Annotated in this window: 49 protein-coding genes and 1 tRNA gene (2 of these 50 only partly in view); 30 read left to right on the top strand and 20 right to left on the bottom strand. The window is 62.0% G+C overall.

What is annotated here, in order from left to right:
- On the top strand, positions 1–2,719 hold the 3' portion of the coding sequence (locus SFU85_11575; GenBank protein MDX6767417.1) for a phosphoenolpyruvate carboxylase. It extends 50 nt beyond the left edge of the window; the window shows 2,719 of its 2,769 coding nt (coding positions 51–2,769); its start codon lies beyond the left edge, outside the window; the stop codon is at positions 2,717–2,719.
- Here the strand turns inward: SFU85_11575 and SFU85_11570 are convergent.
- Positions 2,716–3,627 (bottom strand): alpha/beta fold hydrolase, encoded by a 912-nt coding sequence (locus tag SFU85_11570; GenBank protein ID MDX6767416.1) that lies wholly within the window; start codon positions 3,625–3,627, stop codon positions 2,716–2,718. The two genes, SFU85_11575 and SFU85_11570, sit on opposite strands and share 4 nt — an antisense overlap.
- A 17-nt stretch (positions 3,628–3,644) precedes the next feature.
- Here SFU85_11570 and SFU85_11565 point away from each other — a divergent pair, with 17 nt between their 5' ends.
- Entirely contained in the window at positions 3,645–4,649 is a 1,005-nt protein-coding gene (locus tag SFU85_11565; protein ID MDX6767415.1) for a DUF6268 family outer membrane beta-barrel protein, read from the top strand.
- A 26-nt stretch (positions 4,650–4,675) separates the two neighbouring features.
- Here the strand turns inward: SFU85_11565 and SFU85_11560 are convergent, their stop codons facing one another.
- A complete protein-coding gene (locus tag SFU85_11560) occupies positions 4,676–6,766 on the bottom strand; it encodes a hypothetical protein (protein MDX6767414.1) in 2,091 nt (696 codons plus the stop codon).
- Between the two features lie 98 nt (positions 6,767–6,864).
- Here SFU85_11560 and SFU85_11555 point away from each other — a divergent pair.
- From SFU85_11555 to SFU85_11485, 15 genes are all read left to right on the top strand, one after another.
- A tRNA-Ser gene (locus tag SFU85_11555) sits at positions 6,865–6,949 on the top strand.
- A gap of 778 nt (positions 6,950–7,727) precedes the next feature.
- On the top strand, positions 7,728–10,913 hold the full coding sequence (gene mfd, locus SFU85_11550) for a transcription-repair coupling factor (GenBank protein ID MDX6767413.1): 3,186 nt from the start codon (positions 7,728–7,730) through the stop codon (positions 10,911–10,913).
- A complete protein-coding gene (locus SFU85_11545) occupies positions 10,880–11,884 on the top strand; it encodes a peptidylprolyl isomerase (protein ID MDX6767412.1) in 1,005 nt (334 codons plus the stop codon). Before mfd ends, SFU85_11545 begins: the two co-directional genes overlap by 34 nt.
- Positions 11,885–11,988: 104 nt before the next feature.
- Positions 11,989–12,924, top strand: coding sequence for a 4-hydroxythreonine-4-phosphate dehydrogenase PdxA (gene pdxA, locus SFU85_11540; protein MDX6767411.1), 936 nt, complete (start codon positions 11,989–11,991; stop codon positions 12,922–12,924).
- Positions 12,921–14,189, top strand: coding sequence for a hypothetical protein (locus tag SFU85_11535; GenBank protein ID MDX6767410.1), 1,269 nt, complete (start codon positions 12,921–12,923; stop codon positions 14,187–14,189). The genes pdxA and SFU85_11535 overlap by 4 nt, the downstream gene beginning before the upstream one ends.
- Positions 14,186–14,608 carry an EamA family transporter gene (locus tag SFU85_11530; GenBank protein ID MDX6767409.1) on the top strand — a complete coding sequence of 141 codons (423 nt, stop codon included), beginning with the start codon at positions 14,186–14,188 and terminating at the stop codon, positions 14,606–14,608. The genes SFU85_11535 and SFU85_11530 overlap by 4 nt, the downstream gene beginning before the upstream one ends.
- 638 nt (positions 14,609–15,246) lie before the next feature.
- Complete coding sequence (locus tag SFU85_11525) at positions 15,247–16,422, top strand: TolC family protein (GenBank protein ID MDX6767408.1); 1,176 nt, start codon at positions 15,247–15,249, stop codon at positions 16,420–16,422.
- A gap of 6 nt (positions 16,423–16,428) precedes the next feature.
- On the top strand, positions 16,429–17,217 hold the full coding sequence (locus SFU85_11520; protein ID MDX6767407.1) for a hypothetical protein: 789 nt from the start codon (positions 16,429–16,431) through the stop codon (positions 17,215–17,217).
- Complete coding sequence (locus SFU85_11515; protein ID MDX6767406.1) at positions 17,207–20,359, top strand: CusA/CzcA family heavy metal efflux RND transporter; 3,153 nt, start codon at positions 17,207–17,209, stop codon at positions 20,357–20,359. Before SFU85_11520 ends, SFU85_11515 begins: the two co-directional genes overlap by 11 nt.
- Positions 20,356–20,820: a hypothetical protein gene (locus tag SFU85_11510; GenBank protein ID MDX6767405.1), complete on the top strand. Its 465-nt coding sequence runs from the start codon at positions 20,356–20,358 to the stop codon at positions 20,818–20,820. Before SFU85_11515 ends, SFU85_11510 begins: the two co-directional genes overlap by 4 nt.
- A 531-nt stretch (positions 20,821–21,351) precedes the next feature.
- Positions 21,352–22,020, top strand: a complete 669-nt coding sequence (locus SFU85_11505) for a DUF2490 domain-containing protein (protein ID MDX6767404.1) — start codon at positions 21,352–21,354, stop codon at positions 22,018–22,020.
- Between the two features lie 3 nt (positions 22,021–22,023).
- The gene (locus SFU85_11500) at positions 22,024–23,319 is read left to right on the top strand and encodes an efflux RND transporter periplasmic adaptor subunit (GenBank protein ID MDX6767403.1); all 1,296 of its coding nucleotides are present in this window, start codon (positions 22,024–22,026) and stop codon (positions 23,317–23,319) included.
- Positions 23,320–23,359: 40 nt separating this feature from the next.
- A complete protein-coding gene (locus SFU85_11495) occupies positions 23,360–23,725 on the top strand; it encodes a four helix bundle protein (GenBank protein MDX6767402.1) in 366 nt (121 codons plus the stop codon).
- 43 nt (positions 23,726–23,768) lie between these two features.
- A complete protein-coding gene (locus SFU85_11490; protein ID MDX6767401.1) occupies positions 23,769–26,957 on the top strand; it encodes a CusA/CzcA family heavy metal efflux RND transporter in 3,189 nt (1,062 codons plus the stop codon).
- Positions 26,958–26,977: 20 nt separating this feature from the next.
- Positions 26,978–27,514 carry a hypothetical protein gene (locus SFU85_11485; GenBank protein MDX6767400.1) on the top strand — a complete coding sequence of 179 codons (537 nt, stop codon included), beginning with the start codon at positions 26,978–26,980 and terminating at the stop codon, positions 27,512–27,514.
- Between the two features lie 243 nt (positions 27,515–27,757).
- On the opposite strand, the gene SFU85_11480 is transcribed toward SFU85_11485, so the two are convergent.
- From SFU85_11480 to pyk, 4 genes are all read right to left on the bottom strand, one after another.
- Positions 27,758–28,840, bottom strand: a complete 1,083-nt coding sequence (locus SFU85_11480; protein MDX6767399.1) for an ATP-dependent 6-phosphofructokinase — start codon at positions 28,838–28,840, stop codon at positions 27,758–27,760.
- Between the two features lie 119 nt (positions 28,841–28,959).
- Positions 28,960–29,493: a phosphoribosyltransferase family protein gene (locus tag SFU85_11475; GenBank protein MDX6767398.1), complete on the bottom strand. Its 534-nt coding sequence runs from the start codon at positions 29,491–29,493 to the stop codon at positions 28,960–28,962.
- Entirely contained in the window at positions 29,468–30,130 is a 663-nt protein-coding gene (locus SFU85_11470; protein MDX6767397.1) for a hypothetical protein, read from the bottom strand. The genes SFU85_11475 and SFU85_11470 overlap by 26 nt, the downstream gene beginning before the upstream one ends.
- A gap of 233 nt (positions 30,131–30,363) precedes the next feature.
- A complete protein-coding gene (pyk, locus tag SFU85_11465) occupies positions 30,364–31,782 on the bottom strand; it encodes a pyruvate kinase (GenBank protein MDX6767396.1) in 1,419 nt (472 codons plus the stop codon).
- Positions 31,783–31,958: 176 nt separating this feature from the next.
- On the opposite strand from pyk, the gene SFU85_11460 reads away from it, so the two are divergent.
- Complete coding sequence (locus SFU85_11460) at positions 31,959–32,348, top strand: hypothetical protein (GenBank protein MDX6767395.1); 390 nt, start codon at positions 31,959–31,961, stop codon at positions 32,346–32,348.
- A gap of 279 nt (positions 32,349–32,627) precedes the next feature.
- On the opposite strand, the gene clpB is transcribed toward SFU85_11460, so the two are convergent.
- Positions 32,628–35,276, bottom strand: coding sequence for an ATP-dependent chaperone ClpB (gene clpB, locus SFU85_11455; GenBank protein ID MDX6767394.1), 2,649 nt, complete (start codon positions 35,274–35,276; stop codon positions 32,628–32,630).
- Between the two features lie 398 nt (positions 35,277–35,674).
- Here clpB and SFU85_11450 point away from each other — a divergent pair, with 398 nt between their 5' ends.
- Positions 35,675–36,133, top strand: coding sequence for an Hsp20/alpha crystallin family protein (locus SFU85_11450; protein ID MDX6767393.1), 459 nt, complete (start codon positions 35,675–35,677; stop codon positions 36,131–36,133).
- A gap of 86 nt (positions 36,134–36,219) precedes the next feature.
- Positions 36,220–36,447 carry a hypothetical protein gene (locus tag SFU85_11445; protein ID MDX6767392.1) on the top strand — a complete coding sequence of 76 codons (228 nt, stop codon included), beginning with the start codon at positions 36,220–36,222 and terminating at the stop codon, positions 36,445–36,447.
- On the opposite strand, the gene SFU85_11440 is transcribed toward SFU85_11445, so the two are convergent.
- Positions 36,438–36,917: a hypothetical protein gene (locus SFU85_11440; protein ID MDX6767391.1), complete on the bottom strand. Its 480-nt coding sequence runs from the start codon at positions 36,915–36,917 to the stop codon at positions 36,438–36,440. The genes SFU85_11445 and SFU85_11440 overlap by 10 nt on opposite strands.
- Positions 36,918–37,011: 94 nt before the next feature.
- Here SFU85_11440 and SFU85_11435 point away from each other — a divergent pair, with 94 nt between their 5' ends.
- Both SFU85_11435 and SFU85_11430 read left to right on the top strand, forming a co-directional pair.
- Positions 37,012–37,476, top strand: coding sequence for a VOC family protein (locus tag SFU85_11435; protein ID MDX6767390.1), 465 nt, complete (start codon positions 37,012–37,014; stop codon positions 37,474–37,476).
- A 9-nt stretch (positions 37,477–37,485) separates the two neighbouring features.
- Positions 37,486–38,337: a class I SAM-dependent methyltransferase gene (locus SFU85_11430; GenBank protein MDX6767389.1), complete on the top strand. Its 852-nt coding sequence runs from the start codon at positions 37,486–37,488 to the stop codon at positions 38,335–38,337.
- A 182-nt stretch (positions 38,338–38,519) separates the two neighbouring features.
- On the opposite strand, the gene SFU85_11425 is transcribed toward SFU85_11430, so the two are convergent.
- From SFU85_11425 to SFU85_11410, 4 genes are read right to left on the bottom strand one after another with little or no spacing between them, the layout of a single operon-like run.
- On the bottom strand, positions 38,520–39,332 hold the full coding sequence (locus SFU85_11425) for a class I SAM-dependent methyltransferase (protein MDX6767388.1): 813 nt from the start codon (positions 39,330–39,332) through the stop codon (positions 38,520–38,522).
- 16 nt (positions 39,333–39,348) lie between these two features.
- A complete protein-coding gene (locus SFU85_11420) occupies positions 39,349–40,914 on the bottom strand; it encodes a putative Na+/H+ antiporter (protein ID MDX6767387.1) in 1,566 nt (521 codons plus the stop codon).
- Entirely contained in the window at positions 40,911–41,681 is a 771-nt protein-coding gene (locus SFU85_11415) for a polymer-forming cytoskeletal protein (GenBank protein ID MDX6767386.1), read from the bottom strand. Before SFU85_11415 ends, SFU85_11420 begins: the two co-directional genes overlap by 4 nt.
- Positions 41,682–41,686: 5 nt before the next feature.
- The gene (locus SFU85_11410) at positions 41,687–41,998 is read right to left on the bottom strand and encodes a hypothetical protein (protein ID MDX6767385.1); all 312 of its coding nucleotides are present in this window, start codon (positions 41,996–41,998) and stop codon (positions 41,687–41,689) included.
- Between the two features lie 43 nt (positions 41,999–42,041).
- On the opposite strand from SFU85_11410, the gene SFU85_11405 reads away from it, so the two are divergent.
- The 4 genes from SFU85_11405 to SFU85_11390 all read left to right on the top strand — a co-directional run bounded on the left by SFU85_11405 (position 42,042) and on the right by SFU85_11390 (position 46,555).
- Positions 42,042–43,085: a hypothetical protein gene (locus tag SFU85_11405; protein MDX6767384.1), complete on the top strand. Its 1,044-nt coding sequence runs from the start codon at positions 42,042–42,044 to the stop codon at positions 43,083–43,085.
- Entirely contained in the window at positions 43,078–44,163 is a 1,086-nt protein-coding gene (locus SFU85_11400) for an acyl-CoA reductase (GenBank protein ID MDX6767383.1), read from the top strand. Before SFU85_11405 ends, SFU85_11400 begins: the two co-directional genes overlap by 8 nt.
- Positions 44,160–45,119 (top strand): tyrosine recombinase XerC, encoded by a 960-nt coding sequence (locus SFU85_11395; protein ID MDX6767382.1) that lies wholly within the window; start codon positions 44,160–44,162, stop codon positions 45,117–45,119. Before SFU85_11400 ends, SFU85_11395 begins: the two co-directional genes overlap by 4 nt.
- A gap of 119 nt (positions 45,120–45,238) precedes the next feature.
- Positions 45,239–46,555: a 3-deoxy-D-manno-octulosonic acid transferase gene (locus tag SFU85_11390; GenBank protein ID MDX6767381.1), complete on the top strand. Its 1,317-nt coding sequence runs from the start codon at positions 45,239–45,241 to the stop codon at positions 46,553–46,555.
- A 16-nt stretch (positions 46,556–46,571) separates the two neighbouring features.
- On the opposite strand, the gene SFU85_11385 is transcribed toward SFU85_11390, so the two are convergent.
- From SFU85_11385 to prmC, 6 genes are all read right to left on the bottom strand, one after another.
- Positions 46,572–47,543, bottom strand: a complete 972-nt coding sequence (locus tag SFU85_11385) for a beta-ketoacyl-ACP synthase III (GenBank protein MDX6767380.1) — start codon at positions 47,541–47,543, stop codon at positions 46,572–46,574.
- Between the two features lie 38 nt (positions 47,544–47,581).
- A complete protein-coding gene (gene plsX / locus SFU85_11380) occupies positions 47,582–48,598 on the bottom strand; it encodes a phosphate acyltransferase PlsX (protein MDX6767379.1) in 1,017 nt (338 codons plus the stop codon).
- 47 nt (positions 48,599–48,645) lie between these two features.
- Complete coding sequence (rpmF, locus tag SFU85_11375; GenBank protein ID MDX6767378.1) at positions 48,646–48,831, bottom strand: 50S ribosomal protein L32; 186 nt, start codon at positions 48,829–48,831, stop codon at positions 48,646–48,648.
- 1 nt (position 48,832) lies between these two features.
- Positions 48,833–49,288: a hypothetical protein gene (locus SFU85_11370; protein MDX6767377.1), complete on the bottom strand. Its 456-nt coding sequence runs from the start codon at positions 49,286–49,288 to the stop codon at positions 48,833–48,835.
- Positions 49,285–49,776, bottom strand: coding sequence for a pantetheine-phosphate adenylyltransferase (coaD, locus tag SFU85_11365; protein MDX6767376.1), 492 nt, complete (start codon positions 49,774–49,776; stop codon positions 49,285–49,287). Before coaD ends, SFU85_11370 begins: the two co-directional genes overlap by 4 nt.
- Positions 49,777–49,903: 127 nt before the next feature.
- Positions 49,904–50,725 carry a peptide chain release factor N(5)-glutamine methyltransferase gene (prmC, locus tag SFU85_11360; protein ID MDX6767375.1) on the bottom strand — a complete coding sequence of 274 codons (822 nt, stop codon included), beginning with the start codon at positions 50,723–50,725 and terminating at the stop codon, positions 49,904–49,906.
- Positions 50,726–50,831: 106 nt separating this feature from the next.
- On the opposite strand from prmC, the gene SFU85_11355 reads away from it, so the two are divergent.
- From SFU85_11355 to SFU85_11345, 3 genes are all read left to right on the top strand, one after another.
- A complete protein-coding gene (locus tag SFU85_11355; GenBank protein MDX6767374.1) occupies positions 50,832–51,935 on the top strand; it encodes a mechanosensitive ion channel family protein in 1,104 nt (367 codons plus the stop codon).
- Between the two features lie 45 nt (positions 51,936–51,980).
- A complete protein-coding gene (locus tag SFU85_11350; GenBank protein MDX6767373.1) occupies positions 51,981–53,117 on the top strand; it encodes an AI-2E family transporter in 1,137 nt (378 codons plus the stop codon).
- Positions 53,118–53,208: 91 nt separating this feature from the next.
- Entirely contained in the window at positions 53,209–54,696 is a 1,488-nt protein-coding gene (locus SFU85_11345; protein MDX6767372.1) for a nitronate monooxygenase, read from the top strand.
- On the opposite strand, the gene SFU85_11340 is transcribed toward SFU85_11345, so the two are convergent.
- Both SFU85_11340 and SFU85_11335 read right to left on the bottom strand, forming a co-directional pair.
- Positions 54,630–56,150: a family 10 glycosylhydrolase gene (locus SFU85_11340; GenBank protein MDX6767371.1), complete on the bottom strand. Its 1,521-nt coding sequence runs from the start codon at positions 56,148–56,150 to the stop codon at positions 54,630–54,632. The two genes, SFU85_11345 and SFU85_11340, sit on opposite strands and share 67 nt — an antisense overlap.
- Before the next feature lie 60 nt (positions 56,151–56,210).
- A complete protein-coding gene (locus SFU85_11335) occupies positions 56,211–56,480 on the bottom strand; it encodes a DUF493 family protein (protein ID MDX6767370.1) in 270 nt (89 codons plus the stop codon).
- A gap of 54 nt (positions 56,481–56,534) precedes the next feature.
- Between SFU85_11335 and ccsA the strand changes: the two genes are divergently transcribed.
- Positions 56,535–57,671, top strand: partial view of a cytochrome c biogenesis protein CcsA gene (ccsA, locus tag SFU85_11330; GenBank protein MDX6767369.1) — the 5' portion only. Its footprint extends 585 nt past the window's final position; only the first 1,137 of its 1,722 coding nucleotides appear in the window; its start codon is at positions 56,535–56,537; its stop codon lies beyond the right edge, outside the window.

Here is a 57,671-nt window from a genome sequence, read left to right as displayed (position 1 = left end):
TCTCTCCTTTCTCATCGGGGCCTTCCGGGAGGTCTTGGTGGAATTGGGAGAAAGCGAGGTGGCGGCCCAGCTTCCCTGGTCGTCCGGGACCAAGGCACCGTCCAAGGCGGCCCCCTTCACGACCAAGCTGGGGCAGGCCTGTTCCATCGGTTTTCATCTGCTGAACCTGGTGGAAGAAAATGTGGCCGCGCAGATGCGCCGGGCCCGGGCCAGCACCGAACCCCCCCAGGTGGAGCCGGGTCTATGGGCCGACCACCTGCGCGATCTCAAGGCGGCGGGATGGAAGCCGGAGGCGGTGGCAGCCGCCCTTCCCGGCATCCGGGTCGAGCCGGTCCTGACCGCCCACCCGACCGAGGCCAAGCGTTCCACCGTGTTGGAATTGCACCGGGAACTCTATGTGTTGTTGGTGCAGCGCGAGAACCAGATGTGGACGCCGCTCGAACTCGGGGCCAACCGGGCCCAGATCAAGGTGGTGCTGGAGCAGCTCTGGCGCACCGGCGAGGTCCTCCTGGAGAAGCCGGGTGTTTCCAAGGAACGCCAGACCATCATGTATTACCTGCGCGAGGTCTTCCCCGCCGTCCTGCCCCGGTTGGACCTGCAACTGCGGCAGGCTTGGGAGGCCGTGGGCTGGGACAAGCGGTTGCTGGCCGACCCGCAAAAACTGCCCCGTCTGCGTTTTGGTTCGTGGGTGGGCGGCGACCGGGACGGACACCCGCTGGTCACCGCCAAAGTCACGGAGGAATCCCTGCGGGAACTGCGCGAACAGGCCCTGCTGGTCCTCTTCCGCATGGTGGAGAAACTTCCCCGCCACCTCAGCATCAACGCCGCCGACCATGCCGCCCCGGCCCTTCTGGACAAAGCCATCCGCCGCAATATCCGCCTCCTCGGAGCCCGGGGGGAGAAAGCCGTGGCCCGCAACCCCCTCGAGCCCTGGCGTCAATTCGCCAGCCTCATCATGGCCCGTATGCCGGCGGCCCTCAACGAACTCGGACGGGTGGAGATCCTTGAACACGACGGGGCCTATCCAGGTCCTGACGACATGATCGGCGACCTCAAGCTCCTGCGCCAGTCCCTGCAAAAAATCGGGGCCGGCCGGGTCGCTGCCTCCGTGGTGGATCCGATCATCCGCGCCGCCTCGGTTTTCGGATTCCATCTGGCGGCATTGGATGTGCGCCAGAACAGCGCCTTCCACGACAAGGCCCTTTCCCAGCTCATGGTGGCCGCCGGGCTCGATGGTGCGGATTTTTCCGAATGGAGCGAGAGCGAGCGGGTGAGCTTCCTGGAGAAAGAACTGCGTTCTCCCCGTCCCTTCCTCCACGCCGAGGCCCCGGTGGGGCCCGAGGCCACCGCGGTTCTGGACTGTTACCGTGTGCTGGCCCGCCATCTGGCCCGCCACGGCGCGGACGGATTGGGGGCATTGATCACCAGCATGACCCGGCGCTATTCGGATCTTCTCGTGGTTTATGTGCTGGCCCGCGAAGCCGGACTGGCGACCGCGCACTCGGGACAACTGGTCTGCGACCTGCCGGTGGTGCCGTTGTTCGAGACCCTGGAGGATCTGGAGGCCGCGCCCGGCATCATGCGCAAGTTCCTCGACCATCCCGTCACCCGGGCCTCGCTCAAGCGCCAGCAACCCCGGGTCAAATGCCCGGTCCAGCAGGTGATGATCGGCTACAGCGACAGCAACAAGGACGTCGGCATCCTCGCCAGTCAATGGGCTCTGCACCGGGGCCAGGCCGAACTGGCCACCGTGGCCTCGGAATGCGGGACCGAGATCCGTTTCTTCCATGGTCGCGGTGGCACCATCAGCCGCGGAGCCGGACCCACCCACCGCTTCCTCGAGGCCCTGCCCCACGGGTCGCTCCTGGGCGATCTCCGCGTCACCGAACAAGGGGAAACCATCGCCCAAAAATACGCCAACCAGATCACGGCCGCCTTCAATCTGGAGGTCCTCCTGGCCGGGGTCACCGGCGTCACCCTGCATCACCGCAAGCGCTCGGTGCCGCACAGCTCCGATGAGGCCATTGCCTCCTCATTGTCCCGATTCAGCAGCGAGGCCTACCGGGCCTTGTTGCACCGGGAGGGTTTCATGGATTTCTACACCCAGGCCACCCCGCTGGACGCCTTGGAGCAAAGCCGCATCGGTTCACGCCCGAGCCGCCGGACCGGAGCCCGCACCCTGGCCGATCTTCGCGCCATTCCCTGGGTCTTCAGTTGGACCCAGTCCCGTTTCTACCTGCCCGGCTGGTATGGCGTTGGGACGGCATTGGAACGCCTGGAAAAAGAAGAACCGGACCTCTTCAAGGTCCTGTGTTCGCGGATCGGCAAGTGGCCGTTCCTGCGCTACGTCCTGACCAATGTCGAAACCAACCTCGCCAGCGCGGATCCGGTGATCATGGCCGATTACGCCGGCCTGGTACCTGCGGCGGCCTTGCGCCGGGCCTTCCTCGACGACATCCGTGGCGAATACCGCCGCTCGCGCAAAATGCTCGACCGCATCTTTGGCGGCCGTCCGTTGGAGCAACGCCGCCCGCGCATGCTCAAGACCCTCGAACTCCGCGATGCCCCCCTCCGGTCGCTCCACCGCCAACAGGTTGACCTCTTGCGGCACTGGAGGAAATTGCGCGACCGGGACCAGGCGCGCGAGGCCGCCGCATTGTTGCCGCAAATCCTGCTTTCCATCAACGCCATCGCCAGTGGATTGCGGACAACGGGTTAGGGATCGGCCGGCGGCCGCAGGAGGAATCCGGTCACGATTTCCTGGAATTCCTTCTCGAACGGGCGGTATTCGTGGCCGGTGCCCGGGATGACATACCAGGCCTTGGGGCCCCGGTAGCCGTCGTGCAGCGACCGGACCAACGCCACCGGCATGCGCACGTCATTTTCCCCGGCGATGAACAGGACGGGAACCCTGACCAGTTTCAGGGCTTCCACCGTGTCGACATCGCGGATGCGGAAACCGGCCCGGGCCTCGATCCGGGGTTCGGTCAGGGTCAGCAGGGGGAATTCCGGCAGGCCAAAAAACAAATCCGCGTGCCGGACCATGGTGTGGTGCAGGCTGTCGAAGGGGGCGTCGGCAATGACCCCGCTGATGCCCTCCGGGTGGTGGGCGGCGGTGTGGAGGGCGGTGACCGCCCCCATCGAGGTACCCCAAAGCACCACCGGGGAACCGGGCCGGCGCTGCCGGACCCAGGCCACGGCAGCGGCGGCGTCCTTTTGTTCGTGGTAACCGAGACTGGTCAGGCTGGGGTCGCTTTCCCCGTGGCCGCGAAAATCGATGGCCAGGGCCGGGCAGCCCGCCTGATGGGCCAGCAGAAGGTAGTTGAGCATGTGTTCCTTGCTCGCTCCAAAGCCGTGCAGGATCACCACCACCGGTTTTCCGTTTCCGGGGGCATCCATCCACCAAGCGACCAGCGACAAACCGTCGAGGGAACGGAATCGGACCCGTTCGGCGTCGATGTGCAGCAGGCCGGGCTGGAAAGACGGACGGGAGGTCGGCGGGACACGGGTGGCCAGGTCGGCCAACAAGCCGGTGATCAACCAAAGTCCGGCCGCGAGCAAGACCATCAGCAGTATTGCCATTTTTGCCCATCCGGGCAGACGGCGGCGGGCGGTTTTTGTGTCCATCCGGTGATGATGCCGGGGTGTCGCCCGGATTGTACAAAAAAGTGGATTTCCCGGAGCATTGTGGCAGTTTCCAGTCGATGAAAACGTCCGCCTTCACCTTGACCCTCTCCCTCTGTCTGGGAGCCGCCTGCCTGCCTGTGGTGGCCGAAGACGCCGATTGGCTGAAGGTGGAAGAGGGCCCCAAACGTTCGGCCATTGGCCATGAGTTCGGCCTGAGCCACAGTTACACCGACCGAGGCGAGATCGACCAGGGCGACAAAGAAGTCGGCAAACTCGGTTCGCAGGCGTCCAAGTTCTTTTACGTCATGACCACACCCGTGGCTGAAAAAGTCGCCCTCCGCACCGGAGTCGATTACGGCCGTTACTCCCTCGACATCCCGGATAACACCCTCCTCCCGAACACCCTCCAAAGTGTGGCCGTGACCCTTGGGGCCGATGTGGAACTCTCCGAGCACTGGCTCATGCGCTTCGAAGTATCCCCGGGCCTGTACAGCGACTTCCAGGACATTTCCACCTCGGATTTCAACGCCCCGATCATCCTCGGGTTCAGCTATTTGGTGGACAGCAAATTGCAAATTGTCTTCGGCTTGGCCGTCGATCCGCTTTTTTCCACCAAGATCAACGGGCTGATGGACAGCCCGGCCTTCCCCGGTGTCGGGGTCCGCTGGCAGTTTGCCGACAAGTGGACGCTCAACGCCATCCTGCCCGAGCCGGAAATCCAGTATGACTTCAGCGACCAGATCCAGCTCTTCGCCGGCGGACGCATCAAAGGGGGAAGCTACCGTGTCAGTGAGCACCATGGCAGTGATGTCGGACGCCAGGACTTCAACAATGACGTGGTCAGTTACCAGGAAGTGCGGGCCGGTGTCGGGGCGCGTTATCGCGTGCATCCCGCGGTGACACTGGAAGCCGAACTGGGATACACCCTCGAGCGTTCCCTCAGATTCCGCAACGAAGACGGATTGAACTACGATGGGGGTTCCGCCCCCTACGCCCAACTCGGTCTCAAGGGCAAATTCTGAACGACGGTTCTTCCCCGGCTGGCCGGTCACGGCTCCGAATAAAGTCCCAGCGCATCACCCAGCCACCAGCTCAGGGCCCGCACACCCAGGTCGGCCAGGGCCAGAGGGTGACGCCGCAGGGTTTTTAGAATCTGGCCGGTCAGGTCCTGTTCCATTTTTTCCATCGTGCCGCTGATCCTTACCCGGGCCCAGCAGAGGCCTTCCTTCTTCCGGGTGAAGACCGTGGTTTCCGCTTCCGGCAACCAGCCCAACCAGGATGCGGGCAAGCCGACCCAGACCGTTCCGGACAAGGGTCCTTCCGCCGCCACATCCAGGTTTCCCTCCAGTCCGATCTTTCCCGGCGAAAACAACCGCAGCCGTTCGATTTTCAACCGCTTGGTATCGCCCGTGCCGGCGAACTCGAATTGCTCGAAGCGCAGATCGCGCACCTCTTTGCGCTTGAGGAAACGGGCCAGGGTTTTTTGGAAGGCGAATTCCTGGAAGCGGGCGCCTTCAAGGCGGACCCGGGCCGTCCCACTGCCGTCTTCCAGCCTTGCGCTGGCGGAACTCCACTGGCCGGTGAGGGAAACCCTGCCTGCCACCCGTCCGTCGCCCTTGCGTGGACGCCAATAACCGGCGTCCAACCCCTGGAGGTCGAGATTCAGTTCCCAAGCCTGGTCCATGACCCAGTGGCCATACGCTTCGACCGTCAACCCATGCTGGGCCTTAAGGCCGAGGTGGGTCACATCGAATCGCCTGCCCGCCTGGGTGAAATTCAGATCCACCGTTTCCCAGTCAATCTGCGGGGGCAGATGGACATCGTAGCGCTGCAAAAGCGCCATGACAAAAGGACGGAGGCGGTAGCGGCAGGCCGGCAGGTGCAGGCTGCCGGAAGCCCGCGATTCCAGGGGCTCCTTCCAGGAACCTTCCCAAAAAACGCTCCCGGTCCCGCGCGCGTCGACCCGGGGTTTGAAATCCGAGGGCAACCAGCGTTTGAGATCGAAGTGGTCCAGGGTGAGGTTGGCCCGTGTCTGCTTGGTTTGTGCCTCGTGGTCCACCTCACCGCTCAATCCCAGTAATTCGCCTGCGTCCGCATCCAGATGCCGGATGCGGAACGTCTTGCCGTCGAAGGCGAACGAGCACTTCGCCCGCGACACCCGGATGGTCTTCAAGTCCTCGTTGTCATGCACGCGGGCCAGGTTCTCCAGCCAACTCCAACCACGGATTTCGACGTTCTCCAGTTTTACTTCGCCGTCGCTGGAGGTTTTCAACCCGCCGGCATCGGTGTCCCAGGCCAGTTTGCCCGTCAGGCGTCCGTCCAGTTTTTGAAGCCACTCGGTGGGTAGGGCCTGGCCGAAGGGCAGTTGGTCCACCTCCACCCGGGCCCGGATCGAGCGGTCCTCCCTCATCCCGATCCGGCCCGAGAGGAATACCCGGCCGGGATCCCCGTCCAAGCCGGCCAGACGTGCCTTGCGGATGTCGACCTTTTCCCGCGTGAGGAACAGGTCGAGGTCCTCGACGCGCATGACTGGAAAAAGCGGAAACCGGACCCGCCCGGCATCGGCGCGGTATTCGAAATCGCGACCGATCATGCGGGCCCGGAGGTTGAGGTCCTCGAGCACACCGGTCTGGCCCTGGAAGGGAAATTCCACCCGCGCCATGGGGCAGATGATTTCCGGGCAATAAAAGCGCACCGGCATGAAGAGGGCATACCAGGGTTTGGGACCGGCGACCCGGGGCCGCTTGAGCGCGTCAACCGGCGGGCGCAGCACGAAGGTGCCATGATCGATGGTGATCCGGTCCACTTGCCAGACCCGGCGGAGGATGGCCCAGGGATTGAAGACCGCGTGGATTCCCGAGGCATCCAGCGATCCGATGGCCTCGCCGGGCCAACCGGTGCTGGTGTAGGAAGGCGTCCGGGCTTCCATGCCTGTGACCATGATGGGCCCGAAAGTCCCGTCGACCTTCATGGATTTGGAAACCTCACGCGAGATCAGTTCCTGGAAGCCCGGGGATCGGGTCCAGTTTTCCAGGGGGGTTTTCCCCAAACGGAGGGCCAGGGGCAGGGAAATCAGGGCCACCAAAAGCAGGACGGCCAGGGTGGCCAGGACGGCGACGAAAATGCGGGGCCATCTCATGGCGGTCCAACCTGCCGGAAAGGCCTTTGGGCGGCCAACCTTTTCGGCTCGACGCCCGGGGAGGGAGCGGGTTACCTTCTCCCTTCATACCCGACCCGGGACAGGTGGCAGAGTGGTCGAATGCGCACGCTTGGAAAGCGTGTTTACCGCAAGGTAACGAGGGTTCGAATCCCTCCCTGTCCGCGCTCAAGGCGCGGCCCTCGCGAAGCGAGCGTATATAAACGATTCGAACGAAGTTCGAGCTCCAGCACCGAAGGGTTCGGTGCCGTCCATCAAACAGCCCGGAGGGTGCAAACAGAACCGGCTAGGTGGCCCATCCCTCCCTGTCCGCGCTCAAGGCGCGGCCCTCGCGAAGCGAGCGTATAACATTGAGTCGAACCTTGGTTCAGCGGTGCGTCCGCCAGGACGAGTCAAAGAAAGCGAAGCCATCACCCACCACCACGGCAAAGCGTGGTAAATCCCTCCCTGCATGTCCTCCGAAGTGCTCGGACGAAGGAGGATCCGCCACCCTTCGCCAAGGCTTCGGGTGGCTAGCCCACCTCTTGAATCGAAGGGGGCGTGTATGCACTATGTTTACATCTTGAGATCGGAGTCAGATCCTAAGCAGATATACATTGGAAGTTCTGCTGACTTGAAAAGCCGTCTTGCAGAACACAACCGAGGCCTTTGTCGCAGCAGCAAACCTTACATGCCCTGGGTAATCGAATGGTATGGTGCCTTTCGCTCAAAAACCCTGGCACTCGATTTTGAGCGCTACCTCAAAACCGGCTCGGGCTTTGCCTTTCGAAAACGACATTTTACGAGTTAAGCGAAGCCAAAATCCACCACCCCAACTCGATCGGGGTAAACCCCTCCCTGCCTGACCCCCGAAGCACGCGCACGAAGGAAAATTTCCCCCCTTCTAGTCGCTTCGAGGTGAAGTCCATGGTAGGCTGGTCGTCCTTTGGTTCACGGAAATGGTTTGAAAGCCTGTTTGGATGCGGCGTTGGCGCGTCCGGGATGGCGGAAGGCGCTGGAAGCCTTCTGCCCGGAGGGGGTGTGTTCCGTGGGGCAATTCCCGGCCCCCGCCCGCGCGTTTGTCCTTGCGGGACTCCGGGCTCTGCATCCTGACCGCGCCTTCTGTCTCACCGCGCCCGACATCCGCCACCAGGAAGAGCTGGCCCATGACCTGGAGGCCTGGGGCTGTCCGGTGTTGTTTTTTCCCGAACTGACCGAATCGGCCGCCGATAGCCAGCCCGACCCCGATCTGGCCGCTGAACGGATGGCCGTCTTGCGCAAACTCCGGGGCGAGTCTTCCGCTTGGGTCCTGACCACCGAGTCGGCGGTGGGGCAGCCTGTTCCCGATCCGCAGTCGCTGGCCGGGTCCATGCGACGGATCACCAAGGGGAAAGGGGTTCCGATGGATCTTCTGGCCGGGGAACTCATTGCCGCTGGATACATCGAGGAACGCTTGGTGGCCCAGCGCGGCCAGTTCGCCCGACGCGGCGGCATCATGGACGTTTTTTCCTGGCACGCCGCCCTCCCGCTGCGGGTCGAATGGTTCGGCGACGAGGTCGATGGTTTGCGGGAATTCGATCCGGCGGAGCAGCAATCGGTCCGGTCCCTCGAATCCGCGGAAATCCAACTGGCCGATCCCTCGCAAGTCCATGGAGATTCGACCCTGGAGGATTACCTGCCGCCGGATGGCCTTCGGGTGGTCTGGGAGGAGCCGGAAGAAGAAAAAGATAACGGGGAACAACCAGAAGCGGCGGCCGTGAAGCGGGGCGGGGGCGCGGTCTGGGAACTCTTCCTGGAACATGGGTTTCTCCAGTCGTTTTCCCCCGACCCGGTGTTGCAGGAAAATCGACGCCAGTTGCTGGCCGGACACATGGAAGACTGGGTGTCCGAGGGGTGGTCCGTCTGGTTGAGTTGCAACAATGAAGGGGAGCAACAGCGGTTGCGCGAATGGATCACCGAGTCCTTTCCGCGCGGACGGGACTGGCTCGACGGTGCGGTCCGCTTTGTCCTTTCGCCCCTCCTGCGCGGCTTCGTCTGGCCGGCCGGGGGGATGGTGGTGCTCTGCGATGCCGAGATCTTCGGCCGTTACCAGAACCTGCGTTCCATGCGGCGCCAGGACCGATTGGCCGCGGTGCGATCACGCAAGCAGGCCATGGACTTCAGCGATCTGGCCGAGGGCGACTACGTGGTGCATGTGGAGTACGGCGTGGGTCTTTACGTGGGGATGTCGGAAATCCCGGCGGAAAGCGGGGAGGGGACACGGCAGGTCATGGTCCTGCAGTTTGCCGATGAGGCCAAACTCTACGTGCCGATCGAACAGGCCTTCCTGGTGTCGCGTTACGTTGGGGTGGGTCGCAAGCACCCCACCTTGGACGCGTTGGGAGGAGGGCGCTGGGACCGGGCCAAGGCGCAGGCGGAGAAGGCGATCATGGATTACGCCGCCCGCCTGCTCAAGGTGCAGGCCGAACGGCAGTTGACCCGGGGTCACACCTTCCCCGCCGACAACGCCTGGCAGAAGGAATTCGAGGGGTCGTTCCTCTATGAGCCGACCACCGACCAGGTGACGGCCATCGAGGAAACGAAGGAGGACATGGAAAGCCCTCGCCCGATGGACCGCCTGATCTGCGGGGATGTCGGCTTCGGCAAAACCGAGGTGGCCATCCGGGCCTGCTTCAAGGCGGTCATGGGCGGCAAGCAGGTGGCCTTCCTCGTGCCGACCACCGTGTTGGCGCAACAACATTACCAGAACCTCTGCGAGCGCATGGCCGATTATCCCATCAAGGTGGCGCTGCTAAGCCGCTTTGTCCCGAAAAAGCAGCAGAACGAAACCATCCGGGCCCTGCGCGAGGGCGGGGTCGACATCGTTGTGGGCACCCACCGGGTCATTTCCGCCGATATCCAATTCAAGGACCTGGGCCTGGTGGTGGTCGATGAAGAACAACGCTTCGGTGTCCGCCAAAAAGAGGCCTTCAAGGAGCGGTTCCAATTGGTCGATGTCCTCACGCTTTCCGCCACCCCCATTCCGCGCACCCTCTACATGTCCCTGATGGGCGCGCGCGACATGTCGACCATCGAAACCCCGCCCAAAAACCGCCTGTCCGTGGAGACCAGTGTCTGCGCCTACGATGAGCGGATCATCCGCGAGGCGGTGCAGCGGGAACTGGCACGGGGCGGGCAGGTCTTTTTTCTCCACAACCGGATCCACAGCATCACGCAGGTGGCCGACCGCATCCGTTTCCTGGTGCCGGGCGCGCGGGTGGAAGTGGGCCACGGCCAGATGGAAGAGGACGAACTGGAGGACGTCATGTCCCGCTTCGTCGCTGGTAAAACGGACGTGCTGGTCTCGACCACGATCATCGAAAGCGGGATCGACATCCCCAACGCCAACACCATCATCATCGACCGGGCGGACCGGTTCGGATTGGCCGATCTTTACCAGCTGCGCGGCCGGGTGGGCCGGGCCCAGAACCGGGCCTACGCCATCCTGATGCTGCCGCGCGACCTGATCAAGGGCGACGCGGGCAAGCGGGTCCAGGCCATCCGCCAGTACAGCCAGCTTGGCGCGGGCTTCAAGATCGCCATGCGCGATCTGGAGATCCGCGGCGCGGGCAACCTGTTGGGCACCGCCCAGAGCGGCCATATCAGCGCCATCGGATTTGATTTGTATTGCCGCCTGCTCAAGCGCGCGGTGTCCCGGATCAAGGGCGGAAAAGAGGTCGCCGACCGCGAGATCCAATTCCGCCTGGATTTTCTCCATGTGGGCGAGGGAACCGTCGCCCCAGGCGTCGAATCGGCTTTGATTCCGGCCGCCTACATCCCCGATACCGGGTGGCGGATCAGCGCTTATCGGGAGCTGGCCGAGCTGCAATCGCTCGACGAATGGACCCGCTTGCGGGCCCGGTGGAAAGACCGCTACGGCAAATGGCCTGAATCTGTGGAGTTGCTTCTCCTCCATAACCGTGCAAAGATCAACGGTTTAAACGGTAACTTCACCCGGGTGGAAACCCAGGGCGACAAGCTCATGCTGACGCGGAACGGTGATTTCGTCATGGTCGGGGGCAAGTTTCCCCGGTTGACCACCCAGTCCGCCAAGGCCAGATTGTTGGAAATCGAAAAATGGTTAAAGTCATTCAGCGCGCCGCTGGCGTGATCGTCCTCGTTGTCCTGACCGCACCGGTCCCTTCCCTCCGGGCCCAGGTGGTCGACGGCGTTGCCGCGGTCGTCAATGACAAGGTCATCACCTTCTCCCAGGTGCGCAAGGAAGTCGACCCGACCGAGGCCCAGTACCGGGATCTTTACTCTGGCGTGGAATTGGTCGAAAAAGTCAAAGAAGCGCGGCTGAGTTCTCTCAAGTCGCTCATCGAACGGGAGCTGATCATCCAGGAATTCAACACCAAGGGCTTCTTCATCCCCGAGAACGTCATCGAGGAACGCATCCGCAAGATCGTCAAGGACCAGTACGAAGGCGACCGCACCGCCCTCATCCGCACCCTCCAGGCCAATGGCATGTCGGTGACCAGTTTCAAGGAACAGATCCGCAACCAGATCATTGTCCAGGCCATGCGCTCGCGGAATGTCTCCTCGTCGGTCATTGTCTCACCCTATCAAATCGAACAGTATTATCAGGACAATGTCCGCCAGTTTGTCCAGCCCGACCAGGCCAAGCTGCGCATGATCTTCCTGCGCAAGGGGCTCTTCAAGGAGAAGCGCACCGACGCCAAGGGCCAGACCCGCGAGGTCGATCCCCAGCGTTTGATCATGGAGGACATCCTGGCCAAGGTGAAAACCGGTTCCGATTTCGGCAGCCTGGCCCGCGGCTACACGGACGGGCCCCAGCGCCAGAACGGCGGCGACCTCGGGTGGGTGTCTGAAAGCAGTCTGCGTTCGGAGCTGACCAAGGTGGCCTTCAACCTCATGCCCGGCCAGAACAGCCCGATCATTGAAACCGAAGACGGCTATTACCTTCTCCAAGTCGAGGAAATCCGCAAATCAACGGTGATTGCCCTGAACGATGTCCGTGAGCGCATCGAGAACACACTCCTGCAACAGGAGCGGGAGCGCCTCCAGCAGGACTGGCTTGATGGCCTCCGCTCGAAGGCCTTCATCAAGATGTTCTTCTGATTGAATCCCCTTCGTCTCTTCGTTTCTGTCGGGCGGCAGTCCCTTAACGCCGAAACAGGGTGGCGGCAAGGGACTGCCGCCCGACAGAGAACCGACACCTTCCCATGACACCCACCCTCGGCCTCACCCTCGGTGATCCCTCGGGCATCGGGCCGGAGATCATCGACCGGGCCCTGCCGGAGTTTGAGCGCGAGTTCGCCGGCATCCGCGTGCGTCTCATCGGCTCGGCCTCCGGGGTCCGCCCCGGCCGACCAACCCTCCGATCGGCTCGGCTGGCACTCGGTGCGCTGGATGAATCGGTCCGTCTGCTGCGCACCGGCGAAATCGCCGCCGTGGTCAATGGCCCGGTACACAAAGCCTGGCTCATGCGCGTCGGATTCCGTTTCCCCGGCCAGACCGAATTCTATGCCGCCCGCGCCGGGCTGAAGCCTTCGGACGTGACCATGCTCATGGCTTCGCCGCGCTTGAATGTCGCCCTGGCCACGACCCATCTTCCCCTGCGGCGCGCGGTGGCCGGATTGCGGTCGGTGATGATCACCGATGCCGCCCGCCGTGTGGCGTTATTCTTGCGTGAGGCAGGCGTGGCCCGGCCCCGCCTGGCCGTCTGCGGATTGAACCCTCATGCGGGAGAGGAAGGGGCCTTCGGCGATGAAGAACGCACCGTGATCGCTCCGGCACTGCGGTCGTTGAAAAAAATCCGCTGGCTCCGCATCGAGGGACCGGCCGTGCCGGATGCGGTTTTCCGCTCGGCGCTCCAAGGCCGTTACGACGCGGTGGTGGCACTCTATCACGACCAGGGATTGATTCCGTTCAAACTGGCCAGTTTCGAAGACGGCGTGAATGTCACCCTCGGTCTTCCTTTTCTCCGCTGCGCCCCCGACCACGGCACCGGCCATGACATCGCCGGCAAGGGCCTGGCCTCCCCGGCCAGCCTCTTGTCCGCTCTCCGGTTGGCCGGACGGTGGCTGGGAAACCAGCGGACGGTGGACCGTGGACGGAAGTCGGATACACTGTTCCGCCGATCCCAAAGCCGCCCATGAACCCCCGGGTACAACAAGTCACAGACGCCGCGCCGCCCGGCGGTCTCTTCGATGCCAAGACCTGGAAGGTTTCACCCGAAGCCTTTCCCCTGGATGCCGGACAGGTGGAGGATCTGGAGCAATTGGGCCAACGCCTTTGGGTTTTCCTCAAGGCCTGCAATCTGCTCTACCGCCGCAGCGTGACAGGGGACGCCCCGGAATGGATCGCGCGATGGATGGACGCGGGCAAGCCCGCCGATCTGGTGGAGATTTCCCGCAGCCGGGCTTTGAAGAACGAGCTGCCCCGCGTGCTCCGGCCCGACCTGTTGCTGACCGACGACGGGTGGGCGATGTCGGAGTTGGATTCGCTGCCCGGGGGCATTGGCCTGACTGCTTGGTTGAACCAAACTTACGCCGCCCTTGGTGACGACGTGATCGGTGGTCCGCAGGGCCTGCGCGATGCCATGCACCGCCTGCATCCCGTGGGGCCGGTGGTGGTGGCGCAGGAGGCGGCGACCTATCGCCCGGAATTCGAGTGGTTGTTTGGCGTCGACCGGGTGAAGGCGGCGGAAACCTACTCCTTCGATGGGCAGCCGGTTTACCGGTTTTTCGAGGCCTTTGACTGGCCCAACCTGCCGACGGTGCGCGGGAGTTGGTCGCCGGAGGCACGCTTGACCCCGCCCTTGAAGCCCTTCCTGGAGGAAAAGCTTTGGTTGGCTCTTTATTGGATGAATCCGTTGCGGGAATTTTGGCGCAAGGAATTGGGCGAGCGCTATCAAAAGGACCTGGATGCCATCATCCCGCGAGGCTGGGTGGTGGACCCGACCCCGCTGCCCCCGCATGCCGTCCTGCCCGGACTGGAAGTGCAGAGCTGGGAGGAAGTGATGCGGTTCTCCCAGAAACAACGCGACCTGGTGCTGAAGATTTCCGGCTTCTCCGCCCTGGCCTGGGGCTCGCGAGGCGTGACGATTGGTTCGGACGTCAGCCAGGAGGAGTGGGCCGGCTCCCTCCGCGCGGCCTTGGACGGTTTCGACCGTTCGCCCTTCATCCTCCAGCGTTTCCACAAGGCCCGGGTCGTCGAACATCCGTATTGGGATGCGGACAAGAATGAAGTGCGGGTCCAGCGTGGCCGGGCCCGGATCTGTCCCTATTACGTGGTGGAGAACGACCGCGCCCATCTGCGGGGGGTGCTGGTGACCATCGTGCCCGCGGACAAAAAAATCATCCACGGGATGAGCGACGCCATCCTCGTGCCCGCCCGCATGGCGGGGAATGAAGCGACATGAAGCCCTGGGTGGGATTCGCCCTCATGTCGATGTTCTTCGCCGGACTCACCTCGGTGATCGCCAAGTTGGGTCTGGCTGGCATTTCGGGAGAACTCGGTCTGGTGGTGCGAACCGCGGTCATCACGGTGTTGGTGGCCGGCTTTGCCCTGGTCTTTGTCCCGGTGGAGGAGTGGTCGCGGTTGGGCTGGCGCAGCGGCCTCTGGCTGGCACTCTCCGGTTTGACCACGACGCTATCCTGGATTTTTTACTACAAGGCCCTGAAGCAGGGCGATGTGGCCACGGTGGCACTGATCGACAAGGGAAGCATCCTGGTGGCGGTGGTGTTGGCCGTGTTCATCCTCAAGGAACGGGTGACATGGAACACCCTTGGCGGCGGGGTCTTGATCGTGGCCGGTCTTTTGTGGATCTCGCGCAAGTAGAATGGGCTCATCAGCAGCCGGTCGGATGCCAATCCGCTGCCACTTGACAGAACCAAAACCCAACGCTACCTAGAACGCATGTCCTGCATCCGTCACCGACTAACCACGATCAGCCTCGTGCTGTTCGTGGCTTTCGTGGGGCAGATGGCGGTGCATGCCGCGGAACAGGCGGGCTGGATTTGCTGTGGGGCTTCGACGGAGTGTCGCCAGGATAATGCGGAGTCCCCCGTTGATCCCCATACTACCCATGGCGGATGCTGCCAGCACGTATTGCTCGTATCCGCGGGACTCGTCGGGATGGCTTCGCCCGTCTTTTCCCAGATCCAGTATCCTCCCTTCTCAAACCTGCGGCCCGATGGCCCGGTTTTTGAGATCGAAATCCCCCCCCAACAGAGTTGACCCGGCGGTTGGTCCGCCTGCTGTGACAAGCCCCGGCCCAGGCCGGGTGCGCTCCTGTTCATCAACACCCGATCCGGCGGGTCATCCACCCGGAATGCGTTGGAGGATTTATGTCTCGAGGTTGTTTTCATCTGGTTGCCCCGGCCCTGGGTGTGATTTTACTCACATTCCCTTTACCCCTGCCCTTATTGAAGGCAGAGGAACGGAATGGGAGTGGGAAACCCGAGGAAAAATGGCGGGTGGAAGACTTGGTGGGGTATGCCTTACAAAACAATGCCGAACTCCGTTTCTATGAACAAGCGGTGCTTGCCGCCAAAGGACTCCGAACCCAGGCGGGACTTTGGAGGAATCCGGAGTTTGAAGGAGAGTACGGTGAACGCCGGATCAAAAACTCCTCGGGCCAACTCCAGGATGAGGGAAGCGCGCGCCGTTTCTCCATCACCCAATCCTTCGAATTTCCCGGCAAGGGATCGCTCCGCAAGGCCATCGCCAACAAAGATGTTGAGATCGCCCAGCTGGCATTGAAGCAATTCCGGCTCGCCTTGTCCGGCCAGGTCAGAAATCTCGCCTACCGCCATCTCTTGGCCGCTGCCCGTGCCGCGGCGGCCGAAGAAGTCAGCGAGCGCAGTTCCGGACTGGTTGATTTGCTCAAAAAGCGGCCCGGCACCGGAGCCGTTCAATTGCTTGAACTCCGCACCATCGAAGCCTCCCTCTTTGGACTCAAAAAGGAAGCCAAGGAAGCCAGCCTGGAAAAGGAAGAAACCCGCTTGGAACTGGTCTCCCTGCTGGGACTGCCCGGCAGTTCCGATCTTTGGATATCCAGGAGTCCGTCCTCTGCATTCCCGGATCTGGACAACCACAAGCTGATCCTCAAAGGACTGAACCAGAACCTCGCGCTGAAAGTCCGCATTCTCGAATGGGAAAAAGCCCTGCGTGAGGTGACAGCCGCGAAAATGGAGACCGCCCCCGATTTTGCCGTCGGCCCCTTCTTCAGCCAGGAACAGGCCGGTGAGCGGGAAGAAAACATCGGCATCCTTTTCTCCACCACCTTTCCCCTGTGGAACTGGAACCAGGGCAACATCACCACGGCCGAAGCCCGGCGGGCCCAGGCCGATGCACTGCTGCTGGACGCCCGCCGCAAAGTGGAAACCGAAATCGCCCGTCGCACCCGCGCCTATCATCTGTCCCGAAAATTCCTGGATGAAATCCCTCCCGAAGCCGTATCCAGAATGCGGGAGTCTTCCGACCTGGCCGACCGGCAATACCGGCTTGGCGCGATCCATGTCCAACTTTACCTGGAAACGCAACAGGCCTTTCTCAATACCCAGCACCTTCGTGAAAAGGCCTTGTTGGAAACATGGCAAAACCTCCTCGACCTCGAACTCCTCACCGGTGAAACCCTCACAGACCGATAAATGCATATGAAAACAAACTGCCGATGGCTGACTTTGGTGATCCTGTTCCAGGCTTTGGTCGGTTGTGGACCCTCCGGGGATAAACAAAGAGCCGGGGAATCCTCGCGCGATCATGGCCCGGAAACCCGGGCCGAAGAGCGGGCATTCATTCCCGGTAAGGGTCTCAAAGTTAGCCCGGTCGCCCTGGCCGGGCTCGGTGTGGCTGCGGAAGAAGTCGGCACGGGGAAAGTCGCCCCCCAACGAACCCTCACGGCACAGGTTTTCCGCCAAGCTGGTGAACAAAGCGTGGAGGGACGCTATCGCCTGGGTCACGCCTACGCCACGGCCCTGATCCCGTCTGAAGATCATCGCTGGGTGCAAGCCGGGCAGACCGTGCGGTTGTCAACCGGCAGCAGCACGGATCTGATCGGCACGATCTCGCGCCTCGATACCCAACTCCAGGAACTGAACGGCCAGACCGAGCTGATCCTAGAAATCAATCCCGGCGATGAGCCCCTGCCCGTCGGTTCCTCCCTGACCCTGCTGTTGAGCCAACCTGCCGAACAATCGGAAGAAACCGTCATCATCCCGCAAGAGGCCGTCCTGAAAACCGCCAAGGGCTCCTTTGCCTACGTGGAAAACGCCGGGTATTATCTCCGGACACCGGTCCGGACCGGGGCCGTCAACGGGGAAAAAATCCAGGTCCTCGATGGTCTTTACGAGGGCGATGTCGTGGTGGTTCGGGGCGCGCAGGAACTGTATCTGACCGAACTTCAAGCGGTGAATGCCGGAACCGGGTGCACCCATGGTCACTGAACTCATCGAATTCAGCCTCCGGCAAAGGCTCTTGGTCGTTCTCGCCAGCCTGGTATTGGTGGGGGTGGGTCTCTGGTCGGCGGTCCATCTGACCATCGATGCCGTCCCTGACATCACCAGTCCACAGGTGCAGATCAATTCCCTGGCCGGAGCCCTGGCCGCCGAGGAAGTGGAAAAGCTCGTGACCTTCCCCATCGAAAGCGAGATGGCCGGATTGCCCGACATGACTGAGCTGCGATCCCTTTCACGCTTCGGATTTTCCCAGATCACGATGGTTTTCCGGGATGGGACCGATGTCTACCGCATGAGGCAATTGGTGTCCGAACGCTTGATCAATGCAAAAGGAGAGTTGCCCGATGGCATCACCCCTCAACTCGCCCCGATCAGCACGGGCCTGGGCGACATCTTCTTTTACACGTTGGATTACAAAAAAGACGCCAAAACAAAGCCGGTCACCCGTCAGGCCCAGCTCCAAGAGCTCAAGCAAATCCAGGAATACCTCATCAAACCGTTGCTTCGCGCCACCAAGGGAGTGGCCGAGGTCAATACTTCCGGCGGTTACGAGCGCCAGATCGTCGTCTCTCCCGATCCGGCCAGGCTGACCGCCGCGGGCATGACCGTTGAAGATCTCTCAGAAAAGATCAAAGCCAACACGGAAAATGCCGGAGGCGGCCTGCTGGAAATCAGCGGGGAGCAACTGGCCATCCGCTCCGATGGACGTGTCCGGACCGTTGAGGAGATCGCCGGTATTCCGCTGAAATTCCGCGCGGGCACCCTGCCCATGCAGGTCAAAGACGTGGCCGACGTCGGCATCGGAACCCGTTTCCGCACCGGAGCCTCCACCGAAGACGGGGATGAAGCCCTTCTCGGCGGAGCCATCATGCTCAGTGGCGAGAACAGCCGTCTCGTGGCCCGAGAGGTCCTGAAAAAAATCCGGGACATCCAGGAAAAGCTGCCCGAGGGGGTGGAATTGAAGACCGTCTATGACCGCTCGGATCTGGTCAACCAAACCATCCGCACGGTGCAGACCAACCTCTTCGAAGGAGCCATCCTGGTCGTGGTCGTCTTGTTCCTGCTTTTGGGCAACATCCGCGCCGCACTGATCGTCGCTTTGGCCATCCCCCTCTCCATGCTCTTCGCCATCACCGGCATGGTGCAATGCCGGATCTCCGGCAACCTCATGAGTTTGGGTGCCATCGATTTCGGATTGATCGTGGACGGCTCGGTGGTGATGGTGGAAAACATCATCCGCCACCTGGCCCACAAACAGGCCCAACTCGGGCGCATGCTGACCCCGCGCGAACGGGTCCATGAAGTCCTCGTCTCCGCCAGACAAGTCGCCAGTCCGATGTTCTTCGGTGTCATGATCGTGACCGTGGTTTACATCCCCATCCTGGCCCTGACCGGCATTGAAGGGAAAATGTTCCACCCCATGGCCCTGACCGTGATCATGGCGCTGGTAGGCTCGCTCATTCTGGCCCTCACCCTGATGCCCGTGCTCTGCTCCTATTTCTTGAGCGGCAAGATCCAGGAAAAAGACAATGCTGCGGTGGAATTCCTCAAATGGGTCTATGCGCCCCTGCTGCAAACCGCCTTCCGTTTCCGCTGGATGTTTGTCGGTGGGGCCATCGGACTCTTCGTCCTCTCCCTGGTTCTCTTCACCCGGCTGGGGGCGGAATTCATCCCGCAGCTCGATGAGGGATCCCTCTCCATCCAGATGATCCGCAGCAACAGCGTGGGTCTGGGGGCATCGGTCGATTTGCAGCAAAAGTCCGAACGCCTGCTCCTGAAAAATTATCCCGAGATCAGCCACCTCTTTTCCCGCATCGGGACCGCCGAAGTGGCCACCGACCCCATGGGACCGAACGTGGCCGACACTTACGTCTTTTTCCACCCCAAATCCACCTGGCGGAAAATCGACGGGAAGCGGGTGGACAAGGCCCTGTTGATCGGCCTCATGCGCGAGGATCTGACGGAGCATTTCCCCCAGCAAAGCTACCTCTTCACCCAGCCCATCCAGCTCCGCTTCAACGAAATCATGGCGGGGTCGCGTTCCGATGTTTCCCTGAAGATTTTTGGCGACAGCTATGAAACCCTGGAAAAGCTGGCCACCCAGGCCCGCGATCTGATCCGGACGGTTCCCGGCGCCGGTGACGTGGAATTCGACGCCCTCGGACGGACCCCCCTGGTGGAAATCAAACCGAAGCGGGAGGTACTGCAGCAATTCAACGTACACACGGAGGAAATCAACCGGGTGGTGGAACAGGCCCTGGCCGGAGCGGAAGTTGGAAGCCTCATCGAGGGCAACCGGCGCTACGACATCGTCGTGCGGCTTCCCGAAAACCAGCGCCAGGATCTGGACGCCATCCGCAGGCTGCCCTTGCGCACAGATGACGGCGGTATGCTGATGCTGGGGCAGGTTGCGGAAGTCCAAGTGGTGGACCAAATCGGCACCATCACCCGCGAGTCCACCCAGCGCCGGGTCGCCATCCTCATCAATCCGCGGGGCCGCGACCTGGAAAGCTTTGTTCTCGAATCCAAAAAGAAGCTCAAGGAGGGAATGACCTTCCCCGATGGGTATTACTATGAATTTGGGGGCCAGTTTGAAAATCTCCAGAAAGCCCGGGAGCGGCTGCTGGTGGTGGTGCCACTCGCTTTGATTTTGATAAGTTTCCTCATTTTCATGAGCTTTGGCAGTTTGCGCCAGACCTTGCTCATTTTGCTCTGTGTGCCGTTGGCCGTGACGGGGGGGATTCTGGCCCTCTGGGTCCGGGGCTTGCCATTCAGCATCTCGGCCGCCGTGGGCTTCATCGCCCTGAGCGGGATCGCCACCCTGAACGGGATCATGCTCATCAGCTTCATCAACCAACTGCGCGGGGAGGGACGCGGCCTCCGCCAAGCGGTGGTCGAAGGCACCCTGACCCGGCTTCGCCCCAAACTCATGACCGCCCTGGTGGCCAGTCTGGGTTTTGTCCCCATGGCGCTGGCCACCGGACCCGGGGCCGAAGTCCAGCGTCCCCTGGCCACGGTGGTCATCGGCGGCATCCTCACCTCCAGTTTTCTCACCCTGATCATCCTGCCGGTTCTCTACGACTGGCTGGAGTCAAGCCTCGCAAACCCCAACAACATTGAAGAATCATGAAAACCATCCTACCCGCCTTGGTCCTCTACCTGTTAAGCCAGTCGCTGATCCTAGCCGCAGACGGCAATCCCCAACATGAACACAAAACCATTCCCGGCCCAAATGGGGGCAGGGTTATCGAAGTTGAGGGCGGACATGCAGAGTTCTTGATCCGGCAGGACCGCAAAATTTCCCTCACTTTTTACAGTGACGACTTGAAACCACAGGTCCCCGGCGATCAGGTCATCACGGTCATCGCGCAGACCCCATCGGAACAGGTCAAACTGGATTTCGACAAATCCGCCGACGGGTTTGTTTCGAAGTCGCCCCTGCCTGCGGGGGAGGGCTACCAATTGGTGCTCCAGATCAGGGCGAAGGCAGACGCCAAACCGGTCAACACCCGCATCAAACTGGATCTGGCAAAGTGTGAAGGATGCAAGCGTTCCGAGTACGCCTGCATTTGTGAAGGACATGGTCAATGAGGGATTCGTTTGGCCTTTCGAGTATGGACAAATCAAACCCCCCCTGCTAGGTTATCTGCGTGAAGTGCGGAATTGGAGCGGTTCTGGCTCTGGCGATATTCGCCCCGGCGTGCCTGTGCACGCTTCATTCCGTTGCGAAGGAACCGGCAACGCACAGTTGTTGTTCCCAGAAAAAGGAGTCTCCCGCGCCTGTGGAAAAAGATGGCTGCGGTAAGGGCTGCAACCACTGCAAAGCTGAATTCAAGACGCAACAGGACCAACCGAAGGAAACCCAGTCGGTATTTTCCCAGACCCTGCTCGAACTGCCGGCTTACGTTGAATCCAACAACCTTCCTCCCTGTTTTGTTTCGTTTGTTTCCCAGATCCAAGTTGGAGCGCACGCGCCTCCGGGCCGGGCGCCGACGTATCTCCTCCATTGTTCCCTGATTTGCTGATGCTTCCCCGTTGATCCTGTCGGTCCGTCCCTCATGAAGGGATGGCTCACCCTGGAATCCGCCGCGAAGCATCATGTATCCCATCCCATCATTTCGTTTGCCCGTTCCACATTCCCTTGCGGGGGTGGTTGGCTGCGCATTGTTTGTCGCCATCCTCCCTCTCCACGCGGAGGATGACGGGCTCCAGGTCTGGACCATGCAGACTGTGTCCCAGCGGATGGACTACGGCTTGGAGGCACTCCTTGAGTCCGAACAGCACGTCGCCGTGGATGACGGGCACCACCAGGTCTTCAGGAGCAATGAACTCACGCCGCAGTTGGTCTGGCATTACTCCCCCCGTTACGACTTCGGACTCGGGTATGAACGGATGGATGAATGGGATATGGACGGGATGCACACCTCTTCCGACGAGGGATTGATTTTTGGCACCATTCTTCTCCCCTTGAGGGATTGGAAATTCTCTAGCCGCCAACGGTTCCAGTTTGGCGCGGAAGAAGCCGAAGCCACCGGGAACTTCCGTCATCGCATCCAAGTGGCTTACGAAGGGGAGCGGTTGCCATTCAAGATCATGCCGTTCATCGCCAATGAATGGTATTTCGATCTCCTTGCGGGCGATGTCACGGAAAACCGTTTCTGGGGCGGTCTGCGTTACCGCGTCAACCGGGCGGTCGAAGTGGAGCTTTTCGGCATGCGGGTGGATGATTTCACCCTTCCCCACGAAGAGGTCATCCCGGTGGCCGGGGTCTCTCTCAACCTGAAATTCTAACTTATGAATAAATTAAATATTAAAAACAGCATCACCCTTCTCTTGTTGTCCGCAATGGTGCTGATCGGAGCCGGCGGCTGCTCGCAGAAACAAGCGCCTACCGCAGGCAAAATCTACACCTGTTCCATGCATCCGCAGATCCGGCAAGACCACCCCGGCGATTGCCCGATTTGCGGCATGAAACTGGTTCCGGTGGTGGCATCATCCGCCGTATCGCCATCCGCTGATCCGCACGCAAGCCACACACCTGAACAACACGCCATGGCCAAGACGGCTGATCCGGGCCCCCCGGCCGGCCGGCCCGTGGTTCATCTGGGTGAAGCCCGTGAGGCCGTGGCCAGCATCGCTACGGAAAAGGCCGGTCCGCGGGCCATGTTGAAAAAAATCCAGCTCTTTGGCGAAGTGGAATACATCAGCGACCGGCATTACGACTACAGTTGGTATTATGCGGGTCGCATCCAGGATGTGTTGATCGACTTCAACACCACCGAAGTAGAAAAAGGGCAGCCCATTTATCAGGTTTACTCCGAAGCGGCGATCGCCGACCAAGAGGCCTACCTGGACGCGCTGCGTGAGCGTTGGCTGTCCACTTTTTACGAACGCAAAGTGCTGAGCGCAAAAGTCGGGGCCATCCGGGGTAAATTGCTGCAAGCCGGATTCAGTGAGGGGGACCTTCGCGCCCTGGAGAAAGACAAGTTGGTCCGCAGCACATTCACCCTGCGTTCTCCGGTCAGAGGGTCCATCGTGGGCAAACTGTTGCATCGTGGGGAACAATTCGAGGCCAATGCCACGTTGTTCCATGTGGTTCCATTGGATGAGGTTTGGTTCAGCGCCCAGGTTTACGAATCCGACCTGGGATACCTCAAGCTCGGTCAATCGATCCGTATTGAAACCAAGTCGGGGGCCGATTCGGGCCATCAGGGGAAACTGGTATTCATCGACCGCACCGTCCGTCCCGAGACCCGGACGGTCAATGCGCGGTTCCTGGCCGCCAATCCGGGGCGCAAACTGCTTCCGGGTCTGTCCGCCGTGGGCACGCTGTCGGTTCCCTTGCGGGATGTCCTTGTCGCCGTGCCCAAGTCTGCGGTGATCGACACCGGGAAGCGCAAGGTCGCTTATGTCAAAACCGGACCCGGTGTTTTCGAGCAACGTCTGGTCGAAACCGGTGCCGAAAGCGAGGACGCGGTGGAAATCCTCCGGGGCATTGCCGCGGGGGAGGCTGTGGTTGCCCGAGGGGCGTTCCTGGTCGACGCCGAAGCGCAACTGCAGGGTGGGGCTGCGGAACACAAGCACGAGTGATGAGGTGATGGAGTGATGGGGTGATGTAGAAAGGAAAACGATGAAGGAAAGACCGCACAAAAAGCTCAAAGTTTGGCAAAGATCGATGGATCTCTATGTGGATGTCTACCGGTTGACCCGGGATTTTCCCCGAGAGGAGATTTATGGAATCACGTCGCAAATGAGGCGAGCGGCGCTCTCTATCCCTTCCAATATTTCTGAGGGCGCGGCGAGACATTATCCCAAAGAATTTTTGCGACACCTCAGTGATGCAGAAGGATCGCTTAGTGAGCTTGATACACAGCTTGAAGCGGCATTTCGCGTCCAGTTAATCCAGGAATCGGACCACAAGAGAATTCAACCATTGATCGAAGAAGTCGCTGCACTTCTCCACGGCCTGATCCGATCCTTGGAGCCCGGTATCTGACCCGCTTCATCACTCCATCACCCCATCACCTCATCACAGTCCTATGATCAATACGCTCGTCCGCTGGTGTTTGAACAACCGGTTCCTCGTCCTCACGGCCTATCTGTTCGTTTGTGGGTGGGGGATCAAGGCGGTCTACGACACGCCCATCGATGCCATTCCCGACCTCAGTGAAAACCAGGTCATTGTCTTTGCCGACTGGCCGGGGCGTTCGGCCCAGGAAGTCGAGGACCAGATCACCTATCCCCTGTCTGCCAGCCTGCAGGGCCTTCCCGGGGTGAAGACGGTGCGGGCGCAATCCGCCTTCGGATTCTCCATGCTGACGGTCATCTTCGAGGACAAGGTGGATGTTTATTTTGCCCGCACCCGGGTGTTGGAGCGGCTGAATTCTCTTCCCTTCCAGCTTCCGGCAACGGTGGTGCCCAAACTGGGGCCCGACGCGACGGGCTTGGGTTGGGTCTACCAGTATTACCTGGATGACTCCGCTGCCCGCGCATCCGGGAAAGAACTGGATCTCGGGGAATTGCGTGCCCTGCAGGATTGGTTCATCCGTTACCAGCTCAACTCGGTTCCCGGGGTGGCGGAGGTGGCCAGCATTGGCGGCTTTGTCCGCCAATACCAGATCGATATCCAGCCCCAACAATTGAGGGCCTATGAACTCTCGCTCGGCGATGTCATCACCCAGGTGAAGGGAAGCAACCGCAATGTGGGGGGCGGCACCATTGAGGTCGAAGGCCGCGAACTCACGGTCCGGGGATTGGGTCTCGTAGAATCGGTCCGGGATTTGGAAAACATCATCGTGGGCTACTATCATGACCATCCGGTTCTCTTGCGGGAAGTGGCCCGCATCGGCCTCGGTCCCGAGCCCAGGCGGGGGGTCATCGACAAGGATGGCCGCGAAGTGGTCGGCGGCATCGTCGTCATGCGTTATGGCCAGAGCACGGTCGATGTGATCCGTCGCACCAAGGAAAAAATTGCCGAACTGCAAAAAGGCTTGCCCGAAGGGGTGGTGATCCGGTCCTTCTATGACCGAAGCGAATTGATCGACCGGGCGGTGGCCACCCTTCGCATCACGCTGATCGAGGAAGTGTTGCTGGTGACACTGGCCCATATCATCTTCCTGGCGCATTTCCGCAGCATCCTGGTGGTCACCGTGCCGCTGCCCCTCTCGATCCTGATATCTTTCATCTTCATGAAGGAGTTCGGCATCACATCGAACATCATGTCACTCAGTGGCATCGCCATCGCCATCGGTGTGTTGGTCGATGCCGGGATCGTGGTCACGGAGGCGGTCATGCGGGAGGCCCATGCCGCACAGGAAGGGAAGCTGCCCGGTTTGCGTTATCCCCAGGACATGCCGGAAATCATCCTGCGGGCCACCCGGCTGGTGGCCCGGCCGATCTTCTATGCCATGGCCATCATCATTCTGGCCTTCGTGCCGGTGTTCGCCCTCGGTGGCCAGTCGGGGAAGTTGTTCCACCCCTTGGCCTACACCAAAACCTTTGCCATGGCCGGGGCGACGTTGCTGGCTTTGACTTTGGTGCCGGTGCTTTGTTCCTTTTTCATCCGGGGGCGGTTGCATGACGAAAATGACAACCGGCTGATGCGGTTCTTGTTGCGTGTTTACCTGCCCGTGCTGCGCTGGGCCCTGGACCACCGCCGGGTGGTTTTGGCTGTCGCGGTGGGGGTTCTGGGAAGTGCCATCTGGCTGGCCACGGGTTTTGGCCGCCAATTCATGCCCCCCTTGAATGAGCGGGCCCTGCTGTTCATGCCCACGACCCTCTCCAGTGCGTCTGTCCCGGAAATCAACCGGACCATGGCTGCACAGGACCGGGTTTTGGCTTCCTTTCCCGAAGTGGCATCGGTTGTGGGGAAACTCGGCCGGGCCGATACGCCGACCGATCCCGCTCCCACCAGTATGATCGAGACCACGATCATGCTCAAACCCAAGGATCAATGGCGCGAGGGAATGACCGAAGAGAAGCTGCGTGAGGAAATCCTGGCGGAAATGATGAAGTTTCCCGGCTTTGTTCCCGCCCTGCTGCAACCGATTGAAAACCGGATCCTGATGCTCAACACCGGTATTCGGGGCCAAGTGGCCGCGAAGATCTTTGGTGGCGATTTGCAGGTGCTCGAACGCGTCGCGGTGGAAGTCGAGGGGGTGCTCAAAAATGTCCCGGGTGCGGCGGATGTCTATGCCGACCGGGTGCTGGGGGCCCAGTATCTGGAGATCATCCTCCGCCGGGAGGATGCGGCCCGCTACGGCGTGCCAGTGCAGGACGTGCTGGATGTGGTGGAGACGGCCCTGGGAGGCATGAACCTGACCACCACCATCGAGGGACGGAAACGGTTTCCCATCCGGGTGCGCTACACCCGTGAATTGCGGGACAGCCCCGGGGCGCTCCGCAACATCCTGGTCAAGTCGATGGGCGGGGAAATGATCCCCTTGGACAAGGTGGCCGATATCCGGTTGTCCACGGGGCCGGCTGAGATCAAAAGTGAGAATGGCCTGCTGCGGTCTTTTGTCCAAGCCAACGTGCGCGGGAGGGATTTGTCAGGATTTGTCCAGGAAGCGCGGAAAACGATCGCGGAACGGGTGACCCTCCCTCCCGGGGTCTATATTTCCTGGGGCGGACAGTATGAACAACTCCAGCAGACCAACCGCACCCTGTGGGTTGTCGGGCCGGTGGTGATATTCATCATCTTCATCCTGTTGTTCATGGTTTACCGGTCGGTGGTGGAGGCGCTCCACGTCCTGCTGGCCGTGCCTTTTGCCCTTTCAGGCGGGATCTTCCTCCAGGCCCTGTTGGGATATGATTTCAGTGTGGCCATCTGGGTTGGATACATCGCCCTGTTCGGAACGGCCGTTCAAACGGGGGTGGTCATGGTGATTTACCTGGAAGAGGCCTTGAAACTCCGCGAGGGGGAAAAGAAGGGCGCCCTGAGCGCGGCAGAGTTGCGGAGTGCGGTGATCGAGGGTGCCGCCCTGCGCCTGAGGCCCAAGGTCATGACGGTATCCACCGTGGTGGCCAGCCTCATGGTCATCATGCTGCCGGTTTTTTCCGGCGAGCGCACCGGGATGGAAATCATGCGACCGATCGCCGTTCCGGTTATCGGAGGCATGGTGAGCAGCCTGATCCACATCCTCATCGTCACGCCGGTGATCTTTTTATCGCTTCGCGAATGGGAGGCCCGGCGGAGGAGCCGGGCGGGTGATGGAGGGATGAAGTAATGAGGTGATTAAGGGATTGAGTGATTGAGTTTTACAAATTGATCCAAAGACAATCACAAACCGAAAGGAATCAATATATGAAAAAGAACATGATACAGATGGTGTTTTTGGTGGCTGCGTTGACGGCCACGCTGGGGGCGGAAGAACAAACAAAAATCGATCCGGCAATCGTTGATAAAGAAGTCGGGTTGTATCCGCTCAAGGTGTGCATCGTGTCGGGTGAAAAGCTGGGGGACCACGGCCAGCCTTTTGTGCTCAAGCACGAAGGCCGTGAAGTGCAATTCTGTTGCAAGGAATGCGTCAAGGATTTCAAGGCTGATCCGGCGAAACACCTCAAACACCTCGATGCAGCAGTGGAAGCGCAACAAAAACCGGGCTATTCCCTCAAAGATTGTCCGGTTTCCCTGGAGAAACTGGGTGATCATGGGGAACCGGTTCCGGTTGTTTTGGGCAACAACACGCTGGCCATGCTGTGTTGCAAGGAATGCATAAAAGAGGCCCTCAAAGAGGGTCTAAAAATAGAAAAAAGGATCTTGGAGGCACGAAAGAAGCCCTGAGGGCAAACGCACGGGCTTGGAATTTTTCCCGGCTTCGTTCGGTTACCCCGGCGGGGCGGGTCCCATGCCGGATCGCTTCAGCAGGCGATGAAGTTTCTTACGCGAGGGCGAAGCTCCTGCTGAGCCGCCCTTGGAATAGAGACATCAAACCGGCTCGGCAGGAGCCTCGCCCTACCGCTGAATCGGTCGCCCGCTTAATAGGATTTGGTCGGAATCCCCCTACCAACGCCCGCCGATTCCGGATCAATCCCCGAAGCTGATGCCGAGTTCGCGGCAGGCTTTGACAATCTGGTTGTCGGGTTTGACGCGCTTGAGCTGGTTGACCGCCTGGGCAATCGGCACCTCGTCGACGAGGTAATTCTGGTAGCTGACCATGTAGCCGAATTTGCCGCGGTGGATGAGGTCGACGGCATGGACGCCGAAGCGGGTGCCGAGGATGCGGTCGAGCGAGGTCGGGGCCCCACCACGCTGGAGGTGGCCCAGAACCATGCAGCGGGTTTCCTTGCCGGTGCCTTCCGTGATCCGCCGGGCCACCTGTTCGCCAATGCCGCCGAGGTGGGCCTCGCCGACGCGGGTGGTTTCCTTGGTGACGATCTCGGCGTTTTTGGCGCAGGCCCCTTCCGCCACCACGACCATGGTGGTGTAAAGCCCGTTGGCTTCGCGTTGGCGGATGGCTTGGAAGACATTCTCGTAGGAGAAGGGAATTTCTGGAATGAGGATGACATCGGCCCCGCCGGCCATGCCGCCGTGGAGGGCGATCCAGCCGGCGTAGCGGCCCATGACCTCGACGACCATGACGCGTTTGTGGCTCTTGGCCGTGGTGTAGAGGCGGTCCAAGCCGTCGGCCACACAGGCCACGGCGGAATCGAACCCGAAGGTGATGGCGGTGGCCTCGATGTCGTTGTCGATGGTTTTGGGCACGCCGATGGTCTTGATGCCTTTTTCCCAGAGTTGTTGGGCGGTGGAGAGGGAGCCGTCGCCGCCGATACAGACCAGGGCCTCAATGCCGAGTCCGTCGAGGGTGGAACGGGCCTCGGAAATGATGGCCGGATCGAGTTCGGCCTTGTTGCCGTGGCCGATCTTGGCCACGAAGCGGCCCTTGTTGGTGGTGCCGAGGATGGTGCCGCCGAGGTGCATGATGCCGTCGGTGGAGGATCGGTTGAGGATGCGGTAACGGACGGGGGCGAGCATGCCCTCGTAACCGTCGGTGAAGCCGATGACTTCCCAATTGAGTTTGTCGGCGGCGCAGACCACTCCGCGGATGACGGCATTGAGGCCGGGGCAGTCGCCCCCACTGGTCAGGACGGCGATTCGTTTCTGGGGCATAACGGGAGAGTAGGGAAGCAGGAGCGATGCCGCGAGAGCAAAAACATCCTTATCGCCCGGATTGGACGGTAAGTAGCGCAGACGATGGGGCCATCACCGGAAATGATGGCGAACGGTTTTTATTCCGCCGGGGGCACGGCCCGGATCATCGGCAGGGTGCGGTAGGCGTGGTCCAGGTCGAGGCCGTAGCCGAGGACAAATTCATTGCCGATGGGGAAACCCACCCAGTCGGCGGAGACGGCCTTGGGTCGCGGGATGCGTTTGTCGAGCAGCACGCAGAAGCGGACATCGGCGGCGCGCAGGGCCAGGAGTTTGGCGCGGACCGCGCGGAAGGTCAGGCCGGTGTCGAGGATGTCGTCGACCACCAGGACATGGCGTCCGCGGTAGTCCCCCTGCACGGCGTCGAGTCCGCGCAGGCGGCCGGTGGATTTTTTTCCTTCGTAACTGGAGACGCGCCAGCATTCGATCCGGGTCTGCGGTGGCAGGTGGCGGAGGAGGTCGACCAGAAAAAACAGACTACCATTCATCAGGCCGACCACGGTCAGGGGGCGGTCGCCGTAATGTTGCGAGATTTCCCGGCCCAGGGCGCGCACGCGGGCCTGGATCTTTTTCGCGGGGATGAGGGTTTTACCGGGAAATCGAGCTGCGCTCATGGAGAGGACGGTCCGGGGTGAGCTTTTTGATTTCCTCCGAGATCCGGAGGGTGATGTCGGAGTTCAAACCCAGATCCAGGCCGCTCTGCCAGGTCGCCCGGGCATCTTGTTTGCGACCGAGTTGTTTGAAGGAAAGGCCGGCAAAAAAACAGATGGCTTCCCGGGTGGTGGCTTCGAGTTCGTCGGGCCGCTCCTTGATTTGCGCGAGCAGCACCTCGAAGTCGGCCCGGGCATTGTCGCGCCGGTTGATGAACACGGGGAGATTGAAATTGTTGACCGCACGGATGAAGCGCACGGGGATATTCTGCGGGTCGGCATCCACCGCCGCATCCATGGTTTTCAGGCCGTTTCTCAGGTAGTCGAGTTTGCCCGGACCAGGAAAGGCATCGCGGCTGGCCAGGGTGTAGGCGCTGCCCAGGTAGGCTTGGATGAGACGGTTATCGGGTTGCTGCTGGTGCAGGGTTTCCAGCATTTCCACCAGATCACGGGTGGCTTTTTTGTCTCCGCCTTCGGATTTTTGGTGAAGCGCCTGGATTTCCTGGATCTGGGGTTCGTGGAAGGCATCGGCGGCCCAAGCGGAGGGAAGCACCCCGGCTGCACCGAAGATCGACAACCATAGAACAGTTCCGAGACGCATGCAGGCAAACTAGGATTGCCATCCGGGAAAGTGAAGTCAGAAACCAAGAGGGTTATCCGGAGAGCCTCTTAGAGCATTTTGCATTTGATCAGCCACCCGTTCTCATACTTTTTCTCTTTCTCATTCTCGCGCTCTCTGAATGGGAGAGAACGCGCAAGAGAGCGAGTCAGAGAAACGAGATGGAACCAGTGCCAAATAAAGGCAAAACCCTCTAAATCCCCCGTCCGCCTCCCTCAATCCACTTTGCGCAACTGGAGGGTGTCGATGATCTGGTCGCTGGCCAGGGCGTTGGTGATGACCACCAGCCAGTCGCCCGTGCGGCACCAGTTCTTTTGCTTGAGGGTGGCGAGGGCGTGAAGGATGGTTTTTTCGGGGTCGTCGGAGAAATCAATCAGGAAAGGTTCGACACCCCAGGGCAACAGGAGTTGGCGGAAGATCGGCTCGATGTCGGTGAAGGCGTAGATCGGCACGCCGCGCGGGCGCAGGGCGCCGAGGGTGTAGGCCAGCAGGCCGCTGCGGGTGAAGACCACGATGGCGGAATCACCCAGATCTTGTGCCAGCACGGCGGCGGAGCGGAGCATTTTTGATTTGGCCGCCGCCAGATGCATCGAGTGGTTGAGTTCGCTGCTGACCGAGGGTTCGATGCTCTCGATGATGTTCTTCAACACTTGGACCGATTCCAATGGGTATTTGCCCACGGTGGTTTCGCCGGAAAGCATGACCGCATCGGCCTGCTCGCGGATGGCGTTCGAGACGTCGGAAATTTCCGCCCGGGTCGGCATGGGGGAGGTGATCATGGTTTCCAACAAGTGGGTGGCGATGATGACCGGCTTGCCCTGGGCCTGGCAGGCCTTGACCAGCTCGGTCTGGACGAGGGGGAGGCGTGGGTAGTCGATCTCGATGCCCAGATCGCCCCGGGCCACCATGATGCCATCGGCCTCGCGGATGATCTCGACCATGTTGCGCACGCCGGCCTGGTCCTCGATTTTGGCGATGATCTTGGCCGACGAGCCGAGGTGGTCGAGGAAGCGGCGCAGGACGCGCACGTCCTCGGCCTGGCGGACAAAGGAGAGGGCGACAAAGTCGATCCCGGCCTTGACCCCGGCGCGGAGGTCGTCCTCGTCCTTGGAGGTGAGGCAGGGGAGGTTGACATGGACGCCGGGGAGGTTGATGTGGCGCTTGGAGCCGAGCGAGCCGGGGGTGAGGACGGTGCAGCGGACGCGGGAGGCGTCCTTTTCCTCCACGCGCATGCGGATGAGGCCGCTGTCGACCAGGATGGTCGCGCCGACTTCAAGGTCGGCGGGGAGGCCGGGGTAATTGACCGAAACGGCTGGAATGTCGCCGGTGGGTTCGGCGCCCTCGATGTGGAATTCCATGCGGTCGCCAGTCTTGAGATCGATGGCTTGTTCCACTTTCCCGGTGCGGATCTCGGGCCCCTTGACGTCCATCATCACCGCCACGTGGCGGCCGACTTCGGTCGAGGCCTCGCGGATGAACCACATGGCGTCGTCGACCCAGGGGTGGGAGGCGTGGGCCATGTTCAGGCGCAGCATGTCCACGCCCGCCAGGATCAGTTGGGCCAACATTTCCTTGGATTCCGTGGCCGGTCCGAGGGTGGCGATGATTTTGGTCTGTCGGAAATACGAGGACATGGCGTGTTTTATAACTCAAAGCAGGACGCGAGCCAGACTGATCGTTGTTGGTGGATGACGAATCGCGAATGGCGGATGGGTGACAAATGCGCTGGATCTGATTGTGACATCGTTAAAGGCGTGGGACGTCGCGGTTTTAGTCTTTTGTGGGACGCTGGGTGGTCTAAGATGAGCCGATGAAAATCGCCCAAAATATCGCCGGGGGCCTGCTGGGCCTGTTGTTTGTCGTCTTTGGACTCCTCGTCCTGCTCAAGCTGGTGCCCATGCCCCCACCGCCCGAAGGCACTCCCGCGGCGGCCTTCATGGCGGCGTTTGGGCCCACAGGCTACATGGCCTTCGTCAAGGTGCTGGAAATTGTCGGCGGCCTTTTAGTGGCCGTGCCCAAGACCCGGAACTGGGGCCTGTTGGTCCTGGGCCCGATCCTGGTCAACATCCTGGCCTTCCACGTCTTTGTCTTGAAGGGCGCGGCCATCGCCGATCCTGTCCTGATCGTGATCTGCCTCCTGGCCGCCTTCCTTCTCTGGTCCGAACGTCGGGCGTTTCTCGGGCTGCTGGGTAATCGCTGACCGGGCAGGCCACGGCTACCTAGCCAATCACCCGATAGTCAACGTGCTGGAGGTTGAGCCTGGCCGAGAGTTTTACGAAATCGGGTGCGTCGGGGTGCATGGGAAAAGGCGTCCGGGCCGTGGAGGGCGATGGCGTCACGCCGCAGGCGCACGAGGCGCCGTACGGGATCGCCCGCAGTTCGTTCAGGGCCGAGGGACTTGCGGATCAGGAGACTTACCCTAGATCCTGTGTGGAGAATTCACAATGGCGGAAAAGGCAACCATGATCAGCGATCGCGGCTACAGGGAGGCGTGGGGTTTACCGGCTTTGGAGACGAAGGTGAGACTGTGATCTTTCACGCTCACGGTGACGGTGCTGCCGTCTTCGACGGTGCCGGCGAGGATTTGCCGCGATAGGCCGGTTTCGATTTCTTTTTGCAGGTAGCGCTTCAAGGGACGGGCGCCATACACCGGGTCGTAGCCGTTGTGGGCGATGTGGGCGCGGGCTTCGTCGCTCAGCTTCAGGGTGATCTTGCGCTCGTTCAGTCGCTTCTGGATGCCGGTCACCAGCAGGTCCACGATGCGGGCGATTTCTTTTTCGGTGAGGGGTTTGAAGAGGACGATGTCGTCCACGCGGTTGAGGAACTCGGGACGGAAGTGGCCGCGCAGTTCTTTCATGACTTTGTCGCGGGTCTTGGCGTCGATCTCGCCCTCGCCCGCGTTTTCCAGCAAGTGAGGCGAGCCGATGTTGGAGGTCATGATGATGATCGAGTTCTTGAAGTCCACCGTGCGGCCCTGGCTGTCGGTCAGGCGGCCGTCGTCCAGGATCTGGAGCATGATGTTGAAAACGTCGTGGTGGGCTTTTTCGATTTCGTCGAAAAGGACGACGGCGTAAGGCTTGCGCCGCACGGCTTCGGTGAGCTGGCCGCCTTCTTCGTAGCCGACGTAGCCGGGGGGCGCGCCGATGAGGCGGGCCACGGCGTGTTTTTCCATGTATTCCGACATGTCGATGCGGATGATGTTGTCCTCGGAGTCGAAGAGGGATTCGGCCAGGGCGCGGGCGAGTTCGGTTTTGCCGACACCGGTGGGCCCGAGGAAGATGAAGGAGCCGATGGGGCGTTTGGGGTCTTTCAAACCGCTGCGCGCGCGGATGACGGCATCGGCTACGGCCTGGACGGCCTCGTCCTGGCCGATGACGCGCTGGTGCAGGATGGTGTCGAGACGGAGGAGTTTTTCTTTTTCACCTTCGACCAGTTTGGAGACGGGCACGCCGGTCCAGCGGGAGACGACCTCGGCGATTTCCTCGGGGGTGACTTCTTCTTGGAGGAGGCGAGGTGAAGCAGGACGCAGGGCCTGCGTCCCTCCGGGGGAGGAGGCGGGGGATTCGAGGGTGGCGAGTTTTTTTTCCAAGTCGGGCAACTTACCGTATTTGAGTTCGGCGACGCGTTGGAGGTCGTTGTTGCGCTGGGCGACTTCCATCTGGTGGCGGATGAGTTCGACTTCCTCGCGCAGTTTGCGGATGACGTCGATCTGGCCTTTTTCCGACTGCCATTGGGCCTTGAGGGCGTCGCGCTGGGACTTGAGGTTGCCGAGCTCTTTTTCGAGGTCCGCCAGCCGGTCCTTGGAGGCCTGGTCTTTTTCTTTTTTCAGGGCCTCGCGTTCGATCTCCAGTTGCATGGTGCGGCGTTCGAGGGATTCCAGTTCCTCGGGCATGGAATCCATTTCCGTGCGCAGCTTGGCCCCGGCTTCATCGACGAGGTCGATGGCTTTGTCGGGGAGGAAGCGGTCGGAGATGTAGCGGTCGGAGAGGGTGGCGGCGGCGACGAGGGCGGCGTCCTGGATGCGGACGCCGTGGTGGAGTTCGTAGCGTTCCTGGAGGCCGCGGAGGATCGAGATGGTGTCCTCGACGGTGGGCTCGTTGACGAGGACGGGCTGGAAGCGGCGCTCGAGGGCGGCGTCTTTTTCGATGTGCTTGCGGTATTCGTCGAGGGTGGTGGCGCCGATGCAGTGGAGTTCGCCGCGGGCGAGCATGGGCTTGAGCATGTTGCCCGCATCCATGGCACCTTCGGCCTTGCCCGCGCCGACCATGGTGTGGATTTCGTCGATGAAGAGGATGATCTGTCCGGCGGCTTTGGTGACTTCCTGGAGGACGGCTTTCAATCGTTCCTCGAATTCGCCCCGGTATTTGGCTCCGGCGATGAGGGCGCTGAGGTCGAGGGAGACGATCTTTTTGTCCTTGAGGGATTCGGGGACATCGCCGGCGACGATGCGGCGGGCCAGGCCTTCGACGATGGCCGTCTTGCCGACGCCGGGTTCACCGATGAGGACAGGGTTGTTCTTGGTGCGGCGGGAGAGGACCTGGATGGCGCGGCGGATTTCGGCGTCGCGGCCGATGACCGGGTCGAGTTTGTTCTGCTGGGCCAACTGGGTCAGGTCGCGGCCGTATTTCTCCAGGGCTTCGTAGGTGGCCTCGGGGTTGGCGGAAGTGACGCGCTGGTTGCCGCGGACCTCGGTGAGCGCTTTGAGGAAGGCGTCGCGGGTGAAGTCGAGGTCGTGGAAGACGCGGCCGACGCCGGATTTGGAATCTTCCTCGAACATGGGGAGGACGAAGTGTTCGACCGAGACGTATTCGTCCTTGAGTTTGCGGGCCTCGTCCTGGGCGCGGGCGAGGAGGCGGTTGAGCCGGGCCGTGACGGTGATTTGGCCCAGGCCGGCACCGGGGCCGGAGACCGAGGGGATTTTGCCGAGTTCGGCTTCGAGTTTGTAGAGGATGAGTTCGAGGGATAGGTGGGCGCGTTCGATGAGGCGGGGGACGAGGCCATTTTCCTGTTGGAGGAGGGCGAAGAGGACGTGCTCGATGTCGATGCTGGGGTGGCCGAGGCGGGAGGCGTGGCCTTGGGCTTCGGTGAGGGCGTTTTGGGCTCGCTCGGTAAATTTGTTCAGATCCATGGATACCCTTCCTGCATGGGGGATGCCAGAGTAAGGCGGGGAATCCGGGGAGGCAATATAGATTCTAATTTGTTCAGGGACAAAGGATTAGCGTAGGAAAAGCAAGAGAGAGGTGCAGAGACTCAGGTTGCATAGTGAGCAAAAATGACACACGTTAAAAATGAGTACTCCCAAGTGCGTCAATATGACTCTAAAAAAGGTGGGCGTGAACAACGTACGAGAAATCACAAATGACTAAGGACCAATGACTAAGGACAAAGGACGCTGCCGCGAGCGGCTTGGCATTTTTGATGCAGAACAGTGGGTGTGGTTCACAGGTGTGGCCACTCCCGGCAAGCGGATCAGGCAGCGTGCGCTGGGAAACATCCATTTCTGCCCGAATCAGGAGTACAAGAACCATGAGAGCAATCACCCGTTGGGATCCCGTGAGGGAACTCGATGAATTCCAGAACCGGTTGGCGACCCTCTTCGGGCGCTCGACCGTGCCGGCCACGAACGACAACCCGTCCGAGTGGCTGACCCGCGCCGAGTGGGCCCCGTTGGTGGACATCGTCGAGGATGAAAAGGAATACCTCATCAAGGCCGAGCTGCCGGAAGTGCAAAAGGCCGATGTGCGCGTGACGCTGGAACGCGGCGTGTTGACGCTGGCGGGCGAGCGGAAATCCGAGAAGGAAGAAAAAGGCAAGAAGTTCCACCGGATCGAACGGTCCTACGGGTCGTTTGTCCGGAGCTTCAGCCTGCCGGACGACGCCAACCCGAATGGAGTCACGGCCGAGTTCAAGGATGGCGTCCTGCATGTGCGCGTGCAGAAAGCCGAAGAAGCCAAGCCGCGCCAGATTGACGTGAAGATCAATTGAGGTTAAAAATGAACCAGCAGTGCGGGCCGGAAAGCCGGAAAACGGAATCAGTCCGGCCCGCTTCCTGCTAACAACACGACGAACGTATGAGTGATTCAGGAACCTGTGGATGTGGCAAGCCGTCAGCGGCATGCACCACCCCCAAAACCGAAGCCAAAACCCCCGCTGCTGCAAAAGGGGGCACCATCCAGAACGGCAAAGGATCGGCGCCGCGCAACATCAGCGAGACCTTCCGCTCCAACTACAATGGCATCCGCTGGACCACCGGCGGGCAGTTGAAGAAGGGCGAAAAGCTCGTCAAGGTTTACCGCTGAGCGGGATCTTTCCTGCTCAGTTGGAGGATGTGACGGCAAAAGTCCGGATCCTCCCCCTGTAGCAACTCCGGCAGGGCGGTGCGGAAATCCTCACGGCGGCACCATTCCCACATGTAGTCCTCCCACGTCATCCAAAGGCGCTGGGTGTTCGGGTCCATTTTGTCTTCGTAGACGAGCAGATAGGCCCGTTCGAAAAGAGAGATGAGGATCTCGAAGATGGCCTGGCGCCGTTCTTGTTGTTCTTCGCTCAATTCGGCCGGCTTGGCCCCTTTGCGGAGGAGCTGCAGGTCGGGGTTCTCCAAGACCAGCTTGAGGAATTCGCGGTATTCGTCCGAGAGCCGCTGGTAGATTTCCTCCTGCTCGCCCTGGCGTTCCTTGCGTTGTTCCATCATGAAGACGGCGATCCCGAACGGGAGGCCGATGACCGTGACCACGTAGCTGGCCAATTCCCAGAATTCAAGCGTGCCCATGGTTCCAGTGTAGAACTTCCGGGGTCTTTGACCAAGGCAATCAGCCCGGTAATTACGGCATGACTTTGGCCAGGGATGGGGCTAGGAAACGGGGGTGAGCACGAAGGTCAACCCCATTCCGGAGGGTCATCACACCCTGACAGCGTCCTTGAACCTGCGCGGGGCAGCCCGGGCGGTGGAATTCTACAAGGCCGCCTTCGGAGCAGTGGAGCGGTTCCTGATGCCGACGCCCGACGGGTCCGGCCGGATCATGCACGGCGAAATCCAGATTGGAGATTCGATCGTCATGCTGTGCGATGAAACACCCGAGTGGGGTGCGGTCAGCCCGGAAAGCGTCGGCGGCTGTCCGCTCAGCCTCAACCTTTACGTCGAGGACTGCGACAGCTTCCATGCCCGGGCCGTGGCGGCGGGGGCCGAGGTCTTGCGTCCACCCACGACCTACCCCTGGGGGGAACGGAGTTCGATGGTCCGTGATCCGTTCGGCTACCGTTGGGCCATCTGCACCCAGGTGGAAGAGGTCAGCCCCGAGGAAGTGATGCGCCGTTTGGCCGCCGGTTGAGAGGCGCGAGTGAAGCAGGATTACGAACTCATCGACAGCGGCGGATTCCAAAAGTTCGAGCGTTTCGGCGCCGTCACCCTCGTGCGTCCCTGCGCCCAGGCGGTGTGGCGTCGCCGGCTGCCCGCGGCCGAATGGCAGCGGGCCACCGCCACCTTCACCCGCGAAGGAGGCAACCAATGGCGGGGTCGTGATCAACTGCCCGCCACCTGGCAGATTGGGGTCGAGGGCACCGTCTTCCGGCTGAGCTCGACCGACTTCGGTCACTTGGGGATTTTTCCCGAGCAACGCGAAACCTGGAAAAAAATCCGTGCATCGTGTGCCGACTTCACCCGGAAACAGGGACGGGCCGCCCAGGTGCTCAACCTCTTCGCCTACTCCGGCGGCAGCACCCTAGCCGCCGCACATGCCGGGGCCGAGGTCTGTCATGTCGATGCCTCCAAGGGAATGGTCGATTGGGCGAGGGAAAATGCCTCGCTCAACGGCCTGGCCGATCGTCCGGTCCGCTGGATTGTCGACGACGTGGCCAAGTTCCTCGAGCGCGAGCACCGGCGCGGGCGTCGTTACGATCTGGTCGTGCTGGACCCCCCGAGTTACGGACGCGGGGCGCGGGGTGAGGTGTTCAAGATTGAAAACGATTTGCCCGGACTACTGTCGTCCATCGGCCGGCTGATATCGGAATCGCCATTGGGGGTGATGCTGTCCTGTCACACGCCCGAGCTGACCCCGATTTCCCTGCATCACCTGCTGTTGCAGGAGTTTGGCGGAAGTGGAGGCAGGATTGAACACGGCGAAATGCTGCTGAGCGGGGCCGCGGAAGTGTTCCCTGTTCCAAGTGGTAGTTTTGGCTGGTGGCTGGTCTGAGTGACAGGCCGCGCTTGGCCGCAAGCATGCAGTTGGTTGACCACAGAGGACACAGTGAACACAGAGGTAGATTGCGTTAAATCTGCAGTCACCCGAACATGAACAGCTTCTCCGGTCATACCCAACTCATTATTTTCTCTGTGACCTCTGTGCTCTCTGTGGTGCAGCTGCGTTTTTTTGGCTTAGGATTTTCGCAAGAGCATGGAACGATACGACAGGGTTCCGTCCTTCAGGGCCTGGTAGATCCGGGAACCCCTGATCCCGGCAAAGTCGCGGCCGAGGCCATGGAGGAAGCGGGGGAGGTGCCGCTGCATCAGGGCCTCTGACCGTGCGGAGTTGAGGTCCATGCCACGCAGGACTTCTGCATCGATGACCCGGGACTCCAAGACACGCAGAGGTGCCGCCTGCAGGGCCTGTTCCCATTCCGGGATGGCCACATCGAAGCGAAAATCGGCATAGTGGAAATACCCGCCCGGCCGGAGCACGCGGGATACGCCGGTTAGGAAACGCGGGAAATCCGGGTAACAATGCGAGGCCTCGACATTGACCACGGCATCGAAGGAATTGTCGGGAAAAGGGAGGTTCTCGGCATCGCCCGTGAGGAAGCGCAGCTCCGGGAGGGAGTGGTGCCGTTGGCAGAAGCGGACCGCCTCCGGATTGAGGTCGAGGCCGGTGTAGCTGCGGGGATGGAAGGTGCGGGTGAGGTAGGAAGCGCCGCCGCCGTGGCCGCAACTGGCTTCCAGCACATCAAGGCCGGAAAGACTGCGGCCGCCGAGCGTGGCGGTGTGGTGGTAAAGCTGGATGCAGCCGCGGTCGGATTCGTCCGCCGGGTCCAAGGGGAGATTCCAGGGGGGTTCGGTTTCGTAGGCGTAATTGAGAAAGACCGTCCGGTGGGATTCTTCCTTCGCCAATTGTCGGGTGAGATAAGGATACCACAAACGCCAGATGGCCTTGCGCAGGGGTTTGATGGAAAAAAGGGGATCGATCCAGGCCATGGATTGGGGTTAAGGATCAGATGGTTTTGAAGAACAGGAAAAAGGAGGCAACGATCAAGGTCGGCCCGAGGGCCCCCAGAAAGAGACCCAGTGGGGAGATGCCATCCGGGAAATACTTGGCCAGAATGGATTGTCCGGCGGGATTGGGGGCATTGGCGATGACGGTCAATCCGCCGCCGGTGACCGCGCCGGTCAGGACGGCGTATTGCAGGGCCAGGGCACGCTGGGGGTCGGCGGCCAAGTGGGTGTTCAATTCGGGCACAAAAGAGGCCAGGTAGGTGATGGCGGCGTTGTCATTGAACGAAGTCAGAATGGTGGCGGCGGCAAAGAGGGTAAACTCCCCGAGTCCACCGAGCAGCGGGCTGATCCACCAGCCCTGGAACCCCCCATGGAGAACCAAGCCGGCCAGGAAGAAACCGACCATGACCGGGCCTCGCAGGGCGACCTGGAACTGGTGGTGGGCGGTGGCGATGGTGAAGGCGGTGAAGAAGAGGAACCCTCCGATGACAAAAGGCGGGTGGTGCAGGGTGGCCACGGTCCAAGCCAGGGCGGCCAAGTGGACCCCCGTGACCCAGACAGGAATGGGCGTTTCTGTGGTCGCAGGTTGCCGGGTGGCGAGTTCGTCTGCCTTCGATTGCAGGCGGGAAAATTCACGCCGGAAACACAAATAAACAATCGCGTTGGTGGTGATGATGCCGGCCACCGCTTTCCAACCGTAGTGCACCAACATGAGCGGGGTATTCAGGTCCCATTTCCCGGCCACCATCAGGACCGGCGGGGCGGCAAAATGGGTCAGCGTGCCCCCGACCGAGACGGCCACAAAAAGCGTCCCCAGGGTGGCATACATGAGCCGGGGCGAAGGCTTGAGGTGGCAAAACTTCACACCCAGAAGCGTGGCCGCAATGGTCATGGCGGCGGGTTCGGTGATGAATGAGCCCAAAACCGGCAGGAGCGTGCAGATGGCCAACCACCAGGCACCCACGGATTGCCCCCCCAGGCGGGCAACCTGGGCGGCCCACGACGAAGCCAGGCGGATGACCGGGCGTGTTGCAGCGATGGCCATGATGACCACCACGAAAACCGGTTCGGCAAAGTTCGCCCGGTCGACGTATTGGAGGACGTGGTTCCAGTCAAAAAAAACCACGATGGCGACAAAGAGCGGGATCAACCAGAGGCCGAAAGCCGCCTCCACTTCGCCGAGAAAATGGAACAGGGTGGCCGTGAAGCTGACCGGGGTGGTCTCCCCGTGGGCTTCCGGCTGGGTCGCTTTCTGGCGCAGGGCATCGTGGTGTTTTTCCTCGATGCGGTGGGCGATGCGGATGAAGGTGGATGCGGCGAAGGTGTGGAGGATGGCACAGAGGAAGATGAGGGTGGCTACTGCGTTGAAAGGTTCAACTTTGACACGGTGGAGCAGTTTTTCGCCGATGCCCGCCAGATGCGCGTCCTGGTAACTTTCCAAGGGCCGGGGGAAAGGTGCTTCCGTCCCGTCCGGAACGGTCGGAGCGGCCGTGGCAAGAGGACAGAGAAAAGACGCAGGCCAAAGAAGCACAATCAGGAGGGCTGAACGGGGGATCGGTATCATTTGAGGTATTCCGCCAGGGGGTCTTCTTCTTCGGGGGAGGGGGGGACGGGTTCCGGCTCCACGGGAGGCGGGGCGGGCTTGTCACGAGTTTCCAAGCGCGCGCGGAGGCGTCCACATTTTTCCACCTGGATGGAAAAGCAGCGGACCACGTCCGCGGCAAGGTCGCCCTCGGGGCCGACGACGACATGGCTGGCGAGGATTTCCGTGGCCTTCAAGCGACCGTCGACCCGGATGAGCGGGGTCTCGATGAGCTGGGCGACATCCACCCGGGCACCCGGGGCCACGACCACTTCCTCGGCTTCGAGGTGGCCGTGGAGACGGGCTTCCCCGGAAAGGCGGACTTTTTCCACGCAAGTGAGGCGCCCGAGAATCCTGCCCGCGATTTCGGCCGAGACGGCCGAGGTGCGCACGCCGGCGGCGACGCCTTTCGGGCCAACGGTGAGGGTGCCATAGGTTTCAATGCTGGAGGAGGTTTCCCGGTCCAGCACATGGTCCTTGAAATCCAGGTAAGAGGAACAGCCGGGGCATTGCCAGGAGAGGGCTTCGGCCGGGATGACCAGGGGGCGGTTGCAGTGGTGGCAGTCGATTTCCTTGCGTTCCACCTTGAGGCGGACAAGACGGCCCTCACGTGTTTTTTCCTGGATGGGGATGCGGGTGCCGCAGGTGTGGCAGTGGGTGGCGACCGCGGCGGCGTATTCCCACTGGGTGTGGCGGCAGGACGGGCACTGGACCGTTTGCTTGGGTGGGGATTTGCGGGATTTGAACACCGGAGTTAGGGGGTGGAATCGGGGCCGATCCGGACCATGCCGGAGTAGATGGCCCCTTCTTGGAGGTCAAGGGCGCCGGCCTCGATTGGTCCGCGCACCTGGCTACCCTCGTGAAGGACAATTTCTCCTGCCGCCGAAACCCCGCCCCAGACGACCGCCCCGGGCAGGAGGTGGACACTCTGCAGGGCGCGGAGTTGGCCGTTGAGGTCGGCTTCGAAGCCGCCATCGCGAAGCAATGTCATCTGACCGCGCAGTGACTGAGTGCCCCCGACCAAAGGCCGGACGGGGGTGGGGGATTCTTTGGAGCCGAATAGCATGGCGGGAAAGGGTTGGGGCTTTTATGCTCATGGAACCCCAGCCATGCAACCATCCTTTTTTGATCCCGCGGGCGCGGGCGAAGGCGCGGCACGCATCCTGGCCGCCCTGGACCCAGGGTGGCCGGGGGACGGATTCGACGACCTGGCTCTGGCCCTTCTGCGCCAGCAAGCGGAAATGAACCCGGCTTACCGCCGTTTGCTGGATGCCATCTGCCTCGATCCGGCGCGAGCCGGGTCGTGGTCCGCGTTCCCGGCCATGCCGGCGGCTTCCTTCAAGGACGTGGCGGTGTGTGCCTTTCCCGAGCCCGAAGCGGTGGCCTGTTTCGAGACCAGCGGCACCACCACAGGACGGCCGGGGCGGCACTTTTTCCGGTCATTGGTTTATTACGAAAAAGCCCTCGAGTCGGCCTGGCGATTGTTCCTGCCCGATCTGTCCGGGCATCTCTGGGTTTCCCTGATCCCTCCCGCCTCCGCCCGTCCGTCTTCCTCCCTCAGCCACATGGTGTCGCACCTGTCGCGACAGGTGGCGGGCGGGCGGGTCGAATGGTGCTGCGGCGCAGACTATCAAATCGATCACGATAAATTCAAACGAACCCTGGCGGCTGCGGACAGGCCGGTCCTGCTGCTGGGCACATCGTTTGCGCTGGCCGGAGTGGCCGAAAGGGTGGGCCTGCCGGCCTTGCCCGGGGGGTCGGTGGTTTTCGATACCGGGGGTTTCAAGGGCCGCCACCGGGAAATCCCCCGGGAGGAATTCTATCGCCTGCTTTCGGAATCGTTCGGTCTTCCGCTTTCCTCCATCTGGAATGAATACGGCATGACCGAGTGGTCGTCGCAGGGCTACGCCAGGGCCGACACCGGCCTGCACCGTTTCCCCCCGTGGATGCGGATCGTCCTCCGCGACCCGGTCACGGGAGATCCGGTCGCCCGGGGGGAGACGGGTGTCGTCGAGGCCTACGACTTGGCCAATATCGGCAGTGTGGTGGCCGTAGGCACGCGTGACCTGGCCCGTTGGGAGGAAGGCGGTCTGCGACTTCTGGGTCGCGTGGCGGATGCGGATGCGCGAGGCTGTTCCCTGTCCTATGAGTGAGGTTTCTGCATCCACGACGCGTGATCGCGTCCGCCTGGTGGCGGAAGGGCTGGCCAACCGCCCTGGAACCGGGATACGGACCGAGGTGGATTTGTGGGCCTTGCTGCGGCTGGAACTTGGCCATGAGGAGGTTCTGGACCGGGCGGTCCTGCGTGAGGGACATTGGCAGCGGGCCCTGGCCCCTTCCTTGATCTATCATGTTTGTGCCTCCAATCTGGCGGTCTCCGCGGAAACCTCCCTGGCCCTCGGACTGGTGCTGGGCTCGCGGTTGGCGTTCAAACTTCCCTCGTCCGGTCTTCCCGGGTTCACGGACCTGGTGGCCTCGCTGCCCGTGGTCCTGCGGGAACGGGTGCAGTTGCTGCCGGTCCATGATCCTGCGGTGATGGCGCGGGCTGGGGCGGTGGTTGTTTTCGGGAATGAGGACACAGTGGCGGCACTGCACCGGGAAACCCGTTGGGATCAGATGTTTGTCGCCTATGGTCCGAAGCTGTCGCTGGGCTGGGTTTTGCCGGGGACAGTCCCGGAGTTGTGGGCGCCCGCGGCAGCGAGCGAAATACGGGCCTTCGGGCAAGCCGGTTGTTTGTCGCCCCAGGCCTATCTTTGTCCTAACGGAGAAGAGGCGGGCCATTTTGCCGAGGCGTTGGCGGCGGCGCTGGAAGCCGCCGGGCCGCCGCCCACTGGAAGCGGGGGGGATGCCGCCGGGATCCGCCAGGCGCGTCTGAGGGCGGCGGCACGCGGGGACCGGCTTTGGCAGTCGGGCAACCCTTCGGGTTGGACGGTGGTGTTGCGGCAGGACCCCCGCATCGAACCCGGCCCGGGTGGGGGATACATCGAAGTGGTGCCCTCGCAGGATCCCGCCTTGCTGGAACCCTGGCGCGGGCGGATTTCCGCGGTTTCTGTTTCCGGAGAGCGGGTGCCGGAGGAGTGGGTGGCGTCCTGGGGCCGCCTGGGCATTGGTCGTGTGTGCCGCATGGGCGACTTGCAGGAGCCGCCGTTGCTCTGGCGTCATGATGGCGGCATGCGCCTGGCTCCCTTGGTGCGCTGGATTGCCTGCGACCCCGGAACGGAGGTGGGATGAAGAAAGAGGGGGAAGCCACGGGAGATCGTTTCCCCGAGCCCGCCGCTTGGGCGGAGGAATTCCTCGCCCACCTGCGGGTGCAGAAACAATACTCCGACAAAACCGGGCGGAACTACCGGCAGGCCCTGCTGGAGTGTGGGGCGGCCTTTCCGGGGCAGCAGTGGGGAAAGCTGGGCCCGGCCCACTTCCGCCAATACCTTTACCGCCTGTCGACAGAGCGGCGGCTGGGCCCGGCCTCGGTCCGGTTGCGTTTCTCGGCCCTCCGGTCATTCTATAAATACCTCCAGCGACAAGGGAGGCTGACTGACAATCCGCTGACCGACTTGAAGCTGCCGGTGAAAAAGAAGCGGCTGCCCCTGTTCCTGGGTGAGGAACAAGTGTTGCGCCTGCTGGCCGCGCCGCTGGAAAGAATGAAAGAGGCGGCGGGCGTGAAACGCGGGCGGGGAAGAAAGAAAGAGGCCTGGCAGTTCCTGCGCGATGCCGCGATCCTGGAATTTTTTTACAGCACGGGAATGCGTTTGGATGAGCTGGTCCGCTTGGAAATGGACGACATCGACCGCCGTGCCACCACCGCGCGGGTGATGGGCAAGGGGAAGAAGGAACGCCTGGTGGTTCTGGGCGAACCGGCGCTGGAGGCGCTGGACAACTACCGGGAGGCGCTTCCGTTGAAGCTGGGCGGCGAAGCGGTTTTCCTGGGGCCGGATGGACGGGCGCTGGGAGGACGGGCGATCCAGTTGATGTTGAAGGAATACCTATCGTATTGCGGCCTGGACCACCGGCTCAGCCCGCACAAATTGCGGCACACCTTTGCCACCCATCTGCTTGACCGGGGGGCCGACCTTCGGAGTGTGCAGGAGCTTCTGGGCCATGCCAGCCTGTCGACAACGCAGGTTTACACGGCGGTGACCTCCGAGCGCTTGAAGCAGGCCTACCGCAAGGCACACCCGCGGGCCTGAAAAGGCAGGGTCACCTCAGGAACACGAAGGTCGCGAAGAAAGGCGGTTGATTTGGAGTGTCAACGAAGACTACTCTCTCAAATCCCCAAGCTTCCAACTTCGCGTTCTTCGCGCCCTTCGTGTTGAAAATCTTCTACAATCTGCTTTTCCCGCTGCTGTTTCTGGTCTGTTGGCCGTATTACCTGTTGCGCATGCTGCGCCGGGGGCATTTCCGGCGTCACTTTTCGCAAAGACTGGGAATTTACCGACAACCGGTGCGCGAGCGTTTGGCCCGGTTGGAGTCGCCGCTTTGGATCCATGCGGTCAGTGTCGGCGAGATGATGATTGCCCTGGCCTTGGTGCGCGCGTTGCGAGAGCGGCGTCCCGGGCAGAACATCGTCCTGAGCACGACGACGTCGACCGGCCGGGCGGTGGCCGAGAGTGCGTCCGACGCCCACACGGCGGTGGTTTACAGCCCGGTGGACCTGGCCCCGGCGGTTGCCTCGGCGTTCCGCCATATCCGGCCCGCGGCCCTGGTGTTGGTCGAACAGGAAATCTGGCCCAACCACCTCTGGCAGGCCCGGAAAAGGAAGGTCCCGGTCTGGCTCATCAACGGGCGACTATCCATCCGCTCAGAAAAACGACTGCGATATGTCCGCCGGTGGACCCGCCCCATCCTCGGGCTGCTGGATGTGGTGTGTGTGCAGGATGAGCGTGACCGGACCCGTTTTGCCGCCGCCGGTTTTCCGCCGCATGCCTTGTTCATCACCGGGAACATCAAGTATGAACTCGATGGCGGGGGTGGGGATTCGTTGGCCGGGGAGCTGCGTGCGGCGGCGGGTTGGTCGGAGGACGATCCGGTGTTCATGGCCGGTAGCACGTTCCCCGGCGAGGAGGAAATCCTTCTCCGGGTTTACGCCACGCTGAAAAAAGATCATCCGGACCTGCGCTTCCTCCTCGTGCCGCGGCATGTGGAGCGGACTCCCGGGCTGGTTCCACTGATCACCGCCGCCGGATGGAAAGTGCGATTGCGCACCGAGGCTGGTGCGATGCCGGAGGGTGAACATGCGGATGTCTTCATCCTGGACACCACGGGTGAATTGCGCCGGACCTACGGGCTGGCCACGGTGGTCTTCGTGGGCAAGACCCTGCGCGCCCCCGAGGGCCAGGGATGCCAGAATTTTCTGGAAGCGGCGCAGGCCGGGAAGCCTGTTGTGGTGGGGCCGCGGGTGGAAAACTTCCGCACGGCGGTGGAGGAGTTCCAAGCCGGGGGCGGGTTGGCACAGGTGCCGGATGAAGCCGGGTTGGAGAAGATCTTGCGTCGCTGGCTGGACCATCCCCAGGAAGCCCAAGCCGTGGGCTGCAAGGCGCGGGAGATGTACCAGCGCAAAAGCGGGGCCCTGCGCAAAACGGTCGGGATGATCGAGGGGTTGTTGGACAGCCGGGCGTCCGCCTGAACGGGCGGAAGCGGAATCACCACTCCAGGACGCAGGAGGCCCAGGTCAGGCCTCCGCCGAAGGCGACGAGGAGGATCTTGTCCCCGCGCTGGAGGGAGAATTCGGCCGCGGCCTCGTCGAGGCCGACGGGGATGCAGGCGGCGGAGATGTTGCCGTATCGCTGGACGTTGATGAAGCATTTCTCCGGCGGGACCTGGAGGCGGTCGCGCAGGGCCTCGATGATGCGAATGTTGGCCTGGTGGGGGATGACGCAGGCGAGGTCGGCAACGGTGAGGCCGGCCGTCTCCAGCGCTTTATTGGCCGAGCGGCCCATTTCGGTCACGGCCTGTTTGAAGACCTCCTGGCCGGACATCTTCATGTAATGCGGTCCGGCTTTGGCATCCAAACCCTCCGGCCCGGGCGTTTGGCCGTTCATGAGGTAGAGGATTTCGTGCAGTCCGCCATTGGCGCCAAGGTCGAAGGCGAGCAGGCCGTTCTTGCCGTCAGCCCGAGGCTGGATGACGGCCGCCCCGGCACCGTCGCCGAAGAGCACGCAGGTGGAGCGGTCGGTCCAGTCGACGATGGAGGAGAGGCGCTCGCAACCGACGACGAGGATGTTCTTGTAGGCACCGGTGGCGAGGAACTGGGAGCCGACGACGAGGGCGTAAACGAAGCCGGAGCAGGCGGCCTGGATGTCAACGGCGGCGCACTTGCCGGCACCGATCTTGTGTTGGACGTAACAGGCGGTGGAGGGGAAGGTGGCGTCGGCGGTGACACTGGCCACCAGGATGAGGTCGATCTCGGAGGCGGCGATCCCGGCCTTGCGCAGGGCTTCCTGGGCGGCACGGGCGCCCATTTCCGAACTGGATTCGGCCTCCGAGGCGATGCGCCGCTCCTTGATTCCGGTGCGGGTGACGATCCACTCGTCGGTGGTCTCGACTATTTTTTCCAGCTCGGCGTTGGTGACGATCTTGGGGGGAAGGTATTTTCCGGTGGCGACGATTCTCATAGGGGAAGGAAGACCAAACCACTAATTGGCACTCATGGTCACTGAGTTGGAGGGGAACTTTTGGAGGCCAGGGCCTCTACGATGTGGGGATTGACTTGTTGGGTCACGGCCTCGCAGGCGACACGGAGGGAATTGTAAAGGGCGTGGACGGAGGAGGAACCGTGGGCCTTGACGCAGATGCCGTTGACGCCGAGGAGAAGGGCCCCGCCGTATTCGTCGGCGTTGGTCTTTTTCTTGATCGTCTGGAAGGCCCCCTTGGCCAGGAGGGCCCCGGCGATGCGCAGGGGGTTGCGGGTGATCTCGTCTTTGATCCACTTGAAGGTGAACTTGGCCAGGGCCTCGGCGGTTTTGAGGGTGATGTTGCCGACAAAGCCGTCGCAGACGACGACGTCGGCCGCGCCCTCGAAGAGGCCGTGGCCTTCGACGTTGCCGATGAAATTCACCGGGGCGGTTTTGAGAAGTTCGTGGGCCGCGCGGGTGAGTTCGTTGCCCTTGCCTTCCTCGGTGCCGTTGCAGAGGAGGCCGACGCGGGGTTTGCCGACGCCGAAAATATGATGGGCGTAGATCGAGCCCATGGAAGCGTAGGCCAAGAGGTGTTCCGGACGGGAATCGGCATTGGCTCCGGCGTCGAGGAGAATCCAGATGCCGTCGCGGGTGGGCATGGGGCAGGCGAGGCCGGCGCGGTCGACTCCCGGGAGGTTGCGGAGCTTGATGGTGGCGGCGGCGACAAGGGCGCCGGTGTTGCCGGCGGAGACGATGGCATCGACGGCCCCCTCTTTGACCAAGTCGACGGCGCGGCAAAGCGAACTGTCTTTTTTGCGTCGGACGGCCTCGACGGCGGCGTCGGTCATCTCGACGACCTGGGTGGTGTGGAAGAGGTGGAGGCGGTCGTTGGGTTCGACCCCGTGTTTGGCCAGTTCGGTGCGCAGCTTGTCCTCGTCGCCGACGAGAACGAGGCGGGTGATTTCGGGAAAACGGGCCAGGGCTTGGACGGCCGCGGCCACGGGGTGGGCGGGGGCATGATCCCCACCCATCGCATCAAGGGCGATTTTCATCCCGGGGCTTGGAAAACGGACGCTTTAAGACTTTGCGACTCAGCGGGTTATTCTTCGGCGGTGACGCTGAGAACCTGACGGCCGCGGTAGAGGCCGGTTTTGGGATCTACGCAGTGTCCGCGGTGCTTTGAGCCGGTTTTGGAGTCGGTACGAAGCTGGGTCTTGGGGGAACGCTGGGCTGCCTTGCGGGTGCGCATGCGTTGTTTTGACGAACGACGTTTGGGAACGCCCATATTATTTCTCCTTCAATTTGTCGAGTGCCCCCCAGATATCCCCCCGGAGCATCGGACTGGTATCAGCCGGTGCGGCGTGGGTTTTGCCGGTGATGGGACACTTGCCATTGGTCTCCAGCACACACCGGACGACCAAAGGCAAGCCGAGCACAATATCTTCGCGGATTTGGAGCGTCAAGTCGATAGCCTCCAGTCCTTCCGCGGGGAAACTGTGGTGGAATTCGGGGATATCGATGGCGTGGGTGAGGGGTTCGAGGCATCTGCCGCAGGGGGAATTCAGGCAGGCATGGATTTCACCCATGACCAGGCATTCCTCCCCGAGCAATTGGACGCGGAGGGCGTAGCGGATGGGGGCCCAGCTCTGGTCGGGCTCGGCGGGCAATTCGTAGGGCAGCGGATCGAGTTCCCCCTGGAGGAACACGCCCTCCTCCGGCAGGTGGCGCAGGTTGATTTTCATGGGGAATGGAATTTTTGCGACAGGGCGGCTTTGACCCCTTCGGGGACAAAGGCGTCCACCTTGCCGCCGAGCTTGGCGATTTCCTTGATCATGCGCGAACTGATGGCCATGTAGGTGCCGCGGGGCATGAGGAAAATCGTCTCGACGCGCGCGTTGAGACGGCGGTTGAGGAGGGCGAGCTGGAATTCATATTCGAAATCGGAAAGTGCGCGCAGGCCGCGGACGACGGCGATGGCGTCCTGTTGGTCGGCGTAATCGACAAGCAGGTTGTCGAACGAGGTGACACGGATGCGCTCATGGCCGGGCAGGCTGCGGACGGATTCGCTCACCATGGCGGTGCGTTCCTCGAGGGAAAAGAGGGGCTTTTTGCCTTCGTTCAAGGCCACGGCGATGACCAGTTCGTCAAACAACCGGAGGGCGCGCTCGGCCACGTCGAGGTGACCGTGGGTGATGGGGTCAAAGCTGCCCGGGTAGATGGCGCGTTTCATGGGAGTGGCCTATTTAACCGCGAAGAGCGCGAAGGACGCAAAGGAAAAGGAAGGAGGTGGGAAGGCATGGCCGGCCGGCCCTTTCCCGGTTCGGTGTGGAAGGCAGTTCTCGCCGGTGATAGGAGGGTCAGCGTTCCGCCAGGATGAAGCGTTCCACGCCGGCGAGGTCCTTCTCCCGCCGGATGGTGGTGAAGCCCGTATGGGCGAGCAGGTTGGCGACCGTTTCCGTGTGGTGGAGGCCGAGTTCGAAGGCCACGAGTTTAACCGATGAGGGGAGTGCGGCGAGGATGCGGCGGACCACGTCGAGGCCATCGGTGCCCCCGTGGAGGGCGGTGACCGGTTCTTTTTGTACTTCCGGGGGTAGAGCGGCCATTTCTGCGTCTGTGAGGTAAGGCGGGTTGGAAACCAGGACGTCGGGGGCAGCGCCGGCCAGAAGTTCTCCGAGAAGGAATCGGACCCGGGACAAGTCTGGATCGGTGGCTTGGTTGGCCCGGGCCAGGTCGAGGGCCTCCGGAGAGATGTCGGTCGCGGAGACCGTCCAGTCCGGCAGGGCCTTGGCCAGGGCGAGGGCGATGGCCCCGGAGCCGGTGCCGAGGTCGAGCAAATGGCCGGGCGGCCGGTTGGCCAGGGTGGTTTGAACCAAGTCCACCAATACTTCGGTCTCTGGTCGTGGGATCAGCACGCCGGGTTTGCAGGCCAGATTGAGGCCGTGGAAAGCGGTGGAGCCGGTGAGGTATTGCAAGGGTTCGTGCGCGGCCCGGCGCTTGACCAGGGGGCGGAGCGCATCGAGTTCGGCCGGTGTGAGGAGGCGTTCGAACTGCAGGTAAAGCTGCATGCGTGGGAGCTTGAGCACATGGGCCAGGAGGAGTTCGATCTGCAGGCGGGGTGAGGCCACGCCTTGGTGGGTGAAATACTCCGTGGTGCGTTCGAGCAGTTCGAGGATTTTCAATTTGGGAAAGGTACGATGTTTCCCCGGCCGGGGAAAGGGGGATTTGTGACGGGACGCGCGAGGTTCCGGGCTTGCCTCGGGCTGGGGGTGCGGTTATCCCAGAGCGATGGAACGCTGGCAGCAAGTCCGGGATTGGGTGGTGCAGCACACACAGGCCTCCGAATGGACGACTTTTTTCACCGTGCTGGGTTGTGGACTGGTCGTCGTGGTGACGCTGCGCTGGTGGCTCCTGCGCTGGATCGGGAACATCCTGGGCGATTCCAAAGTTCTCCGCCCCGACACTGTGCGCCAAGTGATCAACTGGCCGCTGCCGGCCCTGGTCTTGTTTTACTTCCTCCGCATCGCCCTCGACGCCTTCAAGCAAATGCCTCCCTGGTTGTGGATGTGGAAGCAACAGGCCATCCCGGTGGTCTGCACGCTGGTGGTCATCGTCCTGGGTTGGCGCTGCATCGATGTGGTGGCCCGCGTCGCCCTGCGCCAATTCCTCGACGAGGACGACACGCTCCAGGACAACCTGCTGACCCTGTTGACCCGCGCGGTCAAGATGCTCTTCGCCACCCTGGTCCTCCTGCTGATCCTGCAGAATTTCGGCGTGGAAATCCTGCCCCTGCTGACCGGACTGGGGTTCCTCGGCGCCGCGGTGGCGCTGGCGGCCCAGTCGACCATCGGGAACGCCATCGGCGGGGTGGAGATCCTGGTCGACCGGCTCTTCAACGTCGGCCACCGCATCCGCTTCGGGGATTACGATGGGTTTGTCGTGGAACGCGGGCTGCGCAGTGTGGTCCTGAAATCGATCACCGGGGAAATCATCAATGTCCCCAACAAAGATCTGGTCGACAAGCAGATCCGCAACTACACCCGTGAGGTGGTCCGGGGTGGCAGGCGGTTGCGCATCCACCAGTTGAGGATCGAGGTCGGACTGCTTTACGACTGCGGCCGGGAGCAGATCGGCCGGGCCCTCGGTATTCTGGAAGACGTGGCGGCCAAACACGAAAACGTCCATGACCAGGAGGCGGTGTTCCGCGGTTTTGGCGAATCAGCGCTGAATTTGGAATTGATCCTCTGGGCGGATTACCAGAACGAACACGACCTCAACCGGTTGCTGACCCAACTGAACACGACGCTCAAGGAGCGGTTTGATGAGGCCGGCCTGGGCTTCGCCTTTCCGACGCAGACCGTGCATCTGGCGGGCAGGCCGTCCGGGTCTTGAGGTTAAGGCCTTGTTGTCCGGGGTTTACCCCGCTAAATCCTGTTCATGGCAAGTGAAGCTCCGTCGATCGCTCCGGGCCGCAGTTACCGGACCCTGGCTGCAGCGGCTTGTGTCGTCATCGTCATTGCCGGTCTCAAGCTGGGGGCTTCCATTCTGGCCCCGTTCGCCCTGGCCCTGTTCCTGGCCTTTCTGAGTTTCCCGGTTGTCTTCTGGTTGCAGGAAAAGGGCTGGCCTTCGTGGCTGGCCACCCTCGGCACGCTGGCGCTCAATTTTCTGATCATGGGGTCGTTGGTGTTCCTGGCTTATGTCTCGGTGGGTGATTTCGACCAGGCCCTCCCGGTTTACCGGGAAAAATCGGTGGCACTCTATCAGGTTTCTCTGGAATGGTTGGGCCGCCAGCCGTGGTTCGATGCTTCCAAGGTTTCCCTCGATGTCATCCAGCCGGCTTCGGTGTTTGATATCACCCGCAAGGGCTTGCTCAGCCTGGTGGACGTCCTTTCCAACGCGGCGCTCGTTTTTGTCATCATGCTCTTTGCCCTGCTGGAGGCGGCCTCTTTCCCCGGTAAACTGCGTTACATCTTCGGCCAGACCGAGGGTGATCCCGAGCGCTTCCACGGTATTGTGCGCGAAATCGTTTCCTACCTTTGGATCAAGACCGTGGTGAGTCTCGCGACCGGTTTGTTTGTCGGGCTGGGGGCCTGGATGATCGGTGTGGACTTCCCGGTGTTGTGGGGACTGCTGACTTTCGCCCTCAACTACATCCCGACCATCGGTTCGATCCTGCCCGCGATTCCCTCGGTCCTCCTGGCACTGGTGCAACTGGGTTGGGGTTCGGCCCTGGCCTTCCTCGGGGTGACTGTTGCGGCCAACGTCATCTTTGGCAATGTCGTCGAGCCGATGATGATGGGCCGCCGTCTCGGGCTGTCGACCCTGGTGGTGACACTCTCGCTGGTTTTTTGGGGTTGGCTCTGGGGTCCGGTGGGGATGCTGCTTTCGGTTCCCCTGACCATGGTGATCAAGATCATCGTCGGAAACATCCCCGACTTGAAATGGATCGCGGTCCTGCTTTCCGATTGGAATCCCGAGAAGCAACCCGAGCCCATGCCGGAGGAGAAAGCGGCGGCGGAGACCGCGCCGGAGTCCGGCCCGGCCGAACCATCCGCTGGAGAAAAAAAGGATTAGATGGCGACTCGGACCGGTGTGCCGGGCTAATAACTTCGCCGTTTCCGCATTTGCCTTTGCGCCTCCCGGCCGGTGGGAGTTTAATGAATCGTTGAGCGCATCGCATCTACCGCCGCTGATCCAAGGGGGCATGGGCGTGGCCGTTTCCGGTTGGAGACTGGCCCGGGCCGTCTCCATGGAGGGCCAACTGGGTGTGGTTTCCGGCACGGCCCTGGATCTGGTCATGGTGCGGCGTTTGCAGATGGGTGATCCCGGGGGTGCGCTGCGCCGCGCCTTTGCCGCCTTCCCTATTCCCTCAGTGGCGACCGGAGTCTGGGAACGCTTTTATATCGCCGGAGGCAAGTCCCCGCGCGAACCCTTCGTGGCCCTGCCCATGCCGTCACTGCGGCCCGGCCGCGACCAGACGGACCGGATGGTGCTGGCCAATTTCTGCGAAATCCATCTGGCCAAGGAAGGGCATGGGGGGAAGGTGGGGTTGAATTTGTTGGAAAAGATCCAATTGCCCACCCTGCCTTCGCTCTACGGTGCCCTGTTGGCCGGGGTGGACGTGGTCTTGATGGGTGCGGGTATTCCTCGGCAGATTCCCGGCATCCTCGACCGTCTGGCCCGGGGAGAAGCCGCCAGCCTCAGGATCGATGTGGCCGGGAGTGTGGCCGGGGAGGAGACGTCTGTTTCGTTTGACCCTGCGCAATTCTGGCGGGGAACCCCGCCACCACTGGCCCGGCCCCTGTTCCTGGCCATTGTTTCCTCGTCCACTTTGGCGACCAACCTGGCCCGCAAATCCAGCGGACGGGTGGATGGATTTGTCGTCGAGGGGGCCTCGGCGGGCGGGCACAACGCGCCCCCGCGCGGACCCATGCAACTCACGCCCGAGGGGGAGCCGGTTTACGGTCCCCGGGATGAAGCCGACTTGGCTGCCTTCCGAGCCCTCGGTCTGCCGTTCTGGCTGGCGGGGGGATACGGCCAGCCCGGCGGCTTGGAAAAAGCACGGGCGGAAGGAGCGCAGGGCATCCAGGCGGGCACAGTCTTCGCCTTCTGCGAGGAATCCGGGCTCAGCCCGGGCGTCCGGCAAGCGGTCCTGCGGCATCTGCGCGAGGGCCGGCTGCGGATCAAGACCGACCCGAGGGTTTCCCCGACCGGATTCCCTTTCAAGGTGGTGCAGGGCCCGTCGAGCTGGCAGGCCCCGCGCGGACGGGTCTGCGATCTGGGCTATCTGCGCGAGGCCTACCGCAAGCCCGACGGGGGGACCGGATTCCGCTGCCCCGGCGAGCCGGAGGATTCCTATCTTCGCAAAGGAGGAAAAATGGAGGATATGGCGGGGCGGTCCTGCGTCTGCAACGGGCTGATGGCCTCCATCGGATTGGGTCAGTTGAGGCCCGGGGCATGGCCCGAGATGCCGCTGGTCACGGCGGGCGATGCTTTGGCACGGTTGGATGAAGATTTTTCCCGCGGACCCGACGACGGACCCTTGCGGGCCGCCGAAGTGGTGCGGACTCTGCTTGGAAAGATCGATCAGCGGAAGGCCAGGGTGTCGCCGGTCTGCAGTTGCAGTCCGGCGGGTGGGCCGGCCATGCCGTAGCGGTCGACGGCAAACACGCTGATTTGCGAGGGTTTGACCTCTCCTTCGGGCAGTTCCAGCCTGGTCTGGCCGGATGGGTTGACATGGAGCGACCAGTGTCCGGATTGTTCTACCTGCAAAACCCAGCGGTGGGCGTGGGATTCGGATTCATCACCCTCGGCCCATCGGACCGAGACCCCGCCATCCGGACGGGGGAGCACCACCAGGTGCGGTGCGGCGGGGAGTTTCCGGTTGAGCCAGGGGCAGGCGGGGGTCAAGGCGGTTTCCTGGAACGCCTGGTCTTTCAGTTGGGCGGCGACTCCGGCCTTGTTGAGCAGGACGGGTTTGAAGTTCCATAAAATACTTCCAGCGGAAGGCGAGGCATTCTGGCGGGCGTAGAGTACCTGGCGTATGATTTCGTCCGCTTTGCGGTCGCGGCCGATCCGGTCGGCGGCCACCCCCGGCCAGACGTGCCGGTGGAGGGGGTTCTGGGAGCGCCACCAGGCGAGGAGTTTGGTGAAGCTCTGTTCCGGTTTGTCGATCGGCCAGTAGAGCTGGGGCGAGAAATAATCCAGCCAGCCCATGCGCAGCCAGTGGAGGGAGTCGGCGTAGAGATCCTCGCGGGCGTCGATGCCGGCCTTGGTCCCGGCCGGAACACCGCTCTTCCAGATACCGAAGGGGCTGATGCCAAACTTGACCCAGGGCTTCTCCGACTTGATGGCCTCGTAGAGGCTTTTGACCATCCGGTCGGTGTTGTCGCGCCGCCATGAGGCGCGGTTCAGCTTACCACCTTTGTTTTGATAGTTCTGGAAAGTCCGGGCGTCGTCAAATTCCGGGTTCCTTCGCAGCTCGGGATAGGGGTAGAAGTAGTCGTCGATGTGGACCCCGTCGATGTCGTAGCGGCGGACGACGTCGAGGATGGTTTCGCGGGTGAACTCCACCACTTCGGGTTCACCGGGGTCGAGCCAGAGGAGGCGTCCGTGATGGCGGACGAGGTCGGGACGGGTGCGGCTGATGTGTTCCGGGCTGACCGAGGCCTCGGGGGAGGTCAGGGCGCGGTACGGGTTGAACCAGGCATGGAGTTCGATCCCGCGTTGGTGGGCTTCGGTGACGGCGAAGTCCAGGGGGTCGTAGAAGGGTTCGGGTGCGCGGCCCATTTTCCCGGTGAGAAATTCGGACCAGGGCTCACGGGGGGAGGCATAGAGCGCGTCGCAACTGGGGCGGACCTGGAGGATGATTGCGTTGAGCCGGAGGGCGGCGGCCTGGTCGAGGATCCGGAGGAGTTCGGCCTTCTGTTGTTCGACGGGGAGGCCGGGTCGGGAGGGCCAGTCGATGTTGTGAACCGTGGCCACCCAAGCGGCGCGGAATTCACGCGGCACGGCCGGGGGCTGGACCGGGGCGGGAAGGTAGGTCGCGGCGGTGGCGGTGCCTCCCAGCAGCAATCCCAGCCATCCGGCAATCCATGCGCGAGCCATCGGCTTGGAATGCACTGGATGTGCGGATTTAGCAAGCGCATCCGACTCAGGACGGTTGCCTTAAAGGAGAACGATGCCCTCGATGGAGGAGAGGCTGCGGTAGAGGGCGACCACAACGGATGCGTCCTGGGCTTCGAAGGAGCAGGTCAGGGCGGTGTATTTGCCGCCGGACGATTCCCGGGCGGTGATGTCGTTGCCGGGCAGCAAAGCGCGGGCGGCGGCAGTTTGGGCGGCCGGTACCACGCACTTGAAGACGTAGCAACAGGGCCAGGTATGGTGGGCGGCGAGTTTTTCGGCAAACGGGCTCCAGGCGGCATCCTCGGTGGGCATGGGGGATCATGGCATGACGCTGGATGAATATGAAGCAAATGAGACCGCACCAGCATGGGCCATCCCCAAATGGGGAAACGGGGCTGGCTCGACAAAGGCCGGGGCACGATTACCTTGCTTGCCATGATGCGTGGATTCTTTTTTGTTTGCTTCGTATTGCCTGTCATCAGCCTGGTTCCGGTGCACGGGGCGGTGGATGTTTCCGCCTTCGGTCTCCTGGCCATCCAGGATGGGGACCGGATCAAACCGGTGGACACATTCGCCGAAGAAAGTCTGATCCGCATCAGCGGCCGGGCGGAGGTGAAAGCGGGTGGGCGAACCTGGGGGGCGGATGAATGGGCTTTGTCCATGCTGCTCGACACCCACTCATGGGCGGATGAACCGCTGATTTTGGTGGCCCACCGCCCGCTGGTCGAGAAGCTGGGGTTGGACCCGAAGCAGAAACGATTTTCCTTCAAGCAACTGGCGGCGGTGACCCGTTTGCAGGATCTGTTGCGTGAGGCGCATGCCCTCCGGAGGGAAGAGAAGACGCTCAGCCGGGAATTGCTCGAGGCGGAGAATGTGGCGGCGCGATTGACGGTCTTTACCCGCATCGCCGATGGCTCCGCTTTCCTGTTGGTCCCCTCCGCCGAGGGCGCGCCCAACTGGTTGACCCCGCCGGAAGCGAGTCCGGCCTATGGTCCGGAAAAGTTTGCCAGCACGCTGAAGCACCTCCAGGCGGTGGGGACCCATTATTTGGCGGGTGAACCGTTCCCTTTCACCCTCAACGCCAACCAACTCCGGTTGGCCATCCGGGCCCTGCGGCCGGAAGTCTATCCGTCGGAAATGACGTTGAAGACCGAGGTTTTCTACAACCGGGCAAAGCTGTTCGAGCACGCCACTTGGATATACCTGCTGGCCTTTTTCCTGCTTCTGGCCGGGCGCGCGTTCAAGCCCGCACTCCGCGTGGGCTGTGGTCTGGCGGTGGCGGGGGTTTTGCTCCAGACGGCGGGGATCGTGCTGAGGTGCGTCATTGCCGGACGCCCCCCGGTGACCAACATGTATGAGTCGGTCATCTGGGTGGCCTGGGGTGCGGTGGCCTTCGGCCTGGTCTTCGCCCTGCGCTACCGCACCGCGCTCTACCTGCTGGCGGCGCTGCCGGCGGCGGCGCTCTGTCTGCTCATTGTCCACCAGATCCCGCTGGCCATGCCC

It is taken from the genome of Candidatus Methylacidiphilales bacterium, assembly GCA_033875315.1.
Classification (GTDB): Bacteria; Verrucomicrobiota; Verrucomicrobiia; order Methylacidiphilales; family CAZTYG01; genus JANRJG01.
The sequence above is the reverse complement of the archived record's forward strand: the minus strand, read 5'-3'. Positions and strand labels throughout refer to the sequence as shown.

What these genes read in the sequence shown, in the direction of transcription:
- plsX (MDX6767379.1), bottom strand. Translation starts at nt 48,598, where the DNA reads ATGAAAATCGCCCTTGATGCGATGGGTGGGGATCATGCCCCCGCCCAC.
- SFU85_11490 (MDX6767401.1), top strand. Translation starts at nt 23,769, where the DNA reads ATGATCAATACGCTCGTCCGCTGGTGTTTGAACAACCGGTTCCTCGTC.
- SFU85_11480 (MDX6767399.1), bottom strand. Translation starts at nt 28,840, where the DNA reads ATGCCCCAGAAACGAATCGCCGTCCTGACCAGTGGGGGCGACTGCCCC.
- SFU85_11530 (MDX6767409.1), top strand. Translation starts at nt 14,186, where the DNA reads ATGAAGCCCTGGGTGGGATTCGCCCTCATGTCGATGTTCTTCGCCGGA.
- coaD (MDX6767376.1), bottom strand. Translation starts at nt 49,776, where the DNA reads ATGAAACGCGCCATCTACCCGGGCAGCTTTGACCCCATCACCCACGGT.
- SFU85_11445 (MDX6767392.1), top strand. Translation starts at nt 36,220, where the DNA reads ATGAGTGATTCAGGAACCTGTGGATGTGGCAAGCCGTCAGCGGCATGC.
- pyk (MDX6767396.1), bottom strand. Translation starts at nt 31,782, where the DNA reads ATGTCCTCGTATTTCCGACAGACCAAAATCATCGCCACCCTCGGACCG.
- SFU85_11405 (MDX6767384.1), top strand. Translation starts at nt 42,042, where the DNA reads ATGCAACCATCCTTTTTTGATCCCGCGGGCGCGGGCGAAGGCGCGGCA.
- SFU85_11400 (MDX6767383.1), top strand. Translation starts at nt 43,078, where the DNA reads ATGAGTGAGGTTTCTGCATCCACGACGCGTGATCGCGTCCGCCTGGTG.
- SFU85_11500 (MDX6767403.1), top strand. Translation starts at nt 22,024, where the DNA reads ATGAATAAATTAAATATTAAAAACAGCATCACCCTTCTCTTGTTGTCC.
- SFU85_11515 (MDX6767406.1), top strand. Translation starts at nt 17,207, where the DNA reads ATGGTCACTGAACTCATCGAATTCAGCCTCCGGCAAAGGCTCTTGGTC.
- clpB (MDX6767394.1), bottom strand. Translation starts at nt 35,276, where the DNA reads ATGGATCTGAACAAATTTACCGAGCGAGCCCAAAACGCCCTCACCGAA.
- rpmF (MDX6767378.1), bottom strand. Translation starts at nt 48,831, where the DNA reads ATGGGCGTTCCCAAACGTCGTTCGTCAAAACAACGCATGCGCACCCGC.
- SFU85_11470 (MDX6767397.1), bottom strand. Translation starts at nt 30,130, where the DNA reads ATGCGTCTCGGAACTGTTCTATGGTTGTCGATCTTCGGTGCAGCCGGG.
- SFU85_11535 (MDX6767410.1), top strand. Translation starts at nt 12,921, where the DNA reads ATGAACCCCCGGGTACAACAAGTCACAGACGCCGCGCCGCCCGGCGGT.
- SFU85_11520 (MDX6767407.1), top strand. Translation starts at nt 16,429, where the DNA reads ATGAAAACAAACTGCCGATGGCTGACTTTGGTGATCCTGTTCCAGGCT.
- SFU85_11475 (MDX6767398.1), bottom strand. Translation starts at nt 29,493, where the DNA reads ATGAGCGCAGCTCGATTTCCCGGTAAAACCCTCATCCCCGCGAAAAAG.
- SFU85_11510 (MDX6767405.1), top strand. Translation starts at nt 20,356, where the DNA reads ATGAAAACCATCCTACCCGCCTTGGTCCTCTACCTGTTAAGCCAGTCG.
- SFU85_11370 (MDX6767377.1), bottom strand. Translation starts at nt 49,288, where the DNA reads ATGAAAATCAACCTGCGCCACCTGCCGGAGGAGGGCGTGTTCCTCCAG.
- SFU85_11440 (MDX6767391.1), bottom strand. Translation starts at nt 36,917, where the DNA reads ATGGGCACGCTTGAATTCTGGGAATTGGCCAGCTACGTGGTCACGGTC.
- SFU85_11420 (MDX6767387.1), bottom strand. Translation starts at nt 40,914, where the DNA reads ATGATACCGATCCCCCGTTCAGCCCTCCTGATTGTGCTTCTTTGGCCT.
- SFU85_11385 (MDX6767380.1), bottom strand. Translation starts at nt 47,543, where the DNA reads ATGAGAATCGTCGCCACCGGAAAATACCTTCCCCCCAAGATCGTCACC.
- SFU85_11425 (MDX6767388.1), bottom strand. Translation starts at nt 39,332, where the DNA reads ATGGCCTGGATCGATCCCCTTTTTTCCATCAAACCCCTGCGCAAGGCC.
- SFU85_11355 (MDX6767374.1), top strand. Translation starts at nt 50,832, where the DNA reads ATGGAACGCTGGCAGCAAGTCCGGGATTGGGTGGTGCAGCACACACAG.
- SFU85_11560 (MDX6767414.1), bottom strand. Translation starts at nt 6,766, where the DNA reads ATGAGATGGCCCCGCATTTTCGTCGCCGTCCTGGCCACCCTGGCCGTC.
- SFU85_11410 (MDX6767385.1), bottom strand. Translation starts at nt 41,998, where the DNA reads ATGCTATTCGGCTCCAAAGAATCCCCCACCCCCGTCCGGCCTTTGGTC.
- pdxA (MDX6767411.1), top strand. Translation starts at nt 11,989, where the DNA reads ATGACACCCACCCTCGGCCTCACCCTCGGTGATCCCTCGGGCATCGGG.
- SFU85_11395 (MDX6767382.1), top strand. Translation starts at nt 44,160, where the DNA reads ATGAAGAAAGAGGGGGAAGCCACGGGAGATCGTTTCCCCGAGCCCGCC.
- SFU85_11570 (MDX6767416.1), bottom strand. Translation starts at nt 3,627, where the DNA reads ATGGACACAAAAACCGCCCGCCGCCGTCTGCCCGGATGGGCAAAAATG.
- SFU85_11450 (MDX6767393.1), top strand. Translation starts at nt 35,675, where the DNA reads ATGAGAGCAATCACCCGTTGGGATCCCGTGAGGGAACTCGATGAATTC.
- SFU85_11340 (MDX6767371.1), bottom strand. Translation starts at nt 56,150, where the DNA reads ATGGCTCGCGCATGGATTGCCGGATGGCTGGGATTGCTGCTGGGAGGC.
- SFU85_11350 (MDX6767373.1), top strand. Translation starts at nt 51,981, where the DNA reads ATGGCAAGTGAAGCTCCGTCGATCGCTCCGGGCCGCAGTTACCGGACC.
- SFU85_11460 (MDX6767395.1), top strand. Translation starts at nt 31,959, where the DNA reads ATGAAAATCGCCCAAAATATCGCCGGGGGCCTGCTGGGCCTGTTGTTT.
- SFU85_11495 (MDX6767402.1), top strand. Translation starts at nt 23,360, where the DNA reads ATGAAGGAAAGACCGCACAAAAAGCTCAAAGTTTGGCAAAGATCGATG.
- SFU85_11545 (MDX6767412.1), top strand. Translation starts at nt 10,880, where the DNA reads ATGGTTAAAGTCATTCAGCGCGCCGCTGGCGTGATCGTCCTCGTTGTC.
- SFU85_11335 (MDX6767370.1), bottom strand. Translation starts at nt 56,480, where the DNA reads ATGCCCACCGAGGATGCCGCCTGGAGCCCGTTTGCCGAAAAACTCGCC.